Here is a 43,183-nt window from a genome sequence, read left to right as displayed (position 1 = left end):
TCGCGGGTCTGGTGGTGGACCACCTCGCCGAAGCGCTCGCGCAGCGCCGAACCGGCCGCTCGCACCGCGATCACGGTCTGGTCGAGCAGGTCGGCGTCCGAGGCGGCGACATCGGCGACATCGGTGGTCTGAAGGGTCTCGGACATGGTGGTACTCCCGTTGTGTAGAGGGGTGATGAGGCCGGGTGAGGAGTTCCGTCCCGTGCTCTCGTCTCGAAGGTATAGAGCCCCTCAATTAACTTCAACTGCATGTAAAGCACGGCTAGGATTACTCACATGCAATTGGATTTGAACCTGCTCACCGCGCTCGACGCGCTGCTGGAAGAGGGAAGTGTGGCCGGGGCGGCCGCACGTCTGCATGTCACCGCCCCCGCGATGAGCCGAAGTCTGGGCCGAATCCGGCGCGCGACCGGGGATCAGATCCTGGTGCGCACCGGCCGCACGATGACCCCGACTCCGTATGCGATCGCCGTCCGGGAACAGGTGCACGAGCTGCTGCACCAGGTCCAGGGCGTGCTCGCGCCGAGCCGTGAACTCGATCTGGCGACGTTGGAGCGCACCTTCACACTGCGCTGGCACGATTCCCTGGTCGCCCTGAGCGGCCCCACACTGCTCGCGGACGTACGCGCACAGGCGCCGGGCGTGCGCTTGCGCTTCGTCGCGGAATCGAGCACCGACACACCCGGGTTGCGGCGCGGGGAGGTCGACCTGGAGGCGAACGCCAACCTCCCGAGCGCACCGGACGTTCGCGCCGAGAAGGTGGGCGAGACCCGCCTCGTCGTCGTCGTGAGGCAGGGTCACCCCCTCACCCGCATCAGGACCGTCACCGCGAAGCGGTACGCCGCCGCTGAGCACGTCACCGTCTCGCGACGTGGAAACCTCGGCAATGCCCTCGACGACGCCCTCGCGCTGCTCGACCTGACGCGCAACGTAGTGGCGACCGCGCCCACGGAAGCGGCGGCGTTGGAGTTCGCGCGCGGCTCCGATCTCCTGATCAGCGTTCCCGAGGCCACCACGCGGTCCGCGGTCGCCGACCTCGGCCTGGCCGTGCTTCCCCTCCCGCTCGAACTGCCGGCGGCACCGATATACCTGTCGTGGCATCAGCGCTACGACACCGACCACGCCCACGCCTGGCTGCGCGGGTTGGCGCGAGCCGCGCTGGCCGACCGGGGGGTGCCCCCGTCTTCGTCCGGCCGCCTCACCGGCACGTCCAGGCGACCACCTACCGCACGGCCGGCAGCTCCGGGGATCCGCACCACAAGCTGAGCGCCGTCCTTGCGAACCTTGGCGCCGGGTACGGTGACGCCCGGCTTCACGGCCTTCTCCGTCGAGGTCCCCGGGGAGCGCGGGAACCGGGCGCCATCGCTACGGCGGTCACCACAATGCTGCTGCCACATGGACATGAGAACCGGTGGACGCAGCCGGGACGGCGAGGCTCGGGGCGAACCCGTCAGTGGCCGAGAGTCGCCTTCGCCGCCACGATGAGCAGGACGAAGGCCAGGTTGACCAGGCCCTCGACGACTGCCTGGGTACGGGACACACCGGCGTTCAGGGCTCCGAACAGGGCCCAGGAGAACTGCTGCGCTCCCGCGACCGCCAGCGCGAGCCAGCCCGCACCGCTCGGCCCCAGTCCAAGGAGCGGGCTCACCATCAAAGCAGCCGCCGGCAGCACGGCCGCCTCGACGATGGGCAACTCGCGCCGTGCGGCCCTTCGTGCCTCGGCCCAACCGACGGGTCGGCCCACCAGCCGTTCACCGGCGAGGTTCGTGTACACGTGGGCCGCCCAGAAGACGATGCCCGTCACGAGAATCATCACAATGACCTGGCCGCGCGGGGAACCACCGATCGCGCTGGCCGTGACGATCACCGAAGCCGCGAGGAGGGACCCGTAGACGGCCCCGGCCTGGTCGGACTGCGATGCCGATCTGGTGTGGTCGGACCTACGAGGCCATCGGAGAAGGCGGTGCACCAGCCCAGCCTAGGGGTCACAGGGCCTCTCGGCCGCGCCACACGCGCACATCGGCTCCTCCTGGCTCGGCACCGATTCGCCAGAGTCAGACCCGCGGCCCTGGCCCCGGCCCCTCAGGGTCGGACACGAGCCGGCCCTGAGGGGCCGGCTCGACTAGTGGTCCGCTTCCCCCGCCGGGACGCGGGCGGCTCCCGAAGGCATCGGCTGGTTGGTGTCACCGCGCCAGGTGGGCCAGCCGAGCAGGTGGGGGCGTTCGGTGACCCAGGCGCGCTGGTCGGTTCCGATCTCCGAGTCGATGAGGTTCTCCAGGAGCGTGCTGTAACGGGTGACCAGATCGCTGTTGGCCGGGTCGGCCGCGAGGTTGCGTGTCTCGCCGGGGTCCTGTTCCCGGTCGTACAGCACGATGTCGTTGTCGGCGAACAGGCTCTCGGTGCTGGTGGGCCGGTTGGGGCGCAGGGGTGCGAAGTAGCGGCCGAAGGTGTACCGGTCGTCGGTGTAGCCACGCAGAAAGCCGCGCTTGTTCCAGTCGGGGCGAAGTGCGCCCGAGGCGATCCGCTGGGGGGTTTGGGGGTCGGTGAACTCGAACCAGAACGCGGCGTCGAGTGTGACGATCGATTCGACGGCCGTCAGGACCCCGTCACGGACGGTCCCGCCTTCCAGTACGGGCACCAGGGACTTGCCCTTGAGGGCGGGGAAGTCGGAGGCGACGTCGGCCGAGTCGACGCCGGCGAACGCGAGCAGTGTGGGCGCGAGGTCGACCGCGGAGGCGAGCGCGCCGGAGCGTGCGCCGCCCTGGATGTCGGGGTGGCAGATGATCAGCGGGACGTGGAAGTTCTCGTCGTAGACGAGGTTGCCCTTCTGACGCAGGCCGTGCGCGCCGGCCATCTCCCCGTGGTCGGACGTGAACACCACGACGGTCTCATCGGCCTGCCCGGACGCTTCGAGGGCGTCGAGCACGACGTCGATGCTGCGGTCCACGTCGCGCAGGCAGTTGAGGTAGAAGTTCAGGCCGTCGTACCAGTGCCGGTCGCCGGCCACGGGACCGAACACCGTGTCCAGCATGCGTGCGTACTCCGCCACCGCCGGCGCCGCGCCCGACAGATCGTCATGCAGGGTTGCCGGGAGATCGAAGTCCCAGCGGCGGCCGTACACGGGAATCGCCGCGGCCGCCTTGGCCACGACCGCGTGCGCCAGGCCCGGCGGGAGCTTCACCGAGGGCGAACCGCCGTAGTCGAAGCTCATGATGTCGTGCGGATTCACGAAGTTGACCGCCATGAACCAGGGCTGCTCCGCGGCGACGACCGGGGCCCGGTCGCGAAGCCATCGCACCGCCTGGCCCGCGATGACGGGGTCCAGTTTCAGCCCGGCCCAGGCGCCTCCGTCGATGTCCCCCCAGTCGTTGAACTCGGAGAATCCGTAAGGCTCCAGCGCGTCGGTCGTGGAGCCCGGATTCTGCGGGGTGACGTAGGCGTTCGAGAGGTGCCACTTGCCCTGGTAGGTGCAGTGGTATCCGGCCGAGCGGAGCATCGTGCCGAGTGTGCCGAGCTTCGGGTCGAGCGGGGAGATGTAGGGCATGTTGTCGTTGTCGTAGATCCGGGTGATGGGCAGGTGCTGCCCGGTGTAGATCACCGATCGTGAGGAGCTGCACATCGCCGAGGCGGCGTAGTACCGCTCGAAACTCACGCCTCGGGCAGCCAGCCGCTCACGCGACGGCAACACGAAGCCCTCCGGACGAGGAACGGTGAAACGCTCCTCGTCCGTCACGATCATCAGGATGTTCGGACGACGCGCCATGGTCACCATGTCCTTCGAGCCGGTCCCACACATGCCCACCCAGACCCGGGGCGGCCTCCCGCTCCTGCCTTCCCGCTGTTCCGGGCCGACGGTATTCCGATCGCGCGGCCGTCACCGCCCGGACGCGGCAGCGGGCACCCGTCAGAGTGAGAGAACCACGGCTGATCGGCCGGTCCGCCCGTAGCGCGTCAGGGCTTCGACCGCTTGCCGACAGCGCGAGCACGGGCAGGGGCGATCGCAGGCAATGCCGAGGAAACCGGTTCTGGTCGACTACGTGGTGGCCGTAGTACGGGCCGCTCGGGCGATCACTCCTCGAAGCGTCTCTTGCGCGCGTGGGTTCGCGCCTTCATCCGGTTGCCACACACCGCCATGGAACACCACCGGGCGGTCCCGGGCCGACTGCGATCGATGAGAAACAAGTTGCACTCCTCGTTCGCGCAGGCCCGTAGCCGTCCCGGCAGTTCCGTGGTGACGCGCGACCATGCGAGTACGACACGGACCGCGACCTCCTCATCGGGCGCCGCCTCCAATTGCCAGGACACGCCCGCGGGCGAGACGGCGGGGCGAAGGCGCGCCCGGTCGAGGGCGCGGGCAAGGCTGCTGACATCTGAGGACGTCCCCCGAATCAGCAGTTGCAGCGCGTCCCGTACATGGCGCAGGCCGTCGCGTTCGCCTTTCGTGCCGCTCCCTCCGAGCGCTCGCAGCCAGTCCGCCGCCCCGGGCTCGCTGAGGGCGTCCGTGGGGAGCCCGTCGATCACCGGCGCGCTGTTGAGAACGGTGAGCAGCAGTTCCTCGTCCTCGGCCACGACTCACTCTCCTTGACAAGCCATACGGTTCTGAGCATGATCAACATAGCCTAACCGTTTAAATTACTTTAAGGGGTTACTATGGTTGCCGTTCATCACCGGACCATGGACGTCGACGGCTTGACCGTCTTCTACCGGGAAGCAGGACCGTCGGACGCCCCCGTCCTACTGCTGCTGCACGGCTATCCGACGAGTTCCCACATGTTCCGGCGCCTGATCCCGGCGCTGGCCGGTCACTACCGGGTGATCGCACCCGATCACATCGGCTTCGGCCGCTCGTCGGCGCCCAGCGTGACGGACTTCCCCTACACCTTCGACGCCCTCGCCGAAGTGACGCGCGGCTTCCTGTCCGGCCTCGGCGTGCACCGCTACGCGATCTACGTACAGGACTACGGCGCGCCCATCGGCTGGCGACTCGCGCTGGCGTCCCCGGAAGCGGTCCTCGCCGTCGTCTCCCAGAACGGCAACGCCTATGAGGAAGGGTTCGTGCCGGACTTCTGGGAACCCATCTGGGCCTACGGAGCACACCGCAGCCCGGAGAACGAGGCACGGCTGCGGCCCGCTCTGGGCCGGAAAGCCGTCGAGTGGCAGTACACCCACGGGGTACTCGACCCCAGCCTGATCGACCCCGACGCCTGGGAGCACGACCTGGCCCTTCTCGCCCGCCCGGGCGTCGACCGCGCCCAACTCGCCCTGTTCGGCGACTATTCCGGCAACCGCGCCCTCTACCCGGCGGTGCACGACTGGCTGCGGTCGAGCCGTGTCCCCGTCCTCGCGATCTGGGGCCGCAACGACGAGATCTTCGCGTCGGCCGGCGCGGAGGCGTTCCGCCGCGACGCTCCGGACGCGGAGATTCTCCTGCTCGACGGGGGTCACTTCCTCTTGGAGAGCCACCCGGACGATGTCGCCGCGGCCATCATCCGATTCCGCCCGCGCGTGCTCGGCGCCCCGGCCGGTTGATGACCACGCGGGTCACTGCGACGATCCGCCGTACGGGTCAGGGGCCTCGGCCGGTCACGCGGTCGACGGGGCGCACGCCCTACGGGATGCGCTGCCCGCGCCCCGGGGAGGGGCTCCGGGGCGCGTCCGTGAAACGGCTCGTTCTCAAGCGACCGTGAGCACGATCTTTCCTTGGACGTGTCCTCGGGCGGCGCGTTCGTGCGCTGCCCGGGCATCGGCGAGGGCGAACGTGCTGTCGATCGCGACGCGGACCGTGCCCGCATCGATCAGGCGGCCCAGTTCGGCGAGTTGCGCGCCGTTCGAGCGGACCTGGGCGCTGGAGACGGTGATGCCCAGCTCCGCGGTCTCCTTCGGGTCGAAGTCCCCGGGGAGCACGGGGAACTGGGCGCCGCCGCGCTTGAGCGTGCGCAGGAAGCGTCGGCTGTCCGGGCCGCCGACGGTGTCGAGAACGAGGTCGATGTCGTGCACGAGATCCTCGGGGCGACTCTTGGTGTAGTCGATGAACCGGTCGGCGCCGAGCTCGCTCAGGAACGATTCGTGCGCGCCCGACGCCACCGCGATGACCCGTGCGCCCTTCCACTTCGCCAGTTGGAGGGCGAAGTGCCCCACCCCACCCGCGGCACCGTTGACGAGTACCGTCGTATCGGCATCGATCACCGTCGGTCGATGCCGTGAGTCCTGGAAGGGCGAGGGATGATCGTGTCCGAGCTCGATCAGGAACTGCCACGCGGTGAGGCCGGCCATGGGCGCCCCGGCGGCGTGTACGTGGTCGATGCCGGCCGGCTTGCGTGCGAGGTCCGACGCGGGCGCGGCCACGTACTCGGCGTACGCGCTGCCGTCGAAGCCGGGAAAGCGCAGCAGACCGAAGACCTCATCGCCCACGGCGAGGTTGTCCACGTCCGCGGCGACGGCCTCGACGACGCCTGACACGTCCGTCCCCGGAATCACCGGCAGGCTGACCGCCGATTCCGACTTCCCCGGAATCCTGGTCAGCCCGTTGCGCAGGTATCGGTCGGGGGGATTGACGCCGGCCGCGTGAACGCGGACGAGCACCTCGCCCGGCCCCGGCGTGGGAATCGGCACCTCGTCGTATCGCAGAACTTCCGGACCGCCGTACTCGTGGATCCGGACGGCCCTCATCGTGTGTGTCGACATTGTCTTCTCCTGCCGTGCCAGGGGATACGCTTATTCGGATCAGTGATCCATATAAGTGGACCACTGATCCGAATATATGGACCACTGATCCGGATAGTCAAGAGGGGCAGATGCGCGCCGACGCCAGGAAGAACCGCGACCACCTGCTCGCAGTAGCGGGCACCGCCATCACCGAGCACGGCGTCGACATGTCGCTACGCGACATCGCACGCAGGGCCGATGTAGGACTGGCGACGCTGCTGCGACACTTCCCGACGCGCGAGGCACTGCTCGACGCCCTGCTCCGCACGAGCTTCGACAGACTGACGGCAAAGGCGGGCGAGCTTGAGACATCGAACTCGCCCGAAGACGCTCTGATCTCGTGGCTGCGCGACTGCGTCGCGTGGACAACCGAGTTTCGGGGCGTCACCGATCTGATGGCAGCCGCGATCGAGGACACCGAATCCGCACTCCACGCTTCGTGCGTCACCCTGCGCGCAGCCGGTGCGCGGCTCCTCACCCGCGCCCAGGCCGCAGGCACGGCGCGGAGCGACGTCGATGGAGCCGACTTGTTCGCACTGGTGGCCATGCTCGCTTGGCTCGGCGATCAACCCTCGCTCGCGCCACGCTCCGATCGCCTCTTCGAGGTTGTCGCGAGCGCGATCCTGACGAGCGAGGACAGCAGCCGAACGCCGCACTCGGGCCCATGACCGACGGCCCCTGTCGGCCATGGCCCATGGTCGACACGTCACACGCGGACCGGCGGACTCGACCACGCGGCTTCGGCGAGCAGCCGAGTAGAGCCGAGCAGCCGAGCAGCCATCCGACGGTCGAGGGCCGATGGCCGAGGGCCGAGGGCCGAGCGCCGAGGGTGAGACGGTCGTGGCCTGGCGGCGCGCAGCGGCTGCCCCGAGCTGGTGTCCCCGGCCGGGCGGGCGGGAATACTCCCTGCAGGTCGGCCTGACCTGCCGAGTACCGCGTGCCACTGACCAGCCACCCACGGTGGCCGCGGAGCGGCACGCATGACGGCCCGCAGTGCACAGACCCGACCTGTGTGCGCCGACGACCGCGAGCGACGCGGTGGAGCCAACGGCGCGGGCGAGGCGGTCCGACACGAAACCGAGGGGCGGCTACGACCAAGGCGTGACAGGCAGGCCACGAAGTCCGCCTGACCGGCGAGGAGAAGGACCATGACAGCGAAACGGACCGTCTACCACGTCTCACCGTCCGGCGAGCGCGCGGCCGCTGCGGGCGTGAAGTGGCAGGTCGAAGGCAGAGAGGGACGTCGGCTCCTGCACGAGCCACACCGGACGCAGAAGGACGCGGTCGACGCCGCACGCCGCCACGCCAGGGCGCATCAGCCCGCGCAGGTCGTCGTCCACGCCCGCGATGGACACATCCGCTCCGCGTACACCTACGGAGATGCCCCCGCGGCGCCCCCCGACGAGCGTGGACGCAAGGCGGGGGAACCCGGAGGCATCTTCCAGAGCAGGTGACGGCGTGGGTGGATCGGGGCCCTGGAACACAGAGCGCCCCGACCACCCGCTGTGTCGACAGGCATGCCCGGGGCCGGTGGGGAGGGTGCGAGACTGACGGGATGGATATCCGTCGCAGGAACAACGTCACCGTCGTGGGCCGTACGGACGGGCCGGTGCTCCTGCTGGCACACGGGTTCGGTTGTGACCAGAACATGTGGCGTCTGATCGTCCCCGCGCTGGCCGAGGACTTCCGGCTTGTGCTCTTCGACTATGTGGGATCGGGTCGCTCGACGCCGGCGGCTTGGAGCGAGCAGCGCTACAGCTCGTTGGAGGGCTACGCCCTGGACGTGCTGGAGGTCTGCGAGGAGCTGGACCTGCGGGACGTGATCTTCGTGGGGCATTCGGTGAGTGCCATGGTCGGGGTGCTGGCCGCGGCGAAGGCGCCGGGGCGGTTCTCCCGCCTGGTGATGGTCGCTCCTTCGCCCCGCTACATCGACGAGGACGGATATCGGGGCGGGTTCGACGCGGACGACATCGATGAGCTGCTGGAGTCCCTGGAGTCCAACTATCTGGGCTGGTCGGCGGCGATGGCGCCGGTGATCATGGGCAACTCGGACCGGCCGGAGCTGGGTCAGGAGCTGACGACCTCGTTCTGCGCGACCGATCCGGACATGGCGCGGGTCTTCGCCCGTACGACGTTCCTGTCGGACAGTCGTGAGGACCTGAAGGCGGTGTCGGTGCCGACGCTGGTCCTGGAATGCGAGCAGGACGTGATCGCTCCCCGCGAGGTGGGGGCGTACGTTCACGCGGCGATCCCCGGCAGCCGGTTGGTCACGCTGGAGGCGACGGGACACTGCCCGCAATTGAGCGCACCGGAAGCCACCGCCGAGGCGATCGTCGAGTTCGCAGGGGTTCGCCGATGATGTGCCGCCTCGACGAGGACCAGGAGCCGGACAGCGGGTCGGACGTTGCCGCGACGGACGCGGCGTTCACCTCCCTGTTGGAGGACAGTGCCGAGGAACTGTACGAGCAGGCTCCGTGCGGGTACCTGTCGACCCTGATGGACGGCACCATCGCGAAGATCAACGCTACCCTGCTGGAGTGGCTGGGGCTGGAACGCTCCGCGGTGGTGGGGCGGATGCGGTTCACCGATCTCCTCACGGTCGGCGGCAAGCTCTACCACGAGACGCACTTCGCCCCGATGTTGCGGATGAAGGGCGAGATCAGCGGCATCGCCCTGGACATCAAGGCTGCCGGCAAACAGCGGATGCCGGTGCTGGTCACCTCGAAGGTGAAGACCGGTGGTGGCGGGGAACCGCTGCTGATCCGCACCACCGTCTTCGACGCCCGCGATCGCCGCGCCTACGAGATGGAGCTGCTGCGCGGCCGGCAGGCCGCCGAGGAAGCGCGCCGGCAGGCGGAAGCCGACCGCGCACGCCTCCAAGAGGCCCTCGCCGTCCTCCAACAGAACCTGCTGCCCGCCGCCCTGCCCACCATTCCAGGACTGGAAGCCGGCTCCTACTACCACACCGCCTCCCCCGACCTGCTCGGCGGAGACTTCTACGATCTGTTCCCCATCGACACGGGCCGGTGGGCGTTCTTCCTCGGCGACGTCTGCGGCAAGGGCCCCCAAGCCGCCGCGGTCACCTCCCTGACCCGCTACACCCTGCGCGCGGCAGCCCTGCACGACCCCGACCCCGTCAACGTGCTGACCACGTTGAACACCGTGCTCCACGAGCGATACAGCGGTGGCGACCCCCGCTACTGCACCGCCATATTCGGGATCCTGCACGCCGGCAGTGATCGCGTCGAGGTACGCCTGGCCTCCGGCGGGCACCCCTCCGCGCTGATCCAGCGCGCCGACGGAACCGCCGACTACCTCCCCACCCCCGGCGGCATGCTCATCGGCGTCCTGCCCCGCGTCCGGTTCACGGCTGCCCACACCGAACTGCGGCCCGGCGACACCCTGCTCCTCTACACCGATGGCCTCACCGAGGCCCGCATCGGACCCGATCGGGCGCTGTACGGCGAGGACGCCCTACGCGCCTTCGCGACGGCCCAGCCCGCAGCCGGCCCGCAGGCACTGGTCACCGCCCTGACCGGGCTCCTCGCCGGCTTCGGGGACGGACTCGACGACGACACCGCGCTGCTCGCCCTCGGCGTACCCGCCCCGCCCACAACCCCCCTGCCCGCCCCCGCGAGTGAAGACCGGACATGAGCCCACTGACGATCACCACCCGAGGCGCCGCCACCGGTCCCGTACTGGAGATCACCGGTGACCTCGACCACGCGACGGCACCCGAACTCCGTCGAACCGTCGACGGTCTGGCTCTTGCCGCCGGGCAACTGTTGCTCCTGGATCTGGCCGGACTGGAGTTCTGCGACTCCAGCGGCATCAGCATCCTGCTGGCGGCCCGCAACCTGGCCATACGGCAAGGCGCCGACCTGGCACTGGCAGCGGTCCCCGCCAACACCGCCCGGATCCTGCGCGTCGTCGGCCTGGACAGCGTCTTCACCATCCACTCCGACACGTCGACCACCACCAGCCGGACCGCCTGCTGACCGACAGGACCCACTTCGGTGAGCCCGGACGGACGCCTCGCCCCTCGGCTCCACACATGGACGGCGGGAAGGGTGTCGGTCAGCGCCCGAGGCCGTCTGCTTGAGCAAGCCTCCCCCCTGCTCCGTCCCGGCCACAGCACCAGGGAAGCGAACGCTGAGCACAGGTGTGTGCCGGGCGGCTGGTGGGCTGCCCGGCACACGATCATCGCGGGTTCGGCTGCCGCCCGTTCACGGGCGGCGGGCCGTGGCGTGGTTAGCGGCGGCGGCCCCAGGTGTCGGTGTCGACGGTGCGGCCGCGGTCGTCGCGGAGGGTGGCGGTGTCGCCTCGGTTGCCCCAGATGTACTCCCGCTTGCCCTGGAAGACGTCGGTACGGGAGTCGCGTCCGACGCCGGTGTGGACGCGAATGGTGGCGCGGCCGGCGATGCGGATGTCGTGGAAGCGGTAGCGGTTGCCGTCGGCGTCGCGCAGGGTCCAGCCGCGGAGGTTGACGGGCTGGCGGGTGGTGTTGCGGATCTCGACCCACTCGTTGTTCAGGGAGCGGTTGGAGTGGTCGTCGCGTCCGGGGCTGTCGGCCTGGACCCGGCTGATCTCCACCCGCGGCTGCTGGTGGCCCCGGTCCGCGGCCGTCGCGGGCAGCGCGGCGGCCGAGACGATGGCGCCGGCGGCGAGGACGGTCGCGGCGACACGACGAACGTTCGACGAAGCAGACATAAGGTGATGCCCCCTCAAGAACAGGAGTCCACCCGCCGATACGAACCACATACCGGATGCGGGTGCCCGGCCCGCGGTTGAGCCGAGGACCACACTCTCGACCCGCCCCCCGACCCACCGCAGCCGCCACCGAGGCCGGTTACCGACCACGGACATTTCCGTCACCCTCACCTGCGCAGTACACACAATCCACGTGATCGTGCCCCTGACATTCACTGAGCGTTGCACCCACCCGGCGCGCACACGGAACAGGCGAACACCGCACCCCGGCGCACCACCAGGCGCACTCAACCACCCCACCACCCAAACGGAGCACAGAATTCCGTAACAATCGTTCTGCACGATTCTTCGCACAGAACAACGGAATCAGCAGACCGGAGCGATAACCAGCGCGGCTGGTGCGGTGGTTCTTGGGGCGATCACAGCGGAGGCGCCAGTGCTCGAGCCACGGGGGACTGTCCGGTGGATGGCCGCTCTCATTCCGGGCCGAGTGCGGTGGATCTTCACCCGAGGGCGCCGAGCCTCGCCGCCCGCCGCCCGCCGCCCGCCGCCCGCCGCCCGAGTGCACCATTCACCCCGTATGCCAGATTCAACAGAAGTGCTTCAGAATGGCAACTGGGCCAGATATCGTCGCAGCTCAGCAACCCTGCTCCCCGCACCCGCGGGGATGACCCCCAGGCGGGTCGGCAGGCTGTAGCGGTCCGCCGCTGCTCCCCGCACCCGCGGGGATGACCCCGGTGAGCGTCCGCGTGGCCTTGTCGTAGGCCGCTGCTCCCCGCACCCGCGGGGATGACCCCCTCGCCCAGGCGCCGCACGAACTCCGTGCTACCTGCTCCCCGCACCCGCGGGGATGACCCCAGGCGCGTCGACAGCGGGCCGATCATCTTGTCCTGCTCCCCGCACCCGCTGGGATGCCCCCCCCCGAATGCGGCATCGTCAACCAGGGAGAGACCTGCTCCCCGCACCCGCGGGGATGACCCCCGGGGGTCGCGGATGATCGAGTGGCCGTGCCGCTGCTCCCCGCACCTGCGGGGATGACCCCACCAACACCGGCGGCAGCTACCAGGGCGACGGCTGCTCCCCGCACCCGCGGGGATGACCCTGAGCGCCCCGAGTCGGCGTGGGCCCAGGACAGCTGCTCCCCGCACCTGCGGGGATGACCCCGGTGACCTCGTCCCGTTTCTCCAGACGCTCCTCTGCTCCCCGCACACGCGGGGATGGCCTCGGCCCGGAGCCGAAGTTCGAGGGCACGGTGGCGCTGCTCCCCGCACCCGCGGGGATGCCCCCTCCCCACCTACGTGTGGTCGGAAGAGGCCGCAGCTGCTCCCCGCACCCGCGGGGATGATCTTTCGGCCATCTCTGGCGGCGGGTACAGCCCGCCGTCCTCGACTGGCTGCGAAGCGCGTGGTCCCAGTCGGCGGCATGACCGTTCAAGGACAGCGTGTTGTGCAGTAGCCCCCAGCCCCGTGACATTGGTGGCTCTCGTGTTGGCCAAGCACGCACAGCCCCCGACTCTCTTACCGGCAGTCGGGCCCGCATGAGTTGCACCACGCCTCTGGCACCGTCCCTCCCCGGGACCGAGTGGGGCCGAACCGGGATTGTTCCCCCGGGCGTTCCGGCCTCGGAGGCGCCGCTGCCCGGGCCCGGGTTGTTGACGGTCCGGTAGATTCGGCGGCGCAGCTGATCTTCAGGGGAGCGGCCGGGTGCCGCGCGGGGAACACGGGGGCAGTGGGTGCGGAGCGGACACGCGCAGGACCGGCGGCGGGAGGCCCTGCTGGAGTGCTGGCGCGCGATCGAGCTGTTCAGTCCGCCGACGATCCCGGCGCTGCCCCGCCGACGTCCCGCCGCGCGCTCCGGGCCCAGGGACGAGTACGTCTTGGACCTGACGCCCGAGCCGGGGCGGGTAGTGCCACTCCTGCCGTGGGCTCCGGACCATCCGGAGACGGGGGCACGGCGGGCACCGTTCGGTCGGATGTGGCGGCACGAGGTCTACTGCGGGGTCTTCGAGCTGGAGTTGCTTCGCCAGGCGATGATCGCGGTGCTGCCTCCGGGGACCGATCCGGATCCCGGCGTGCCACAGTCCGAACTGGTGCTGTCCGGCCAGAGCGCCATGATCGCGCTGGTCCTGGACGACGAGGGCCGGCCGATCGAGGACACGTCCGTGGTGTCCGCGTGCGCCTGGGCGGCCGGCCGTCTGTTCGATCCGGGGCCGTCCACACCGGGGTGGCTGGACGGATTCGAGGAGCTCAACGACGCGTTCGGCCGGGCGATCGACGCGCTCACGGCCACCGCGATCGTCTACGGGCCCACCGCACCGGCCACCCCACAGGCCGCCGGAACGGCCGCCGGAACGGCCGCCGGAACGGCGTTCGAGCGGTGGCCCGGATCCGACGGTGCGGCGGGATCTCCGGGAGGGTCCGACGGCGGAGGCTGGCAGCGGTTGCTCGCCGAGATCCTGGGCGGCGCCGCCGTCGGCGCGGTCGGGGCCCTGTTCGGGGAGGTCGCCGGCGCCGCGCTACAGGGCGCGGCGGAGCCCCTGGTTCGCCGCGCCGCGGACTGGGTCGCGGCCCGCCGCCCCACCGAGGAGCAGACGGACTCCGGGCGGGCGAACCTCGGGCGAGCGGACTCCGGGCGGCCGGACTCCGGGCGGGCGGACGGCGCCGGAGGCATTCCCGAGGGGCCCGCCGGAGGCGTTCCCGAAGGCGAGGGGGCGTCGGCCGACGGTCCTGACGCGTCGGCGGAGCACGGGAGCGGCAGCGGTCCCCGTGCGCTCGGGCTCGCCGATCTGGTCGCCCTGACCGCGCAGATCGCCGACCTGTGCGGGGTACAGGGCCATCTGCGGCCGCAGGTGATCCGGGTGCGCAGCAGGCTGGTCCACCGGCCGAAGGACCCCCGGACGAAGGTCGCCGCCGCGGCTCCGTTCCTGAACAGTCTGCTCCCGCCCGATCTGGCCCGGGTGTCCGCGGCCGTCGGCAAGGCGGTCGGCAAGGGGATCGGGCCGGCACTGGAGGCGTACCTGACCGAGCTCGACTCCGTCGCCGTGGGGGCGCGGACAGATGTACGCCGGGAGCGTGGGGTCGTCCTGGAAGGGGTGGCTCCGGACCTGGTTCCGGCCGGTCGCTGGCCCGCACCGGCGCGGTTCCCGCTCGCGCTGAGCCAGCAGTTCGCGATCGACCGCATGCTCGCCGACCGGGCGGGAACCGAGGGCGGGATGTTCTCCGTGAACGGTCCTCCTGGCACGGGCAAGACCACGATGCTGCGCGACCTGGTCGCCGCCCTGGTCGTCGAGCGGGCGGCGGTGCTGGCCACGTTCGACCGTCCCGGGCAGGCGTTCACCGGTCAGGCGTGGCGGGGCAGGGACCGCCAGGGCAGGCACGCCCGCTTCGTGTCGCGGCTCGACCCGCGGCTGACCGGGTTCGAGATCGTGGTCACCTCCTCCAACAACGGCGCCGTGGAGAACATCACCGCCGAACTGCCCGGCATCGACGCGCTCGACGAACACTGGCACGACGGCCCCGACCACTTCTCCGACCTCGCCTCCGCGCTCCTCGGCGGGCCGGCCTGGGGTCTGGTCGCGGCGGTGCTCGGCAACAAGAGCAACCGCAAGGAGTTCGGGGACCGGTTCTGGTGGGGCCGGCTGCCCGAGAAGGAGACCCGGGCCCGCTCCGCAGCGGAACTACCCCCGCTGCGCGGCATGCAGGAGATCTTGCGCGACTGGATTCCGCCGAAGCTCCCGCCTGGTGGCCGGCGTGCCGTCACCCCGGCGGATCAGGCTGCCGCGGCCGGGCCCGCCCAGCCCGTGCCCTCGTGGACCGCCGCCGTCACGGCGTTCCGTACCGCTCAGGCCGAGGTGGAGCGGCTGCGCGTCGGGCGCGCACGACTGGCCGGGGCCCTGGCGGCCGTCGAGTCCGGGTCGGGCGAGCAGCGGATCACGGAGCTGGAAGCCGCGGTGTCCCGGGCCGAGCGGCATGTCTCGGCCACCACGGCGGTACTGGACCAGGCCGCCGCCACCACCGCCGGCGCCCGGGCGGCCACAGCGGCGGCCGAGACCGGCCACCGGAACGCATCCGCGCACGTACCGCGGGCCCGCCAGGAGCTGGCCACCGCCCGCGCGGACCTTTCGGCCGCCCGTGAACGGGCCGCGCACCACCGCGAGTACGTGACTGCGCTCATCGCACGCCACGACACGCCGCCGACCGTCGAGCGTGGCCTACGCGGCGGGCTGCGCCGCATGTTGCAGAGCGCGGCCGACCGGCGGGCCGCCGAGCAGCACCAGGAGCGCACCCAGGCCGAGATCACGCACCTGCTCGTCCAGCAGCGCGCCGCGCTGGAGGACTCCCTGGAACAGGTGGCGGCAGCCGTGCGCACCGAGTCCCTCGCCGCCGGCCGGTACACCCGGTCCGGCACCGTCGTCGACGAGGCCGCCGCAGGCCTGACCGCCGCCCTCGACCGTGAACGGGCCGCGAGCGCGCGGGAGGACTCGGCAGCCACCGCCCTCCGGCATGCCCGGCAGGTCGCCGACTCGTCCCGCCGCGACCTGCGGGTCGCCGTGGCCGAACTCGACCGCCGGCACCGCGAACTGCGAGAGGCGGCCCGGACGCTGCCGTCCCTGCCGCTGGACTGGCAGCACCTAGACGAAGCCGAGCAGGAACTCGGTTCGCCCTGGGCCGACGAGGCGTGGTCCACCGCGCGCAGCGACCTGTTCCTGCGCGCCCTCGACCTGCACCGTGCCTTCGTCGCCGGGACCGCGAAGAAGGTCCGCGGAAATCTCCAGGTCCTGATGGAGCTGATGGCCGGAACCAACGGGCCCATCCCCGACGAGGAGGTCGAACGCGCCTGGCAGACCCTGTTCCTGCTGGTACCGGTCGTCTCGACCACGTTCTCCTCCATCGGGAGCATGTTCGCCCGTCTCGGCAGGGAGTCGATCGGCTGGGTCCTCGTGGACGAGGCCGGCCAGGCGACTCCGCAGGCCGCCGCCGGGGCACTGTGGCGGGCTCGCCGTGCCGTTCTGGTCGGCGATCCGCTCCAACTCGAACCCGTCGTCACCATGCCCACGGCCCTGCAGCGCCGGCTGCTGCGCGCCTACGGCGTCGACGAGCACTGGCTGCCCTCGGCCACCTCCGCGCAGGCCGTCGCCGACCGGACGAACCGCTACGGCACCTACCTGCCGGCCCCGGGCACCGACGACGAACACGTCTGGGTGGGCTCGCCCCTGCGCGTTCACCGCCGCTGCGAAGAGCCGATGTTCACGATCAGCAACGAAGTCGCGTACGGCGGCCTCATGGTCCACGGCACCGCACGCAAGGCGTTCCCCGATGCGGAACGGGACGGTCTGCTGCCCAGCCGCTGGCTCAACACCGACGACCCGAGCCGCCCGTCCGACGCCCCGTGGGGCGAACGCGACCGCCGAGCCTTCGAGTTCGTCCTCGACCACCTGCGCCGGCACGGCGTCGGCGTCGAGCGCGTGCGCGTCATCGCCCCCTTCCGGGCCCTCGTCTCCGAATGCAAGAAGGTCTGCCGCGACCGTGACGGCTGGACCTCCGAACTGCTCGACGAGCGATGCGCCACCGTCCACCGGGCCCAGGGAAAGGAAGCCGACGTCGTCGTCCTCGTGCTCGGCGGCGGCCGACCCGGCGCCCGCGAGTGGGCGGCCCGCACTCCGCACCTGCTCAACGTCGCCGCGAGCCGCGCCAAACGCCGCCTCTACGTGATCGGCGAGCGCAGCCTGTGGGCCCCGCTCCCGCACTTCGACGTCCTCGCCTCTGAAGTGACGGAGTTCCACCACCTCCGCGACCGCTCCGCCTGGCCTCGGGAGGGCGAGTGACCGACGGCAGGGCGGAGAGCCACATCCCCATCACGACACGAGGCCACGGGCCGCCGCCCGATCCCATGGCGCTGTCGCGCTCGTGATCGGGATCGGCCTCGCAGAACTAGTCCATAATCGCGCTGCCGTTGCGGATCTGAAGGAATCTCACCTGCCGGACGATGGCGTGGGACGTGGGGCGTGCCGACACGGCCCGGGACATACTCACCGCCCGACTGCACGTTTCACCCTAAATGCCGGATTCAGCGGAAGTGCTTAAAAACGGCAACTGAACCGAGTATCGTCCCAGCTCAGCAAGCCTGCTCCCCGCACGCGCGGGGATGACCCGGCCTGTTTTCGCAGTGCAGCGAACCCGGAGCACTGCTCCCCGCACGCGCGGGGATGACCCCACCTGACCCGTGCCGGGCAGGGCGAGCCGATGCTGCTCCCCGCACGCGCGGGGATGACCCCCACGGACGTACGACGCCGAGCTGCAGCCCCGTCTGCTCCCCGCACGCGCGGGGATGACCCCACCCACGTCGACCCAGCCGGGTTCGAGCGTGACTGCTCCCCGCACGCGCGGGGATGACCCCACGAACTCGGGCCGGCCGGCCTCGTCGGAGTTCTGCTCCCCGCACGCGCGGGGATGACCCCCCGGCCGCTGCGCCCACGCCCCGGACCACGGACTGCTCCCCGCACGCGCGGGGATGACCCCACCACGGCCGTCACCGCCAACTCGCGAATTTTCTGCTCCCCGCACGCGCGGGGATGACCTCGCCGGCTGCCTGCTCGCCCTCACCGCCACCGGCTGCTCCCCGCACGCGCGGGGATGACCCCGGCGCCGAGAGCGCGAAGAGTTCGGGGAGTTCCTGCTCCCCGCACGCGCGGGGATGACCCCGTTCCGGACAGTTCGAGCCGGGTGGACTGGACCTGCTCCCCGCACGCGCGGGGATAACCCCTGGACCGCCGCTCCCTCCGGCGTCGGAGTACGCTGCTCCCCGCACCCGCGGGGATGAACCCAGTCCTTCAATCTCTGGCCCTGGCTGACACATCTGCTCCCGCACCTGCGGGCAGTAACCCGGCTCCTCTACGTCATCCCCGCAGGTGCGGGGAGCAGCGCGCGAGCCACTGCACCGGACAGGTGCGGTAGAGGTCATCCCCGCACCCGCAGGGAGCAGCTTGCCGAGCTGGGACGATATCCGGCTCAGCTGCCATTTTGAAGCAGTTTCATTTGAATCCGGCATACCGGGTGAAAGGCTCCGTCAGGCGGTGGATCGACGTCGGTGCTCCCGCCGGCGGTTGCTGACCGTTTGCGGTCATGCCCAGGCGGCGGGCCTTAGTTGTCATCCTCCGACGCCTCGGCCCGGAGAGCCATGTCCCGCAGAACCTCAGCAGAGGTGACAGCCGGATCGTCCTCATCGTGCACCAAAGCGAGCTGTATGTAGGCCGAGGCGAATGCGGCAGCCAGCTGCGTGACGGCCATACCCATCTCGCGGCCGATCTGCTCGGCGATCTCTTCCAGGGAGTCGTCGCGCGATAGTTCGATCCTGGGCATCGCCTCAGTGAGGAACTGGCCAATCAGGTCGGTGCCTTCTGTACCGGGCACATCGGCGGAATCGGGCTGGTGGAAGTCTTCGTATGCCGCTGTCAGGATGGCTACGACCTTCTTTACGACCTCGTTCTGGTCCATCCCGGGAGCGTAGACCCAGCGCCTGACAACGTCGCCGTATGGACGGCCCGTGATCGGGCCGTGGCTGACGAAATCCGATGGCGGGTTTCGGGATGCGCGTACCGTGCAGGGGGTGACGGATGCGACTCGCGAAGACGATCTGTTGGCAGCCTTGCCGACCCTGTCCCGCAGGTTCGGGCTGGGCGAGGTTCGCAGCAGCGAGTACCTCGCTCATGGCCTGATGAACCGGAACTGGCGGCTGGAGACGAGTGCGGGGACATACGCGGTGAAGGAGATCACCGACGTGCCCCTGCCCAAGGTGCGAAGGAACCTCGCGGTCCTGGGGGACCTGGCACGCGGGGGCATCCCGGTGCCGGCTCCGCTGCTTGCTGATGACGGGGACCTCGTGACGGAGGTCGCGGGCCATGGCTACTGCGTTCTGCCCTGGATGGACGGCGAGCACGTTCAGGGGACCGACCTCACCCTTGATCAAACCCGCGATCTGGGTGCTGTACTGGCCCGATTGCACGAGGGCTTGCGTCGGCACGGGCCCGGCCCGGTCCCGGCGCAGGCGCCTGTTGCCAAGGTCCGCGCCGTGGCCGTGGCGGACCGGGACGCTGCCACCCTCCTGGGCCGCCTCCCGGCCGATCCGGCCACTGACTTCGACAAGGCTGCCACCGAGGCCTTGCACGGAAGGCGGGGTCTGCTCGCGCGGCACGCGGGCGCGCGGCCGGAGGGCGAGGTGCCGGCGGGGCCCCACGGGTGGACGCACGGTGACTTCCAGTACCGCAACTTGCTGCGGCAGGGCGGCCGGGTCGTGGCGGTCCTGGACTGGGACCGCCTCGGTGTCCGCCCGTACGGGGAGGAGGTGGCGCGGACCGCGCAGGTGCAGTTCGGGGTCGGTGGCGTCTTCGACCTCGGCCGTATCGCTGCCTTCTGCGCCGGCTACCGCTCAGTGATTGATCTGTCGGAGGGCGACCTTGCCGACGCGGTGAAGCGGCTGTGGTGGAAGCGGCTGACCGATTTCTGGCAGCTGGAGTTCTACCTCGACCGGCAGGACCCCACCTTCGGCGAGATGTTCCTGGCGGACGAGGCGCTGCTGAACTGGTGGACCGGCCACGCCGATGAGGTCCAGGCCGCCTACGCGTCCCGTTAGCCGGCAGCCGCTGCCGCCGGGATGAGTCCGGCGGCAGCCGGCTCGGGCAGGCACGGCCCGACCAGCGGAGTTGCTCGTGTCCGGGCCTTCACGCCAAGGCCGATCCGGTCGGCTGACTCGGTCGCCTGTACCCAGGCGTCCACATCGTCCGGATGCAGGATCACCCCGCCCTCCCCGACCGCCTCGGGAATGCCGCCCCGGGACGACCCGACCGTGGCCCCGCCGTGCAGTCCCGCCTCCACGATCACTCGCGGGAAGGCGTCCTCGACCTGTGAGGGAACCAGCAGCAGGTCACTCCCGGCGTACAGCGGGCCCATGGCGTAGGTGCGCGGCACCCGGTGGACGTTCGGATGGCCGGTGAACTCCCGGGCGGTGTCCCACCAGCCCTCCACCAGCGTGAACCGGCGGCCCGGGAGGCGGGCGATCAGCTGGTGGAGAAGAGCAGACCCCTTGGCGGGGATGGAGTTGACCATCAGCACACCGCCCGATTGGCGATCGGGCCCGGACGGCCCGGTGGGGAGGACCGGGCGGTCTTCCGCGGGGGCGAACGGCGGGTAGAAGACGATGGTCCGCGTCCCGGCGGGCGTCTGTGCCCGTCCGGTGACGAATTTCGACGTGGCGAGGGCGATGTGTGGGCCGCCGTGGAGGACGCCGTGGCTGTTGGCGGAGACCGAGTGCAGCCACCCTGCCACCTTGGACATGCGGCGGGCGAGGGCAGCGATGTCGGCCGCACCTTCCTGCGACGTCACCACCAACTCCGCTCGTTCCTCGCACAGGACGTCCCGCAGGGTCTTTTCCACGCGGTCCTGGGGCACGGCTCTACACGAGACGCCGTTCCACCGGTAGCGGACTTCTCCGCGGGCCTCCTCCCATGCGGTGTCGTGGGCAAGGAGATGCGCTCGCAGGTGTCCGACCTGGGCGGACCCGTTCCACGGTGCCTCGTGGCTGCCGAGGTAGACGACTCGCCACCCGGCCCGGACGAACCAACTACATGACCCGGGCCACGGGCATCCGTCGGGTGGTGGCCTGGTGACCGACACGAGCAACGGCGGAACTCCCATGGCCGATCAAATCCTCTTCCGCCCTTGGGGCGTCGTCGACCCGAGGTTCTGGGCGGGCGCGGAAGCCGACGAACCCGCCGCGGACTCCCCTGTCGAGGACTCCCCCGCCGAGAACACGGTTGCCGTTGACGACACGGCCACCGTGAGCGACGACATCGCCGGACAGATGGCCGAGATCCAGGCGGTCGCGGCCTCCGATCTCGCGCGGGCGAACATCCTCGCCGAGGAGCTCGACGCGACGACCACGGCCGCGCACGGCGAGGCGCACATCGAAACGATCCGGGTGCGGGAGGTCCGCGCCTACCTGACGCTTCTGACCGGTCACCACGAGAGCGCGGTGGCCTGGTACCTGCACGTGGTCCGCCTGCACGCCGGCCTCCACGAACCCGAACACCCGGAGACGGACCTCGCGGTCCGTCGGGCGTACGGCATGTGGAAGGCACTGCCCGCCCCGGACGCGGTTCGTGTCGCCGACGATCTCATCGAGGTCTTCGCCGAGGTGAAGGGCGCGGGAATCCGGGCGGTGACTCGGATGAGAGAGCATCTATAGCAGCTCCGGGAGACCGGCGACCCGTTCCTCGTGGCAGCGCCCGCTGAAGGCGGTGGCTCTGTTCGATCGGCGGCCGTCTCCCGTCCGACCTGAGTGGGCAGAAGCCGGATCCACGCAACGGGTCGTCGCCGGTGGTTCTCAAGGTCCCGGAGACCCGCAGCGCGCAGATCAAGAAGACGATCCCGGCGCTCGTTGCGTCGGCTTCCTAGGCCCCTTTGGCCACTTCATACGGATTAACGAACATGTCGGAGGACAACTGTGATTCTCTGGAAAGGATGACGGAGGTCACCTTCACCTTTTTGCGCATATTGACGGCTTGAGGCGATGAGAGACAGTCGACTTTCCCCACCGGGGTAGCATTCGCCTCTTCGAACGATCCGGGGAGACATTCGAGCTCGTGACCGGGACCCAACAATCCACAGGCTCCCTGCATGATTTCGAGGGAGCCACGATTGGAATCTGTCACTCCGACTACAGCGCTCCCGCCCCCTGCTGCACCAGGCATGTTGGGGTGAGCCTCGTAGTAGTTGCCTGAGTGAGCACCGCACCTACCGAATGCGTACGCGGGATCGCCGAACGAGGAAACAGGAGAGCGGTTGAGGACTACTTCTCCTACGGCAGATTTGAGTTTGGGGTGAAATTCCATGTTGTCCGCGAAGATCCCAACGGACAGCACTTCCCCGGACGACGGGTTGACGAGCAGCTGAATCCTCTCCCATTCCCGGTCGTACTGGTGGACAACGTTTCCGGAAGGCAAGGACCTGCTGTAATAGGGGCTTTCCTTCATGATCTGGGTGACCCGAGCGACTGTCTGACCAGGCCTTAGTTCCTCCATCAGCGCCTGCTCTTTTTCCATCGGAGATGGATTCGTGAAGAACTTGACGCCCAGCACGACTCCTGTGATCACCGCGATGAGCGCGGCCAAGGCTCCGAGCACCCGCTCCACCGTGTTCCAGTTCCGCCAGGAGTGTCGGCGCGACCAGGAGGAGCGTTCCTCCTGGTCGTTCAACTCGTCGTTCGACTCGTCGTTCGACTCGTCGTTCGCTGCCACGCGGACACCTCGATCACTGGTCGAACCCCCGGGGCCAGAATGACGCGCAGGTCGGCGGGGCGCAGTCGGGAGGGGGCGAACGAGGGAGAGTAGTTGCTTCGGGCCGCCATTCAGGCAGGAACTGCTTGGTGACGCCGCCGCCCGGGCGCGGTAACCGAGGGAATCGGGGTCCGCAGCCCGGCGTTGCCATACACATGGGCGATGCACCCGAATACGGTCATGACGCGTACGACACCGCGTTCGCAGCGGCCCACGCACGCCTCGCGGCCGACCGCGCCGACACCCTCGCCCGGACCGCGGCGCTGAGCCGCGACTTCGACGCGATCGTCGCGGCGAACGCCCTGGTCGCCGTTGACGACGAGCACGACCCCGAGGGAGCCGGCACCGCCTTCGAACGCGCCCATGTGGCAGCCCGATCGCACGGGCGCGCGAGCACCTCGCAGAAGTGGACCAGGCGCTGGAACGCCTCGAACGGGGCGCGTACGGGCAATGCGAGCTCTGCGGCCAGACGATCCCCGCCGAACGCCTGGAGATCCGCCCGGCGGCGACCACCTGCGTCCACTGCGCCCAGTCCGACCCTCGACGGCCGCCACGCCCTGCCTGACGGTTACGCCGCCTCGGTCACGTCTTCGGGCGGGGGCGTTCGACGGGCGAGATCGACACCCGTGCCGCCCCGCGACATTCCGCCGCAGAGCCGGGTGCCCCGTGTCATCTCCTTCGGATCACCGGATGGCGGCGCACTCCTCCGACGAACCCTCGGGTTCCCGCTGAGAACCCTTCAGTTCGCCTGAACCCACGGCGGAGTACGGAACGCGGGCCGTACCCATCGCCCGCCACCTCCGGCCGCAGATCGATCTTGGCTGATGCATCGTCAGTCACCCGGTCGCCCCAGTACGGTGTCAATCCAGCGGGCAACGCCACCGGGGGGCCGGAATGGACGACAGCGAGGCCGGAAAGGACCAGTCGGCCAACGGGCGGGCGGGCACCGGCAGCGACACCGAAGGCGCCGACCGGCTGCAGGCCGGACGGGAGCAGCTCGAGCTGGGCCGGTCGGACCGGGCCGAGGCGGCGTTCCGCGACGCCGCCGGGCTGTGTCGGGCTGCCGGGGACGGCCCGGGCGAGAGCGCCGCCCTGGCCGAGCTGGGCGAGTTGCTCTTCACCACCCGGCGGTTCGACGGGGCCGCCGAGGCCCTCCGGCGCGCGGCGGAGCTCCGCCGTGGTGACGACGACGCCGGACTGGAGGGCGTGACGCTGCTCAACCTCGGCAACGCCCTCCAGCAGACGCGTGAACTCACGGAGGCCGCCGAGGCACTCAGCCGGGCAGCCGAGCTGCTTCGCCTGGCCGGGGAGCATCACGACGAGCACATGGCCCTGACCGACCTCGGCGTGACGTTGCAGGTGCTCGGGCGTGCGGAGGAGGCGATCGAGATCCAGCACCTGGTCGTCGCCCACTTTCGGGAGGTCGGGGACGAGCACTTCCACGCCATCGCGATGTCCAACCTCGGCTTCGCGCTGGTCGCCGCGCGTCGCTTCGCGGAGGCAGAGGACGTCCTCACCGAGGCCGTGACCACCGCCCGGCGGATCGGCAGGCGCAGGGCCGAAGGCGTCGCCCTGCGCCTGCTGGCCCAAGCCCTGCGCGGTGCGTGCCGGTACGACGAAGCCCTCGCCATGCATCGCCAGGACATTGCCGCCGCCGAGGAGAGCGGCCACCTGCACGACCTGGGCACCGCCCGGAGCAGCCTGGGGCAGACCCTGGAGGAGCTGAGGCGCGGGCGCGCGGCCAGACGGGCGTACCTGCGCGCCGCCGTAGCCTTCCGGAATGCGGGTGACCCGGCCTCCGCGGCGGCGGCCGCGCACGGCGCCCGGCGGGCCTGGCTGGGCATCCCCGAACCGGACGGCGGTCCGCACGACCCGCACGACGACGTCCGGTGGCACGCGGCGGCCCGCGGCTACGCGGCTTTCGCCGCCGCGCTGGTTGCGGCGACGGCCGCCGGGCAGGTGTGGGGCGGACCGCTCGCCCTCATCGCCTCGGTGACCACCGGGGCGAGCGCCACGCTGGCGCTGGCCACGACGGTGGGCTTCGCCTGCTTCTCGGTCGGCCAGAACGCCGGGTTCGAGGTCGCCGCCCGGCTCGGCGCGATCGGCCTGGCCTTGATCTGGCTGGCCCTTTCTGTGCTGCTGCCGGTCGGTCTGGTGGTCTCGCTTTGCCTCGGGGCGCAATACCGGGACTGGACGGACGCCATCGGCGGCGTCCTACCGGCCTTCTTGGTCCTCGGCCTCCTCCAGCGCCGGGCCGTCATCCGCTCCAACCGGGCCTTCGACCCGGAGGGCTGAGTCCGGGCAGGCTCGGGGGCGAAGTCTGCGTCGGGCCGCTCCAGGGTGTGTTCGAGGGCCTTCGGCAAACCCATGAGCGACGCCACAGACCACCTCCGTGTCATCCCGGACTAACGCGATGGCCCGAGCGCCACCGCCACCCCTGTCAATCAACACCGCTCAGTTCGATTCCTCCACAGGCCAGATTCCTCTGTCGATCAACACCGCTCAGTTCGACACAGGCCAGACGCCTCCCGGTCTCGGTCTCGGTCTCGGTCTCGTGAACATCTGCCGTCCGCGTTCGGCTCTGGTGACGCTGGTGCATCCCTCGGCGAAGCGTCGTTCCAGGTAGGGCTTGTAGGGGTCCAGCCTGCTGGGCCGGGGCCGGTTGTCGCGGATGGTGTCCTGCCAGCGTGCGGCGTTCGCGTACCGGAGCACGGTGTTGAGGCCCAGCCCAGGTGCCGGGCGATCGCCCGGCGTGAGTGGCCCTGGGCCGGCAGCTCGTGGACCAGAGCATGTGCCGCCTTCTTCCGGTCGGCCCGCCGGCCGACGGGATCCGAGTCGCCCTTCGGCCGACCGAAAACCAGTCGGGTGGGCTCCGGCAGCGTGCCATTGGGCGATGGGTTGCGCAGGCAGTCGCGGTGTGCGGCGACGCAGGTCTCGACGGCCTGGCCGAGGCCCTGCCACAGGTGGAAGCGGTCAGCGACCTGCAGAGCGTCGGGGGCACCGCGCCGGGCGCCCTCTGCGTAGGCGCCGCCCCGGTCCCGGCAGATGATCTCCACGCCAGGGTGCCGGATCAGCCAGGCGGCCAGTGGCCCGGCCTCGCGAGTCGGGAGAACATCAACCACGCGGTGGTCTGACGCTGGTCAAGACCGTGGAGTAAGTCTGGCCACGACGGATCGCGAAACGTCCACGCCCAGCACCCGCGGAGTACTGAACCGCGGATCGGGCATGGCCACAACCCTGCGCAACAAGGTCATCCGTCCCGCTCCGAAACCCAGTTGGGCCGCCAGCCGGACGCCGGCCCGCCCGGCCAGCGCAAGGGCCACTCGCTCCAAGGATGACAAAGCTCTGCTCAGCGAGCGGGAGGTCCTTCAGCCTGCGCAGATATCGGTCGTGGACTCGGGCAGAGAAGCAGCCGCAGTCCGGACATGCGGAGCCGGCCACGCGGCCTCTTGCCACCACCTCGACGGTGTCGAACGCAGCCGTCACCGCCTCGACAATCCAACTCGTCGATCCCGTCGAACACCAGCGAGTCCCAGAACCGTGCATCGGTCTGCATGACCAGCACCATCACCGTTCGAGGCCAGCCGAAGCATCTACCGGCACAGACATGAGGGAGCGTCACTTCCGATGGTCGGACGAAAAGGCATACGCGGTCTCACGCGAACCGGCCCCTCGCAATCGAACATCGATGTGATGCTCCGCGACCGCTCCCCAAGATCTGTGCCGGAACCGAGAAATAGCAACGCCCGTCACGGGAGCGCACGAGTTGCAGGGCATATGGGACCGGCACGACCGGACGGCCGGGACATCGGCGTTGGTCGTCCTCAGTCAGCGATGGTTGGGGCTCAGCAGCGTGGCGGCCGCAGCGATGAAGGCGACGGATGCTTCCTTGGCCGCATGCCGCTGCGCGTCCAGCTCGGTCCGGTCGATGGCCTTGCGCAGTGCGTACGTGGCGTCTGCGGCCTGCTGGGCGGCGCCGACAAGTTCGGGAACCAGGACCTGAAGTCGGATGTGGGGCGCGGTGATTGCCGCGCGGGTGTCGTGGGACCTCGTCTGCGCCTCCAACTGGTGCTCGGCGCCTGCCTCGGCCAGGGCCAGACGCTCCCGATGGAACATTGCCGAGCGGTGTGCGTCCAAGGCGGCCGCGAAGTCGGTGACGGCGCCGAGCTGATCCTGGCGGTGGCTGTCGGCGCGCTCCTCAGCGCGTGCGGTGCGTGCCGAACGGTGCTGGAGGAGTCCGGCGGTCAGGGCACCGGCGAGGGTACCGAGTACGGCAACGATCGAAGTCCATATGGACATCAGGTATTGGGTCCTCTCGGGCAGTCGGTTTCCGTGGTGAGGCCGGCGGACAACGAAGCGCGCGACGGCGCCTTCAGTGGCGGGGTTACGCTTACGGCGCTCCGGACCTACCCCTGGCCGCCATGATCACTTGCCCGGAGCCGACCTGCACACGAGACGGCCGGAAGCACGTACCAGCGCGCTCCCAGAACTCAGCAACACGTCTTTCGTCACTGACGGGGCGTCTCCAGCGCTGACCAACAAACGTTTCTGGCTCTCGGCGACAAAGCCACACGGTCGAAGCCCTTGAGGACCGGGTCGAGTTCGGCCGCAGCTCCACACAGGGAGCACAGCCTCGCCCCCGGGTGCTGCGCGACGTCCAGGGCGTGCTCCAGGTGAGCACCGGCGTCCCGGCGGGCGCCTCCGCGCAGTCGACGGCGTGGACGGTGCCCCGGGCGGGCCTGCGGCCGCCGGCCTTCGCCAGGACCCATCCGGACGGGCGGCGCGGCCCCAGCTCCCGCTCAACGAGCGAGCCCGGCTCCAGGTACTCCACGGGCACGCCTCGCGCGGGCGGAGCGGAAGGTGTTCAGAGGACCTGCATCCGATCGTCGCTGAGGCCATCACCGAGTCCTGTTTCACGGAATGGGGCACCCGGACCGCCGGCCTGCGCGCGGATTTCACACACGTTCTGTGCATGGCATTCCGGTTCTGACACGGCAGAATTCCGGGGCTGTTATAAACCATATTCGCGAGCCGAAGCTGGATGGTTGTCACCACGGCAGGCTTGTCGTCGCCGAACGGTGTGTGCGTGGAGCCGGCCGTGAACCTGCGTCGCTCACGCACAGGCTGTCTTTCTCGATGTTCGGGATCAGTCCTCGCCGGCCGGAGTGATGGCTGTGCGCAACAAGGCGGCCATCGATCGGCCGGCCACCCGCAGCGGTTCTGGATCTCGGGCAGCCCGGCTGAGCATGAAAGCACCCTCCAGCATCATGATCATCGAGTACGCGAGGGACTGCGCCGTCCTCGGCTCGGTCACCCAACGGCCGAACCACTGCGTCGCCGTGCCGACCCACTCCTCGAAAACCTCCGCCGTCGCGATGCGCAACACCTCATTGCTGTTCGCGACCTCCAGGGCCACCGTCCCGATCGGGCACGCGTCGGCATAGTCGGCCGCAGCAAGGTCATCTGCAGCAGCTTCGAACGCGCGCACGAGAGACTCCATCGGGTCGGGCACGCTGTCCAGCAGGGCCAGGACCATTCGGCCGTACTCGGTTCCGGATGTGCGGATCATGTCCTCGGCCAGTTGCTGCTTGCCGCCGGGGAAGAAATGGTAGATCGAGCCGAACGGCGCGTCCGCCTCCATGGCGATCCGCTTCAGGCCGGTGGCCGAGTAGCCGTGTCGGCGGAACAGCACCGTGGCGGCCCTCTGGATTCTTGCTCGCGTGTTCGACTCTCCCATTGCCCCTCACCCCTTTCTCCGCCAAGATTACAGTAGAACGATCTATCAAGTGAGGGGCTGGGATGCCGAGGATCGAGTTGTCGTCCGGACCGATCGACTACCAGGACACCGGCGGTGAAGGGCCTGTGCTGGTCCTCGCCCACGGTTTACCGATGAACGAGACTCAGTGGCGCAAGGTGGTCCCGTTGTTGGACGGATACCGCTGCGTCCTGCCCACGCTGCCCCTGGGCGGTCATCGTCAGCCGATGAACCCGGATGCCGATCTGTCCCAGCGCGGTGTTGCCCTCCTCTTGGGCGAGTTCATCGCGGGGCTCGGTCTGGACCGGGTGACCCTCGTCCTCAATGACTGGGGCGGTGGACAGTTTCTGGTGTCGGAAGGGCAGGACCGGCGCATCGCCCGCCTGGTGCTGGTGGCCTGCGAGGCCTTCGACAACTTTCCTCCGGGGCCGGCCAAGGCCATGGCACAGGTGTGCAGGATTCCCGGCGGCGTCTGGCTGCTGACGCGGCTCATGCGCGTTCCCGCCTTCCGCCACAACCGGGGCGGATACGGCGGGATGAGCCTGTCTGGAGTCCCCGACGAGATCATGGACGACTGGTTCGCGCCCGCCACCCACAGCAGGGCCATCCGCAGGGACTTCGCCAAATTCGCCACCGGGGCACCCGGACGCGAGACCCTGCTCGCCTGGAGCGATCGACTGCGTGAGTTCGACCGCCCGGTTTTGGTCGTTTGGGCGACCGAGGACCGCTTGATGCCGCGTGAGCACGGCCCCCGGCTGGCCGAGCTGTACCCGCAGGGCCGGCTGGTCGAGATCGCCGACTCGTCCACCCTCATCCCCGAGGACCAGCCAGAACGACTCGCCCAAGTGCTCACCGACTTCCTGACCCAAACCGGAGCGGAACCGGTCCGAAGGGTCTCCTGAGCGCGGGCGGCAGGCGGATGCGACAGCCGCTACCACCCTCCCATCGATGTCGATGTCGATGTCGATGTCGATGTCGATGTCGATGTCGAAACCGCAGCCGGGCCCGGTGCCGCTTGGCGCCGCGTGAAGTGACGCATCGGATCACCCGTCAGCGCCGGCGCGCGTACGAGGTACCGTACCGAGCAGGACGCCTCGTCCCCCATCAGCCCCCACCAGACCGTCCATTGCCCCGGAGAGACCGAGGCCGCCGCGCTTCAGCGGCTGAAGCAGGCAGTGTGTCCGCCGTCCTGGAATCGGTCGTCTGTGACAGTTGCGCGGCGTACGACTGTGGCCTCCGCCCGGTCCGAGCGAAGCCGCTAGGGGTCGGAGACCGACGGATCGTCGCTCTGGTGCGCGGGGTCACCTCGGACCGCTGCTGCGCATTGCCCTTGCTGCCGCGCGTGAGGTTCTTGACCCTCACGTGGCGTCAGGCTGCATAGTCGGTGCCGTGGAAGATCACTGGACCGTGGGACGCGTGGCCAAGCTGGCCGACGTGAGCGTCCGCACGCTGCATCACTATGACGAGATCGGGCTCGTGCGTCCGTCGGCGCGGACCGCGGGTGGGTACCGGGCCTACTCGTCGGGTGACATGGAGCGGCTCAGGGAAGTGCTGGCCTACCGACGGCTGGGCTTCGGTCTGCGGGAGGTTGCGGACCTGGTCGGCGACTCGTCCACCGACGCGGTGGCGCACCTGCGCCGACTGCGCGGCCTGCTACTGGAGCGGCGTGATCGCGCTGACGCCATGGTGGCGGCCATTGACAGGGAACTTGAGACACGGGCGAAGGGGCTGAAGGTGACACCGGAGGAGCAACTGAAGATGCTCGGTGCACGGCTGTACGACGCGATCGGCGGCGCGTACACCGCGACACGGCGTACCGAGCCGCGGATCGCCGCGCAGATCTTGGACGCGCTCGGGGACGCGCAGACGGTGTTGAACGTCGGGGCCGGCACCGGCTCCTACGAGCCTGCTGATCGCGACGTGACCGCGGTGGAGCCATCGGCGGTCATGCGGCGGCAGCGCCCTGCCGGCTCGGCGCCGTGCGTGGCCGCCGCCGCGGAGAGCCTGCCGTTCGAGGACCACTCCTTCGACGTCGCGATGGCCGTCTCCACCGTTCACCACTGGGGAGATCCGATAGCGGGGCTGCGCGAGATGCGGCGCGTGGCCCGCCGTGTGGTGGTGCTGACGTTCGACACCGACGAGCCCGGATGGCAGGACCGGTTCTGGCTTACCCGCGACTACCTGCCCGAGTTCACCTCCGTCCTCTCAGGATTTCCCTCGCTTGCCGGGATGGCCGACGCCATCGACGCCCGCGCCGAGCCGGTGCCCATCCCGTGGGACTGCGCTGACGGCCTGTTCGAGGCTTACTGGCGCCGACCGGAGGCGTATCTGGAGGATCACGTGCGGCGTGCGATGTCGGTGTGGACGAGGGTCGGGCCAGAGGCCGAGCAGCGGGCGGTACGAAGCCTCGGCGACGACCTCGACTCCGGCCGGTGGGCCGAGCGCAACAGCGACCTCGCAGACCTCGACACGGCAGACCTCGGCCTCCGCCTGCTCAGAGCCTGAGTCGCCGCGGCCCGCGCGTCTTGTGGGTCCGTGATGAGTTCGGGTGGAGGATCAACCGCTGCGGGCGCGGCTCGTCCCGCCCGGTCAACGGATGCCGGCAGGACCGCCCCTGCGCCTCGGCACACCGCACTCGCCTCACGCTCACCCGTCCCCGCCCCGGATACGGCGTACGGGCCCCTCCCCCGCCGGTCCCGTACGGGACACGTCTGCCAGGTTCGGCGCAATCCAACTGCCCCGACCCGGGCCGCTGCGGATGCACTGGGGGCACCTACTGTTACTCAGGCGCGAAGGGCCCTCCATCTTGATGGAGGGCCCTTCGTCTTGATGGAGGGCCCTTCGTCTTGTCCTGCTCCCGCCCAGGTCAGGCGACCTGGAGCTTCGGGCGGCCGGTCGGGGCCGGCGGGGCCTGGTGGTACGTCGGCAGCTTCAGGTTGGGGAGGTCCCCGGCCTGGATGCGGACGAGGGCCGTGCGGAACGCCGCCTCCATCATCTCGGGGCTTTCGTACCTCGCCGCGAGCGGGTGCAAGTCGGTAGGAGTTGCCGTTGCGTTCCTCGCTGCGCGACAGCAACTGCCATGCCTCGCGGCGTCTCCACGGCCTGCACCGGAGCCGCTCTGACGGTGACAACCCGAGCCTCCGCCCCGGTGCGGCGCCTGACCGACTGCCGTCGGGACGCCGGGCTCGTGCTGCCGACAACGCTCGGTGGACGGCAGGCCGGCGTACACCGTCACGCAGCGCTTTCCGGGGCGCGCGCACGCCTGTTGGTCAGCTTGGTCAGCGCGCACGTACGCCGCGACCTGGTCGACACCAAGCTGTCCTGGGACCTGGCCGTCGACGAGGACGAGCGCCAAGTCTTGCTTGGCACTCCAGCCGTAGATCGTGAATTTCATGCCCGAGTGGCTTGTCGACGGTAGTGGCCGGCCCGCGATCAGGCCTGGTGGCGGCGCCGCCAGTCGGACCAACCGATCCGGTGGGCGGGCATCGTGGTCGGATCGGACAACGAGTGTCATGAACAGGCGCTGGATCTCGTTGCAGGTGAGCGGAATGAGGGCATCGGGTGCGGGGCGGGTGCGCTCGTCTGCGCCTACGACGCTGCCCAGTCGTAGAGACGGTGGCCCTTGGCCCCGACCCCTGCGGAGAGCTTCTGCCAGGTCCGCTTGGGCACCTTCTTCGTCAAGGTGTCCGCCCGGAACCTCCCCGCCTCGGTGGCAACTTCGTGCGTGCAGGCCACCGCGAGGAGGTATCCGGTGCCGCGTTCCTCCAGTGCGGTTCGCAGCTTGAGGTTGCCGCCGTAGACCTCGTCGCCGGCAACCCATGCGGCCTGGTGGCCGGCGTCCAGGAACCGGGCACCCATACGAGTGGCCAGTTCCGGCTTGGTGGCGAAAGCGGTGTCCTGGTCGAGTCCGGCATCCCGGCAGCGGTCAGGGCCGGAGGTCCATGAACGCGGGACGTACAGCTCCCGGTCCACTGCCGCGTGCCCGCGCCGGCCGGCGTAGACCAGGTAGACGGCGACCTGGGCATTTTCGATCCTGCCCGCGGTACCGGTGTACCACCGCTGGACGCCGACCGTGTCGGTGCCCTTCTTCACGTCCCCGGTCTCGTCGACCACCAGTACCGCCTGGTCGTCGTGCAGGTGGTCCAGCACGTAGTCACACACATCGTCGCGGACCCGGTCGGCGTCCCGCTCGGCCCGACCGAGCAGGTGCTGCATGCCGTCCGGGGTCCTCTCCCCGGCCCATTCGGCGATGGTCCAGCAGTTCTTGCGCGGCAGGTCCGACAGCAGTCCGAGCACCAACTTCCGTACCCGGAAACGGGGTTCGACCCGTGTGAACCGTCCCGCTCTCCGGCTCATCCGGCTCCTCGAACGCCGCCTGCCGGCGGGCAGGGTCTACGCTGTGACGTGCGGTCACCGCGTGATCGTTTGTCTTCACACACCGATGATCAACGGGTGGCCGCACCCGTCTCCACAGCGCGTCGGGGTCGCGCAGCGTCCGCCCGCCGTTCCTGTGTCAGGAGAACATGTGCAACGTGGCGAAGTCTGGTGGGTGGAGTTCGACGAGCGGCGGCCGGTCGTGCTGCTGTCGGGAGACGACGCGTCCGGGATCCGGGTGATGCAGGTCGTCGCTCGGGCGGGTGTCGACATCACCGGTCTGGGCGTCGAAGTGGCAGTAGGCGCCGTGGAAGGACTGCCCTTTGAAGGCGTGCTGCGGTTCGCGTTGCCGCGTCCGGGCTTTACCCCTTGCACGTGGCTGACCACCGTGTCCCGGGACGACCTGATCGAGCGAGCGGGCGTTCTGTCCTCCGCGAAACTCAGCGAGGTTGAGAACGCCCTCCGTCTCGGTGAGCAGGCGAAGGAGTGGACCCCGGCGACGACCGCGAAGCTCAGCGAGATAAGGAACGCCCTGCGTCTCGGTGGGCTCGGGTAGGCGGAAAGGGAACGGACGCCCGCGACGGCGTGGTCGGTCTCGTCCAGATGATCGAGACGGATCGCCGCGGCGCTGCACAGCCTGCTCACCGATCCCGGCCACGGTCCGGTCCTGGTCCTGGTCCTGGTCCTGGGCACCTTGTGGAACGAGTTCGCCGACAGGTACGCGGCCCTGCCCATCCCCGGCCGGCCGGACCCGCACAGTCGCGTCCGCGAGATCCTCGCGGGGTGCCTCCTCGCGGCTCCCGACACCTTCGACGAGGAAGGAAGCCCTGTCCTTCGCGGCGGCTCTCGCCAAGAGCGGCGACGCCTTTCCGGAGGACGCTCTGGGCCGAGCCAAGGCTCACGGGCACCTCGCCCAGGATCTCGCCGGGGCCCCCGAGTTGCAGCGCCGGTACGAGAACGGCACGCCCGTGCCCCGGGCGCTGCTGGAGGCCGCGATGGACGCCCGGCGTCTGAGTGTCGGGCTCCGCCTCCCACAGAGCTTCCTCACCGAAGCGGCGGTCGACTACCTCAGCGATCACGACTACGACCGCCTCGGCGACGATTGGCCCGCGCACGCTTACACGGAGCTCGCCCGAAGCGTCCACGGGCATCAACCCCCGCTCTACGAAAGCGCCCTCAGGCCGGTACGTCGTCCGGCCAGCGCCGCTCCCGACACAGCGATCGTTCCTGGGCTCACTGCTCTGGCAGGGCCGCTGACGCGACTCGCCGACTACCTCGAACGGCACGGGCGTCTCTCTCCCGCGCCACAGACGGCCTCAGCGGCTGTGCCCCCGCTTGGTGACGGCATCGGCCCGCGTTCTGCTGCGGCTTGCGGCTTGCGGCTTGCGGCTTGCGGCTTGCGGCTTGCGGCTTGCGGCTGACCGTCGTCGACGAAGCGAGCACCGGAGCGGAGCGTAGGGCACAGCCGAGCCGTGGAGGCTGCAGGTGCAGGCAGACGCCAGGCACCTTTCCGCATGGACGGATCCTCTGGAGGCGTCTCACCTGCATGAACGCAAGCTCGGGCCGTGAGTGCGGTTCTGGTTGCCGCTCAGGAGGGGTGCTGCGACACGCCGTTGGCTTCTGATGCTTGCGTGGGGGGTGGTGTTTGTGGCAAGCGCGCGCTCTGGAAGGGCGTCTCACCGACGGGGGGCGCACTCTGACCGTCGTCCAGCAGGAGGGGGCCGGGGCGACGGTTCCCCCGACCTCCCAACGGCTGCACGCCATCAGGGAGCAACTCGAATCCTACGCTGGACGGGTGACGGATTCAGGGCACCGACCGGTACCCCTTCCGCGACCACCCCCGCGACACTCCGAACTGGCCAACAACCCGGCGGGATGCCGGTCATCGGGAGTTGGACGAGAAGCCCTCCACATCGTCCCAGGTCAGAGCCGCATGTCGAGGTCACGTGGGGCAACCTGCCTGGAGGCTCCGTGCAGGAAAGTGTGTCGCACGTCATGGCCGACTCGCCATCGGAATCGCGAAGGCAGTTCAACGTCAAAGAGGTAGTGACGACGTGCCCTTCGGCGCAACGAACGCCGATGCACTCCATCGAGTCCCCCTTTCCTGAAGCCGTTCAGGCGCTCCTACCTGGCCCCTCTTGATGGCATCGGACACCAACTCCGCATTGAAGGGTCTACTCCGGGCCGTCGAGCCTCTGCTCGGCGGGGCGGGGCGCTGCGAAGTGCCTGCGATGAGCTGGTACTGGGGGCTGGTCTTCGCGAGGCGGTGGTGTCGGGGCACATCCGCACGGTGACCTTGGACTTGTCCCAACCCCCTTCCCCTGCCCGTCTATCGGCCTGCCAGCGGGTCGTGATCCAATGGCGTGATGGCATGGGATGAATGGGACAGCGCGAAAGCCCAACGGCAACCGTCGATGCGGCTCAACCACCTGCCGGGCGGCCCAGGGGGCGGCGGGCAGGACGACCTCGTGGTGAACCAGGACGACCTCGGCGGTGTCGGCCATGAGGCCTTCATGCTGCACAGCCAGTTGCACAAGGAGGCTGACATCGCCGGCGCCGGCGCCGACAAGGAGGGGGCCGGCTCCACGATGCAGGCAGCAGCAGCCTTGAAGGGAAGCAGCTTCGGCCTCGGGGATGAACTGCAGACGACGGTGTCCGTATGGACCTCGCAGGTCAAGAGCGTCCTTCAGGCCTGTGCGCACGTATCGAACCACCTGGGCTACTCGAAGAAGGCACACGCCGAGGACGACGCCGCGATCGCCGCGTCTCTCCGGAACCGGGACGGCTCGGCCGTGCCCGTTTCCCGCCTCACCGAGTACTTCAAGTAGGGGAGAAACACATCATGAACTACACCGAGCTCATGGAAGTCGACCTCGGCAAACTCGGGACGGCTGTTGCCGACTGGAAGCGCGTGGCCGGGGAGATGCAGCGGCTCGGCGGCGAGGCCCGCGACGGTATGAAGGCGAAGGCTGACAAGGCCCGTTGGGAGGGCGTCAACGCGGGCGTGACCCGGGACTTCGTCGGCAAGACGGTGAAGGAGTTCGCGGACCTCCACGCGGAGGCGCAGAGCATCTTCAGTGTCCTCGATGACGCGCACACCGAGCTGAAGAGCATCCAGCAGCAGGCCAGGAGTGTGACCGCCGAGGCCAAGGAGAAGGGCTTCAGCGTCACCGGGCGCAAGGACGGAACCGTAGTGATCGCGGACGCCCTCATCTGCGAGGTGGATGGGCCCGGGCAGAGAAAACGCGAGATGATGCAGTGGTACGCCGACACACTGACCGGGATCGTGAGCCACGCCCTCGAGGTGGACGCAGCTGCGGTACGGGCGCTGCGCGCGAGCCATGGCGGTGATCCGACCAACGCCGGCCACGCCTCGTACACATCGCTCGACCAGGACATGCTGCCCCGCGCCCTGAAACTCGCCGGTCGGGGAGAAGACGCCAACGACAAGCAGCGCGCGGAGCTGCGGCGGCTGTGGCAGTCCCTGAGTCCCGAAGCCCGGGCGCAGCTGTGGACACAGCACAAGGACGACCTGCTGGCGGCCGGCCTGTTGACCCCTTCGGTCAAGCGGGTGGCCGCTGACGACGGGGCGGGACCGTACGACGTCGATTCACCCGGCTTCGGGGACTACTGGAAGGAGTTCCAGGCCAACGGGATCTCGAACAGCGGTGACTTCATCGGGAAGACGGATGCAGCCCGGCACATGGACCACTATCTGAACGGGACCGGCAAGACCCTCGACCTCGATGTCGACAGGATGCTGGGCGACGAGGATGACACGGTCCTGCGTGACGTGTCGGCGGCGACGCGCGCCAAGCAGGAGGACGAATGGCGCCGCCAGGCTCTGGACGCCTTCGCGCAGTCGGGCGGCAAGCCCGTTGCGATCCCCGTGGAGACCACGGGTGAGGGATACACCCACGACAGAGGCCCGGACGGCACAGCAAACTGGTACCTGGCCGTGGGCGGCGCCATGACGAACACCACGGGTGTCGTGACAGCGGTGCCGGGCCCGGACGGCAATCCGCAGGTCAGCATCGACTATCAGGTCAATGTGTGGGACCGGTACAACTGGGACCCCGGGAAGTTCACGCCCATCGGTCCGACCACGGTGACCGACGCCGATATGGCTCGAATGCACACGACGGGACAGGCCAGGGAATTCGACATGAGGGGGAGCAGTTCGGTGTTGCAGCACGACATGAATTCGGGCGGCGCCTGGCCCGATCCGAAGGAATCGGGACGGGACGGCACACGTACCGACATTGGCCGGAACGGGGACGCCCGATGAGCTTGGAGCCACGAAGCAGGTGGCGTCCGGCGCTGGTCGGCGGGGTGGCCATGCTCACCGGGCTGGTGGCCGGGTGCTCGGGGGCGACGGGGAACGGCACCCCGGCGGCGGACCGCTCATCGAGGCAAGTGTCGCACTGGGTGGACGGGGCCACCGTGGAGTCGGTCGCCAAGACGTTGCATGTGCAGCTGCCTGCGGCGGCAACCGAGGCGAAGGCGGCGCACTTGGAGGGGCTGCAGGACGACGGCCTGATCATGGCGTTCGTCCTCCCCACGGGCGAGGTGGACAAGTTCGTCGCACAGCTGAAGCCGGAGGAACCGCTCAGCCTGCGGGAACAGCCACTCGCCCGCAACGCGAACCCATCGACGCCGTTCTCGCACCTGGGGTTGCCGGAGCCGGATCTGCTGGCAAGGGTCCGCGAAGGTCAGGTGTGTGCGCCGTGCGAGGACAACCTCAACTGGCTGAAGGTCGCGGTGGCGCAGGTCGACAACCGAACCAGCCGGGTCTATCTCAGCGGCGTCGACTGAGCTTGTCGTTTATCCACCGACGTCGAACTGGGATCGAACTTGTTCGGAGTTTCCCCAGTTCACGGGACGTGCGAGGGGCCGGGCCCCGATCCTGTGCTCAGGGTTGATGCAGTGCGGAGGCCGGGATCGTGGGACTGGTTGAGCAGAGCGTTCAACGAGACGCGTTGTCGAGGGTGTCGGAGTTCCGGACTGCGCTGTACGCATGCCTGACGTCGCGGACGGATGCTCTGTTCGACCGGGGCCGGATCGACGTCGGCCGGCTTCGTCGCGTGCTGGCGGGCGTGCCGTTGCCCCGGGCGAGCGACGGCTTGGTGTTGGCCGTGGACGTTTCCCCGTGGCTTCGGCCGAATGACGATACCTGCTCGGACCGCTCCTTCTGCCACACCTTCGGCCACGGCCTGGGCAAGCACCAGATGGCCCGGCCGGCCCTACTCGATCGTTGCCGCGCTGGAGACGGACCGCACTTCATGGACCGCGCTGCTGGACGCGATCCGGCTGGAACCCGGCGCCGACTTGGCCACGGTCACCGCCGGCCAGGTCCGCGACGTCGTCGAACGCCTCGTGGAAGTCGGCCAGTGGCAGGCAGGGGCGCCGAACGTCCTGGTCGTCCTCGACGCCGGCTACGACGCGCCCCGCATCTCCCACCTCCTGAGTGATCTGCCGGTCGAAGTACTGGGTCGCCTGCGCTCGGACCGGGTCATGCGCAGGGCGGTCCCGGTGCGGCCCCGGCCGCCGGCTCGGCTCAAAGAACCGGTGGCCCGCCGCCCGCTACGACGTTGGACGCGTCCTCGCCACCGGCGAGTCCTACACCCGACCCGAGCCGCCGGGTCCGCAACCGGGTGGAGTGCCCCATCTGGAGGAGAAGGCCGGCGCAATTTACGACCTGGCCCGCGACGAGCAGGTGGCCGCGGCGGTAACCACCGAGCTCCTGCGCCGGCCGGCGGTGGCAGGGCAGGTCAGCGCCGGTCTCCTTCGTCGGCCGGACGTCGCGTTCAAAGCGATGTCCGACGACCGGGCCCGGCACGAGGTCAGTCACGCACAGGTCGAGCGGGGCCGTCAGGCCCGCGAGCACTTCGAAGGCACCAGCCCGGTCGCGCCGGCGGTCCGCCATGTCGAGCGGACCCACCACCGGCGAGGTGGTGCCGATGCTGCAGGTCGCCCCGTCCAAGACGGATTCGGAGCGCCTCCTGCTGGTCTGAAGTCGCCGCGATCGAGACGACTCTGGCCGCCGCCCAGAAGCTGGAGGCCATGCGCGACCGTGCGGTCCATCGGTCCATCGTCCACCTCGGCATGCCCGATATCCGCAGCAGCGTTGGTCGCACTACTCCGGAGCTGTGACAGCTACGGCCGCGCAAGCCGGTCACGCTGATCCGTGATGACGCGGCTGCCCCTCTTGACTACCGGATTTCCGTCGAGACCGGGTCAAGGAAGAAGAGGCACTGCTTCGCGTTGAATTCGCCCACCTCGGCTACGAAGCGGAACTTGTCGCCCGCGCGGACGGTGGCGGGGATCTCCGTGCCGGTCAGTTTCAGGTCGAGGACGTTGACGTCCTCGTACTTGAAGGCCGGGCCGGCCCCCGTCTTCGGTCCCTGGTCGCCCGGGCCCAGGAGGAAGTCGTAGCGGGTGTCGTGGTCACCGTGGGGCGCCATGTGCACGATCGAGCCGTCGAAGGCGACCGTCTTGCCCTTGTACTTGGTCGCGAAGTCCGGGTTCACGCTGTCGCAGGAATCCAGCGTCTTCAGCAGCGCCGCGAACTCCCGGTTGTTCTGAGGCGTGATCACCTCAGCGGCAGCCGACCCGGGCGCGGTCGGAGTCGACGTGGTGGAGGGTTATGCGCTCGCAGTGACCGCCGTCGGCTTGTTCGACTCGTCCTTCTTCTCACCTCCGTCCTCGAGTGCCGCGGCTACGCCGATGACGATGGCCAGGATCACGAGGCCGCCGACCGCGGTGCCGATCAGGAGCCGCGGCAGGGGCTTCTTCGGCCGGCGGAAGTCGAGGGTGGAGCGCAGCATGCCAGTGGCCTGTTCGACGAGCTCCCAACCGTCCTTCTGCATCTTCGAGATCACCAAGCCGTCGGTGCCGCGAACTGTCTGCACGGTCTTGTACTCGTACTTGATCTCGTCGGCCATGCGGCTCCGCGCCCCCTGAATGAAGTGTTCAGACCAACTGCCTCGCGAGCATAGGCGACTCGAGGAACCAGGGATGGCCCGGCGAGGTCGCTGCGATCGAGGCCACGTTCGGCTCGAAGATCCACTTGATCACCGAGCGGACGGGTCTGCCCCCTTTCCGTCGGCATCTCGGGCGCGAACCTGCACGACAGTCAGGCTCTCGAGCCCCTGGTCCGCGGCATACCGCCCATCCGCTCCCGACGCGGACGCCGACGACGCAAGCCAGGCAAGCTCCACGCCGACAAGGGCTACGACCATGCCCACCTGCGACGATGGTTACGCGGACGTGGCATCAAGCACCGCATCGCCCGCAGCGGCATCGAGTCCTCACGACGGCTCGGCCGCCACCGATGGGTCGTCGAAAGAACCGTGTCCTGGCTCGCCGGCTGCCGCCGACTGCACCGCCGCTACGAACGCAAGGCCGAGCATTTCCTCGCCTTCACCAGCATCGCCTGCACCCTCATCCGCCACCGCAGCCTCGCCAAATGAGATGACGTCTAAGGCCGTCGAGGGTCTGGAACTCTTCCACCGCACGCTACCTCCCGCACGATTTCCCGCCCCACACCACGGTCTACGGATACTTCAAGGAGTGGGAACGAGACGGCACGACTGAGGAGATCCACGACGCGCTCCCTGACCAACTACGGGCGAAGAAGGGCCGCGGAATGCTGCCCGCCGCAGCGATCGTGGACGCCCGGTCGGTCAAGGCTGCCCCGAACGCCTCTGAAGAATCGCGGGGCTTCGACGGAGGCAAGAAGGTCAAGGGCCGCAGGCGGCGCGTGGCCACCGGCTCCCTTGGCCTCCTCCTCGTTCTGATCGTCACCGCCGCGCGACCGGTCACGCGCGATGATCCACTGGGCCATGGTCAACTCCATGACCACCCGCCTGACCGCTAACCCAGACAGAACCAGGCAATACCTCCGCCCGAAACCCCTCGCGCAAGCCTAAAACGGTATCGAACACCCTCCAAGGGCGTGCAGGTCCTTAACTCGTGGCTTTCCATTGGGTGGTTCGCTGGTCTGGCATGAGCGGGTTGGATAGGCAACGGGCCGTGCTGGCTGCCAAGTTCGCGGTGATTCGATTCCGTCGCACCTCGACGAGCGGCAGCGTCGTCTGTTGATGGGGGCGGAGGCCCAGTCTCTCGGCCACGGCGGGATCAGAGCAGTCGCCCGTGCCGCCGGAGTCCGCGAGGCCACCGTGTCTGCCGGAGTACGGGAACTCGACTCCGGAGAGACATCGTTGAGACGCATCCGGCGACCCGGTGCCGGCCGCAAACTCGTCGCCGAGCGGAACCCGGCCGTTCGGGAGGCACTGCTCACGCTGGTCGAGCCCGATGTCCGCGGAGATCCCATGTCACCGCTGCGCTGGACCACCAAATCCACCCGCAGGCTCGCCGAACAGCTGCCCCGGCAGGGCCACAGGATCTCCGCGGACACGGTGGGCGACCTCCCGCGCGAGGAGGGCTTCAGCCTGCAGAGCAACGCCAAGACGCTCGGAGGCAAGCAGCACCCCGACCGGGACGAACAGTTCCGCTACCTCAACGAGCAGGCCCGCGACCACCAGGACTGCGGGGCTCCCGTGATCAGCGTGGAGACCAACAAGAAGGAACTGGTCGGCCCCTTCAAGAACAACGGCCGTGAACGGGAACCGGTAGGCGAGCCGGTGCGAGTCGACACCCACGACTTCCCCGACCACGAGCTGGGCAAGGCGGTGCTCTACGGCATCTACGACATCGCCGCGAACACCGGCTGGGTCAACGTGGGCACCGACCACGGCACCGCCACTTCGCCGTCGCGCTGATTGCGAGCGCATGCGGGCTGGCAGGCACCACGGGCGGGAGTCACCTGCGACCTGTGATGGCGGTCTCGAAGACGCCGGCCATCGACTGTCTGACGGGAGGCCGTACCAGCCCGGCGGGAAGTGGACATCCGACCGGCGCCTACGGGACCGCCACCACCAAGAGCGCCAGGGCCCGTCCACTGATCTACGGGAAGGCGTCTCAAGCCCGGGTGGAGCCAGACGTCACGGCCCTGGCGCTCGAACAGCCCGGCCACTTTTCGCCCGGCCGGTCCGTCCTTGATCACGGATCAGGCGGGAAGCGGCCCGGGGTCGGACGCGCATGTCATCGCTCCCCGGCAGCCCTCACACCACGGCCCGGCAACACCATCCAGCACCACTGAGCAGCATTCAGCACCACGGAACGAACACCACCAACGAGCACCGCCTACAGCAGCCCCCCGCAACCGCCGGGGGCTTCGTCGTGCTGCCCGGAGGGGGTGCCGGTGCGAGCGTCGTGGAGAAATCGGATGCTGCCGCATTGTCTGTCTGCGATCATGCGTCGCAGTGGAGATCAACAACTTTGTCGTCCGTCGAGCGGTCGACTCCGACGCTGCCGCGGTAGCCGAGGTCTGGCTGCGTTCCTTCACGGCTGCGCTTCCGAGCGTGCGCCGAGCCCATACGGACGACCAGGTCCGTTCCTGGTTTCGGGAAGTGGTGGTGCCCGACCAAGAGACGTGGGTGGCGACAGTCGAAGGTTCGGTGGTCGGGATGATGGTGCTGGACGGCGAAGACCTGGACCAGCTCTATCTTGATCCCGCCTGGCAGGGCCGGGGCATCGGCGGCCGCCTGGTGCACCAGGCGAAGCAGCGTCGTCCGGCCGGGTTGGCGCTGTGGACGTTTCAGGTCAACGAGTCGGCGCGTCGCTTTTATGAGCGGCACAGCTTCGCCGCTGCCGAGTGCACCGACGGTTGCCGCAACGAGGAACGCGAGCCGGACATCCGGTACGTGTGGCGACCCGGGCAGCAAGAGCCCTGAGACATCTCAAGCCGCCTGGCCGAGTAGTCGTCCGCCCCAGCGAATGCCCTTCTCGCTTCGGATGCGGGCGCTTTCCTTGCGTTCGGCGGCCAGGACGTCGCGGTGGCGTGCGTTGGCGTTGCACCACCGCAGGTAGGCGTGCAGGGCCCGGGTCTGGACGGTGCGGTTCGGGTGATTGGAGTTGGCGATGGTGAACCGTCGCAGTGCTCCGAAGTGGGCTTCGATCGGGTTCGCCCAGGAGGCGTAGGTCGGGGTGAAGCACAGTTCGGCCCAGCCCGAGCCTGCGGTGGGCCGGATCCCGAGGGGGCCGAACTCGTCGAACGCGAAGACCCGGTCAGGGAAGCGGTCCAAGACTTCCTCGATCCGGTCCAGTTTCGCCTCGCGAGCGGGATCGGGAGACTCCTTCCACGTCTTGGTGCGTTGGAAGGTGACGCCGCGGCGGGCGAGGAGGCGGCGTAATGCCTCGCGGCCGACGCGGATGGTCCGGCCGTGGACTTTGCGCAGGTGCGCCGAG

The 43,183-nt window shown here is 69.4% G+C and carries 35 protein-coding genes, 7 pseudogenes and 1 CRISPR repeat array; of the genes and pseudogenes, 24 read left to right on the top strand and 18 right to left on the bottom strand.

Features of this window, described 5'->3' with window-relative positions; genetic code table 11:
* The first annotated feature begins 275 nt into the window (after positions 1-275).
* Positions 276-1,265 carry a LysR family transcriptional regulator gene (locus ACFYW3_RS34850; protein WP_351759567.1) on the top strand — a complete coding sequence of 330 codons (990 nt, stop codon included), beginning with the start codon at positions 276-278 and terminating at the stop codon, positions 1,263-1,265.
* Positions 1,266-1,449: 184 nt separating this feature from the next.
* Here the strand turns inward: ACFYW3_RS34850 and ACFYW3_RS34845 are convergent, their stop codons facing one another.
* The 3 genes from ACFYW3_RS34845 to ACFYW3_RS34835 all read right to left on the bottom strand — a co-directional run bounded on the left by ACFYW3_RS34845 (position 1,450) and on the right by ACFYW3_RS34835 (position 4,568).
* Complete coding sequence (locus ACFYW3_RS34845) at positions 1,450-1,812, bottom strand: hypothetical protein (protein WP_389388449.1); 363 nt, start codon at positions 1,810-1,812, stop codon at positions 1,450-1,452.
* Positions 1,813-2,121: 309 nt separating this feature from the next.
* The gene (locus tag ACFYW3_RS34840) at positions 2,122-3,762 is read right to left on the bottom strand and encodes a sulfatase-like hydrolase/transferase (protein ID WP_389388448.1); all 1,641 of its coding nucleotides are present in this window, start codon (positions 3,760-3,762) and stop codon (positions 2,122-2,124) included.
* A gap of 305 nt (positions 3,763-4,067) precedes the next feature.
* On the bottom strand, positions 4,068-4,568 hold the full coding sequence (locus tag ACFYW3_RS34835) for a CGNR zinc finger domain-containing protein (protein WP_389388447.1): 501 nt from the start codon (positions 4,566-4,568) through the stop codon (positions 4,068-4,070).
* Positions 4,569-4,649: 81 nt separating this feature from the next.
* Here ACFYW3_RS34835 and ACFYW3_RS34830 point away from each other — a divergent pair, with 81 nt between their 5' ends.
* Complete coding sequence (locus ACFYW3_RS34830; RefSeq protein WP_389388446.1) at positions 4,650-5,528, top strand: alpha/beta fold hydrolase; 879 nt, start codon at positions 4,650-4,652, stop codon at positions 5,526-5,528.
* A 144-nt stretch (positions 5,529-5,672) separates the two neighbouring features.
* Here the strand turns inward: ACFYW3_RS34830 and ACFYW3_RS34825 are convergent, their stop codons facing one another.
* On the bottom strand, positions 5,673-6,683 hold the full coding sequence (locus ACFYW3_RS34825) for an NADP-dependent oxidoreductase (protein ID WP_389388445.1): 1,011 nt from the start codon (positions 6,681-6,683) through the stop codon (positions 5,673-5,675).
* A gap of 110 nt (positions 6,684-6,793) precedes the next feature.
* On the opposite strand from ACFYW3_RS34825, the gene ACFYW3_RS34820 reads away from it, so the two are divergent.
* From ACFYW3_RS34820 to ACFYW3_RS34800, 5 genes are all read left to right on the top strand, one after another.
* The gene (locus ACFYW3_RS34820) at positions 6,794-7,372 is read left to right on the top strand and encodes a TetR/AcrR family transcriptional regulator (RefSeq protein WP_351759585.1); all 579 of its coding nucleotides are present in this window, start codon (positions 6,794-6,796) and stop codon (positions 7,370-7,372) included.
* Positions 7,373-7,852: 480 nt separating this feature from the next.
* Positions 7,853-8,158: a DUF2188 domain-containing protein gene (locus tag ACFYW3_RS34815; protein ID WP_351759588.1), complete on the top strand. Its 306-nt coding sequence runs from the start codon at positions 7,853-7,855 to the stop codon at positions 8,156-8,158.
* Between the two features lie 101 nt (positions 8,159-8,259).
* On the top strand, positions 8,260-9,063 hold the full coding sequence (locus ACFYW3_RS34810) for an alpha/beta fold hydrolase (protein WP_389388444.1): 804 nt from the start codon (positions 8,260-8,262) through the stop codon (positions 9,061-9,063).
* The gene (locus tag ACFYW3_RS34805) at positions 9,060-10,358 is read left to right on the top strand and encodes a PP2C family protein-serine/threonine phosphatase (RefSeq protein ID WP_389388443.1); all 1,299 of its coding nucleotides are present in this window, start codon (positions 9,060-9,062) and stop codon (positions 10,356-10,358) included. Before ACFYW3_RS34810 ends, ACFYW3_RS34805 begins: the two co-directional genes overlap by 4 nt.
* Positions 10,355-10,702, top strand: a complete 348-nt coding sequence (locus tag ACFYW3_RS34800) for an STAS domain-containing protein (RefSeq protein ID WP_389388442.1) — start codon at positions 10,355-10,357, stop codon at positions 10,700-10,702. The genes ACFYW3_RS34805 and ACFYW3_RS34800 overlap by 4 nt, the downstream gene beginning before the upstream one ends.
* Positions 10,703-10,955: 253 nt before the next feature.
* Here ACFYW3_RS34800 and ACFYW3_RS34795 read toward each other — a convergent pair whose 3' ends face one another.
* Positions 10,956-11,414 carry a lamin tail domain-containing protein gene (locus tag ACFYW3_RS34795; protein WP_351751877.1) on the bottom strand — a complete coding sequence of 153 codons (459 nt, stop codon included), beginning with the start codon at positions 11,412-11,414 and terminating at the stop codon, positions 10,956-10,958.
* 1,732 nt (positions 11,415-13,146) lie between these two features.
* On the opposite strand from ACFYW3_RS34795, the gene ACFYW3_RS34790 reads away from it, so the two are divergent.
* Positions 13,147-17,238: an AAA domain-containing protein gene (locus ACFYW3_RS34790; RefSeq protein ID WP_389388441.1), complete on the top strand. Its 4,092-nt coding sequence runs from the start codon at positions 13,147-13,149 to the stop codon at positions 17,236-17,238.
* Between the two features lie 299 nt (positions 17,239-17,537).
* Positions 17,538-18,297: a CRISPR direct-repeat array (repeat unit 29 nt; unit sequence CTGCTCCCCGCACGCGCGGGGATGACCCC).
* Positions 18,298-18,553: 256 nt separating this feature from the next.
* On the opposite strand, the gene ACFYW3_RS34785 is transcribed toward ACFYW3_RS34790, so the two are convergent.
* Positions 18,554-18,907, bottom strand: coding sequence for a hypothetical protein (locus ACFYW3_RS34785; RefSeq protein WP_351750307.1), 354 nt, complete (start codon positions 18,905-18,907; stop codon positions 18,554-18,556).
* A gap of 52 nt (positions 18,908-18,959) precedes the next feature.
* On the opposite strand from ACFYW3_RS34785, the gene ACFYW3_RS34780 reads away from it, so the two are divergent.
* The gene (locus tag ACFYW3_RS34780) at positions 18,960-20,042 is read left to right on the top strand and encodes a phosphotransferase (RefSeq protein WP_389388455.1); all 1,083 of its coding nucleotides are present in this window, start codon (positions 18,960-18,962) and stop codon (positions 20,040-20,042) included.
* Here ACFYW3_RS34780 and ACFYW3_RS34775 read toward each other — a convergent pair.
* Positions 20,039-20,842, bottom strand: a complete 804-nt coding sequence (locus tag ACFYW3_RS34775; protein WP_389388440.1) for a glycosyltransferase — start codon at positions 20,840-20,842, stop codon at positions 20,039-20,041. The genes ACFYW3_RS34780 and ACFYW3_RS34775 overlap by 4 nt on opposite strands.
* Before the next feature lie 259 nt (positions 20,843-21,101).
* On the opposite strand from ACFYW3_RS34775, the gene ACFYW3_RS34770 reads away from it, so the two are divergent.
* Positions 21,102-21,653, top strand: a complete 552-nt coding sequence (locus tag ACFYW3_RS34770; protein WP_389388439.1) for a hypothetical protein — start codon at positions 21,102-21,104, stop codon at positions 21,651-21,653.
* Positions 21,654-21,858: 205 nt separating this feature from the next.
* Here the strand turns inward: ACFYW3_RS34770 and ACFYW3_RS34765 are convergent, their stop codons facing one another.
* Positions 21,859-22,704, bottom strand: a complete 846-nt coding sequence (locus ACFYW3_RS34765; protein ID WP_389388438.1) for a hypothetical protein — start codon at positions 22,702-22,704, stop codon at positions 21,859-21,861.
* A 110-nt stretch (positions 22,705-22,814) separates the two neighbouring features.
* A complete protein-coding gene (locus tag ACFYW3_RS34760; protein WP_351750458.1) occupies positions 22,815-23,108 on the bottom strand; it encodes a hypothetical protein in 294 nt (97 codons plus the stop codon).
* Here ACFYW3_RS34760 and ACFYW3_RS34755 point away from each other — a divergent pair.
* Positions 23,007-23,308: pseudogene (locus ACFYW3_RS34755) on the top strand (TraR/DksA family transcriptional regulator). The gene ACFYW3_RS34760 and the pseudogene ACFYW3_RS34755 overlap by 102 nt on opposite strands.
* 329 nt (positions 23,309-23,637) lie before the next feature.
* Positions 23,638-25,038, top strand: a complete 1,401-nt coding sequence (locus tag ACFYW3_RS34750) for a tetratricopeptide repeat protein (protein ID WP_389388437.1) — start codon at positions 23,638-23,640, stop codon at positions 25,036-25,038.
* A 197-nt stretch (positions 25,039-25,235) separates the two neighbouring features.
* On the opposite strand, the gene ACFYW3_RS34745 is transcribed toward ACFYW3_RS34750, so the two are convergent.
* From ACFYW3_RS34745 to ACFYW3_RS34730, 4 genes and pseudogenes are all read right to left on the bottom strand, one after another.
* On the bottom strand, positions 25,236-25,865 hold the full coding sequence (locus tag ACFYW3_RS34745) for a transposase (protein ID WP_389388436.1): 630 nt from the start codon (positions 25,863-25,865) through the stop codon (positions 25,236-25,238).
* 706 nt (positions 25,866-26,571) lie between these two features.
* The gene (locus tag ACFYW3_RS34740) at positions 26,572-27,042 is read right to left on the bottom strand and encodes a hypothetical protein (RefSeq protein ID WP_351750313.1); all 471 of its coding nucleotides are present in this window, start codon (positions 27,040-27,042) and stop codon (positions 26,572-26,574) included.
* Between the two features lie 209 nt (positions 27,043-27,251).
* Positions 27,252-27,580, bottom strand: a pseudogene (locus ACFYW3_RS34735) (DUF6233 domain-containing protein); the annotation flags it as partial.
* 309 nt (positions 27,581-27,889) lie between these two features.
* Positions 27,890-28,480 (bottom strand): TetR/AcrR family transcriptional regulator, encoded by a 591-nt coding sequence (locus ACFYW3_RS34730; protein ID WP_389388435.1) that lies wholly within the window; start codon positions 28,478-28,480, stop codon positions 27,890-27,892.
* 62 nt (positions 28,481-28,542) lie between these two features.
* Between ACFYW3_RS34730 and ACFYW3_RS34725 the strand changes: the two genes are divergently transcribed.
* Positions 28,543-29,400, top strand: a complete 858-nt coding sequence (locus ACFYW3_RS34725; protein ID WP_389388434.1) for an alpha/beta fold hydrolase — start codon at positions 28,543-28,545, stop codon at positions 29,398-29,400.
* Positions 29,401-29,905: 505 nt separating this feature from the next.
* Positions 29,906-31,003: a MerR family DNA-binding transcriptional regulator gene (locus ACFYW3_RS34720; RefSeq protein WP_389388454.1), complete on the top strand. Its 1,098-nt coding sequence runs from the start codon at positions 29,906-29,908 to the stop codon at positions 31,001-31,003.
* A gap of 361 nt (positions 31,004-31,364) precedes the next feature.
* Here ACFYW3_RS34720 and ACFYW3_RS34715 read toward each other — a convergent pair whose 3' ends face one another.
* Complete coding sequence (locus tag ACFYW3_RS34715; protein WP_351750316.1) at positions 31,365-31,529, bottom strand: hypothetical protein; 165 nt, start codon at positions 31,527-31,529, stop codon at positions 31,365-31,367.
* A 401-nt stretch (positions 31,530-31,930) separates the two neighbouring features.
* Positions 31,931-32,854 (bottom strand): annotated as a pseudogene (locus tag ACFYW3_RS34710) (IS701 family transposase).
* Positions 32,855-33,023: 169 nt separating this feature from the next.
* Between ACFYW3_RS34710 and ACFYW3_RS34705 the strand changes: the two are divergent.
* From ACFYW3_RS34705 to ACFYW3_RS34680, 6 genes and pseudogenes are all read left to right on the top strand, one after another.
* Positions 33,024-33,428, top strand: coding sequence for a type II toxin-antitoxin system PemK/MazF family toxin (locus ACFYW3_RS34705; protein ID WP_351750318.1), 405 nt, complete (start codon positions 33,024-33,026; stop codon positions 33,426-33,428).
* 1,810 nt (positions 33,429-35,238) lie between these two features.
* Positions 35,239-35,700, top strand: coding sequence for a hypothetical protein (locus ACFYW3_RS34700; protein ID WP_389388433.1), 462 nt, complete (start codon positions 35,239-35,241; stop codon positions 35,698-35,700).
* A gap of 14 nt (positions 35,701-35,714) precedes the next feature.
* A complete protein-coding gene (locus ACFYW3_RS34695; RefSeq protein WP_351750320.1) occupies positions 35,715-37,160 on the top strand; it encodes a hypothetical protein in 1,446 nt (481 codons plus the stop codon).
* Between the two features lie 44 nt (positions 37,161-37,204).
* Entirely contained in the window at positions 37,205-37,687 is a 483-nt protein-coding gene (locus ACFYW3_RS34690; RefSeq protein WP_351750321.1) for a hypothetical protein, read from the top strand.
* Between the two features lie 194 nt (positions 37,688-37,881).
* Positions 37,882-38,440, top strand: a pseudogene (locus tag ACFYW3_RS34685) (transposase); the annotation flags it as partial.
* The gene (locus ACFYW3_RS34680) at positions 38,340-39,056 is read left to right on the top strand and encodes a DUF6192 family protein (RefSeq protein ID WP_389388432.1); all 717 of its coding nucleotides are present in this window, start codon (positions 38,340-38,342) and stop codon (positions 39,054-39,056) included. The pseudogene ACFYW3_RS34685 and the gene ACFYW3_RS34680, both read left to right, overlap by 101 nt.
* A gap of 28 nt (positions 39,057-39,084) precedes the next feature.
* On the opposite strand, the gene ACFYW3_RS34675 is transcribed toward ACFYW3_RS34680, so the two are convergent.
* On the bottom strand, positions 39,085-39,468 hold the full coding sequence (locus tag ACFYW3_RS34675) for a DUF4839 domain-containing protein (RefSeq protein ID WP_389388431.1): 384 nt from the start codon (positions 39,466-39,468) through the stop codon (positions 39,085-39,087).
* 48 nt (positions 39,469-39,516) lie between these two features.
* Entirely contained in the window at positions 39,517-39,816 is a 300-nt protein-coding gene (locus ACFYW3_RS34670; RefSeq protein ID WP_389388430.1) for a hypothetical protein, read from the bottom strand.
* A gap of 110 nt (positions 39,817-39,926) precedes the next feature.
* Between ACFYW3_RS34670 and ACFYW3_RS34665 the strand changes: the two are divergent.
* The 4 genes and pseudogenes from ACFYW3_RS34665 to ACFYW3_RS34650 all read left to right on the top strand — a co-directional run.
* A pseudogene (locus tag ACFYW3_RS34665) lies at positions 39,927-40,344 on the top strand (IS5 family transposase); the annotation flags it as partial.
* A 176-nt stretch (positions 40,345-40,520) separates the two neighbouring features.
* Positions 40,521-40,751 carry a hypothetical protein gene (locus ACFYW3_RS34660; protein ID WP_351750323.1) on the top strand — a complete coding sequence of 77 codons (231 nt, stop codon included), beginning with the start codon at positions 40,521-40,523 and terminating at the stop codon, positions 40,749-40,751.
* Positions 40,752-40,879: 128 nt separating this feature from the next.
* Positions 40,880-41,637: pseudogene (locus tag ACFYW3_RS34655) on the top strand (ISAzo13 family transposase); the annotation flags it as partial.
* Positions 41,638-42,198: 561 nt separating this feature from the next.
* A complete protein-coding gene (locus ACFYW3_RS34650) occupies positions 42,199-42,669 on the top strand; it encodes a GNAT family N-acetyltransferase (RefSeq protein ID WP_351750324.1) in 471 nt (156 codons plus the stop codon).
* A gap of 6 nt (positions 42,670-42,675) precedes the next feature.
* Here the strand turns inward: ACFYW3_RS34650 and ACFYW3_RS34645 are convergent.
* A pseudogene (locus tag ACFYW3_RS34645) lies at positions 42,676-43,179 on the bottom strand (IS630 family transposase); the annotation flags it as partial.
* Positions 43,180-43,183 lie beyond the last annotated feature (4 nt).

Origin of the sequence: Streptomyces sp. NPDC002602, assembly GCF_042889445.1 — a bacterium.
Classification (GTDB): domain Bacteria; phylum Actinomycetota; class Actinomycetes; order Streptomycetales; family Streptomycetaceae; genus Streptomyces.
Note: the sequence above shows the minus strand (reverse complement) of the source record. Positions and strands in the feature narration are given on the sequence as shown.

Bases quoted from the DNA above. Each gene is read 5' to 3' on its own strand.
- ACFYW3_RS34825 (WP_389388445.1), bottom strand. From the start codon at position 6,683: ATGTCGACACACACGATGAGGGCCGTCCGGATCCACGAGTACGGCGGT.
- ACFYW3_RS34810 (WP_389388444.1), top strand. From the start codon at position 8,260: ATGGATATCCGTCGCAGGAACAACGTCACCGTCGTGGGCCGTACGGAC.
- ACFYW3_RS34830 (WP_389388446.1), top strand. From the start codon at position 4,650: ATGGTTGCCGTTCATCACCGGACCATGGACGTCGACGGCTTGACCGTC.
- ACFYW3_RS34845 (WP_389388449.1), bottom strand. From the start codon at position 1,812: ATGATTCTCGTGACGGGCATCGTCTTCTGGGCGGCCCACGTGTACACG.
- ACFYW3_RS34820 (WP_351759585.1), top strand. From the start codon at position 6,794: ATGCGCGCCGACGCCAGGAAGAACCGCGACCACCTGCTCGCAGTAGCG.
- ACFYW3_RS34850 (WP_351759567.1), top strand. From the start codon at position 276: ATGCAATTGGATTTGAACCTGCTCACCGCGCTCGACGCGCTGCTGGAA.
- ACFYW3_RS34795 (WP_351751877.1), bottom strand. From the start codon at position 11,414: ATGTCTGCTTCGTCGAACGTTCGTCGTGTCGCCGCGACCGTCCTCGCC.
- ACFYW3_RS34670 (WP_389388430.1), bottom strand. From the start codon at position 39,816: ATGGCCGACGAGATCAAGTACGAGTACAAGACCGTGCAGACAGTTCGC.
- ACFYW3_RS34815 (WP_351759588.1), top strand. From the start codon at position 7,853: ATGACAGCGAAACGGACCGTCTACCACGTCTCACCGTCCGGCGAGCGC.
- ACFYW3_RS34730 (WP_389388435.1), bottom strand. From the start codon at position 28,480: ATGGGAGAGTCGAACACGCGAGCAAGAATCCAGAGGGCCGCCACGGTG.
- ACFYW3_RS34800 (WP_389388442.1), top strand. From the start codon at position 10,355: ATGAGCCCACTGACGATCACCACCCGAGGCGCCGCCACCGGTCCCGTA.
- ACFYW3_RS34740 (WP_351750313.1), bottom strand. From the start codon at position 27,042: ATGTCCATATGGACTTCGATCGTTGCCGTACTCGGTACCCTCGCCGGT.
- ACFYW3_RS34840 (WP_389388448.1), bottom strand. From the start codon at position 3,762: ATGGCGCGTCGTCCGAACATCCTGATGATCGTGACGGACGAGGAGCGT.
- ACFYW3_RS34695 (WP_351750320.1), top strand. From the start codon at position 35,715: ATGAACTACACCGAGCTCATGGAAGTCGACCTCGGCAAACTCGGGACG.
- ACFYW3_RS34750 (WP_389388437.1), top strand. From the start codon at position 23,638: ATGGACGACAGCGAGGCCGGAAAGGACCAGTCGGCCAACGGGCGGGCG.
- ACFYW3_RS34760 (WP_351750458.1), bottom strand. From the start codon at position 23,108: ATGGGCGCGTTCGAAGGCGGTGCCGGCTCCCTCGGGGTCGTGCTCGTC.
- ACFYW3_RS34700 (WP_389388433.1), top strand. From the start codon at position 35,239: ATGGCATGGGATGAATGGGACAGCGCGAAAGCCCAACGGCAACCGTCG.
- ACFYW3_RS34785 (WP_351750307.1), bottom strand. From the start codon at position 18,907: ATGGACCAGAACGAGGTCGTAAAGAAGGTCGTAGCCATCCTGACAGCG.
- ACFYW3_RS34770 (WP_389388439.1), top strand. From the start codon at position 21,102: ATGGCCGATCAAATCCTCTTCCGCCCTTGGGGCGTCGTCGACCCGAGG.
- ACFYW3_RS34660 (WP_351750323.1), top strand. From the start codon at position 40,521: ATGCTGCCCGCCGCAGCGATCGTGGACGCCCGGTCGGTCAAGGCTGCC.
- ACFYW3_RS34725 (WP_389388434.1), top strand. From the start codon at position 28,543: ATGCCGAGGATCGAGTTGTCGTCCGGACCGATCGACTACCAGGACACC.
- ACFYW3_RS34805 (WP_389388443.1), top strand. From the start codon at position 9,060: ATGATGTGCCGCCTCGACGAGGACCAGGAGCCGGACAGCGGGTCGGAC.